Source organism: Nocardiopsis nanhaiensis (assembly GCF_054778635.1).
Map to the genome: position 1 here is coordinate 1 of NZ_BAAGZJ010000058.1, position 47,937 is coordinate 47,937.

The 47,937-nt window shown below is 69.2% G+C and carries 32 protein-coding genes; 15 read left to right on the plus strand and 17 right to left on the minus strand.

The features are described 5' to 3' along the window. Positions 1 to 502: 502 nt before the first annotated feature. Together ACYVD1_RS23775 and ACYVD1_RS23780 are read right to left on the minus strand one after the other, a co-directional pair. A complete protein-coding gene (locus ACYVD1_RS23775; RefSeq protein WP_460776698.1) occupies positions 503 to 1,651 on the minus strand; it encodes a glycoside hydrolase family 53 protein in 1,149 nt (382 codons plus the stop codon). Between the two features lie 2 nt (positions 1,652 to 1,653). Next, entirely contained in the window at positions 1,654 to 3,660 is a 2,007-nt protein-coding gene (locus ACYVD1_RS23780) for a beta-galactosidase (RefSeq protein ID WP_460776699.1), read from the minus strand. 161 nt (positions 3,661 to 3,821) lie between these two features. Here ACYVD1_RS23780 and ACYVD1_RS23785 point away from each other — a divergent pair, with 161 nt between their 5' ends. From ACYVD1_RS23785 to ACYVD1_RS23825, 9 genes are all read left to right on the plus strand, one after another. Beyond that, positions 3,822 to 5,111 (plus strand): ABC transporter substrate-binding protein, encoded by a 1,290-nt coding sequence (locus ACYVD1_RS23785; RefSeq protein ID WP_460776700.1) that lies wholly within the window; start codon positions 3,822 to 3,824, stop codon positions 5,109 to 5,111. A 33-nt stretch (positions 5,112 to 5,144) separates the two neighbouring features. Beyond that, on the plus strand, positions 5,145 to 6,080 hold the full coding sequence (locus ACYVD1_RS23790) for a carbohydrate ABC transporter permease (RefSeq protein ID WP_460776701.1): 936 nt from the start codon (positions 5,145 to 5,147) through the stop codon (positions 6,078 to 6,080). Then, entirely contained in the window at positions 6,077 to 6,973 is an 897-nt protein-coding gene (locus tag ACYVD1_RS23795) for a carbohydrate ABC transporter permease (RefSeq protein WP_460776702.1), read from the plus strand. The genes ACYVD1_RS23790 and ACYVD1_RS23795 overlap by 4 nt, the downstream gene beginning before the upstream one ends. A 66-nt stretch (positions 6,974 to 7,039) precedes the next feature. After that, the gene (locus ACYVD1_RS23800) at positions 7,040 to 8,062 is read left to right on the plus strand and encodes a LacI family DNA-binding transcriptional regulator (RefSeq protein ID WP_460776703.1); all 1,023 of its coding nucleotides are present in this window, start codon (positions 7,040 to 7,042) and stop codon (positions 8,060 to 8,062) included. Positions 8,063 to 8,555: 493 nt separating this feature from the next. Continuing rightward, the gene (locus ACYVD1_RS23805) at positions 8,556 to 9,656 is read left to right on the plus strand and encodes a 2-keto-3-deoxygluconate permease (protein WP_460776704.1); all 1,101 of its coding nucleotides are present in this window, start codon (positions 8,556 to 8,558) and stop codon (positions 9,654 to 9,656) included. A gap of 73 nt (positions 9,657 to 9,729) precedes the next feature. After that, positions 9,730 to 10,929: a four-carbon acid sugar kinase family protein gene (locus ACYVD1_RS23810; RefSeq protein WP_460776705.1), complete on the plus strand. Its 1,200-nt coding sequence runs from the start codon at positions 9,730 to 9,732 to the stop codon at positions 10,927 to 10,929. Beyond that, positions 10,926 to 11,948, plus strand: a complete 1,023-nt coding sequence (gene pdxA, locus ACYVD1_RS23815) for a 4-hydroxythreonine-4-phosphate dehydrogenase PdxA (protein WP_460776706.1) — start codon at positions 10,926 to 10,928, stop codon at positions 11,946 to 11,948. Before ACYVD1_RS23810 ends, pdxA begins: the two co-directional genes overlap by 4 nt. A gap of 209 nt (positions 11,949 to 12,157) precedes the next feature. Beyond that, positions 12,158 to 13,579 carry an APC family permease gene (locus tag ACYVD1_RS23820; protein ID WP_460776707.1) on the plus strand — a complete coding sequence of 474 codons (1,422 nt, stop codon included), beginning with the start codon at positions 12,158 to 12,160 and terminating at the stop codon, positions 13,577 to 13,579. A 156-nt stretch (positions 13,580 to 13,735) separates the two neighbouring features. Then, the gene (locus tag ACYVD1_RS23825; RefSeq protein WP_460776708.1) at positions 13,736 to 14,626 is read left to right on the plus strand and encodes a GntR family transcriptional regulator; all 891 of its coding nucleotides are present in this window, start codon (positions 13,736 to 13,738) and stop codon (positions 14,624 to 14,626) included. Between the two features lie 83 nt (positions 14,627 to 14,709). Here the strand turns inward: ACYVD1_RS23825 and ACYVD1_RS23830 are convergent, their stop codons facing one another. From ACYVD1_RS23830 to ACYVD1_RS23845, 4 genes are all read right to left on the minus strand, one after another. Then, positions 14,710 to 15,498, minus strand: coding sequence for a GntR family transcriptional regulator (locus ACYVD1_RS23830; protein ID WP_460776709.1), 789 nt, complete (start codon positions 15,496 to 15,498; stop codon positions 14,710 to 14,712). Positions 15,499 to 15,585: 87 nt separating this feature from the next. Beyond that, a complete protein-coding gene (locus tag ACYVD1_RS23835; RefSeq protein WP_460776710.1) occupies positions 15,586 to 18,555 on the minus strand; it encodes an FAD-binding and (Fe-S)-binding domain-containing protein in 2,970 nt (989 codons plus the stop codon). A 52-nt stretch (positions 18,556 to 18,607) separates the two neighbouring features. Then, positions 18,608 to 19,774 (minus strand): pyridoxal-phosphate-dependent aminotransferase family protein, encoded by a 1,167-nt coding sequence (locus ACYVD1_RS23840; RefSeq protein WP_460776711.1) that lies wholly within the window; start codon positions 19,772 to 19,774, stop codon positions 18,608 to 18,610. A 122-nt stretch (positions 19,775 to 19,896) separates the two neighbouring features. Next, the gene (locus ACYVD1_RS23845; RefSeq protein WP_460776712.1) at positions 19,897 to 20,784 is read right to left on the minus strand and encodes an amidohydrolase family protein; all 888 of its coding nucleotides are present in this window, start codon (positions 20,782 to 20,784) and stop codon (positions 19,897 to 19,899) included. 561 nt (positions 20,785 to 21,345) lie between these two features. On the opposite strand from ACYVD1_RS23845, the gene ACYVD1_RS23850 reads away from it, so the two are divergent. Next, a complete protein-coding gene (locus ACYVD1_RS23850) occupies positions 21,346 to 22,722 on the plus strand; it encodes a GntP family permease (RefSeq protein ID WP_460776713.1) in 1,377 nt (458 codons plus the stop codon). A gap of 189 nt (positions 22,723 to 22,911) precedes the next feature. Here the strand turns inward: ACYVD1_RS23850 and ACYVD1_RS23855 are convergent, their stop codons facing one another. Further along, positions 22,912 to 23,754: a hypothetical protein gene (locus ACYVD1_RS23855; protein WP_460776714.1), complete on the minus strand. Its 843-nt coding sequence runs from the start codon at positions 23,752 to 23,754 to the stop codon at positions 22,912 to 22,914. Between the two features lie 108 nt (positions 23,755 to 23,862). Continuing rightward, positions 23,863 to 24,537, minus strand: a complete 675-nt coding sequence (locus ACYVD1_RS23860; protein WP_460776715.1) for a DUF429 domain-containing protein — start codon at positions 24,535 to 24,537, stop codon at positions 23,863 to 23,865. Positions 24,538 to 24,760: 223 nt separating this feature from the next. On the opposite strand from ACYVD1_RS23860, the gene ACYVD1_RS23865 reads away from it, so the two are divergent. Together ACYVD1_RS23865 and ACYVD1_RS23870 are read left to right on the plus strand one after the other, a co-directional pair. Continuing rightward, positions 24,761 to 26,227 (plus strand): MFS transporter, encoded by a 1,467-nt coding sequence (locus ACYVD1_RS23865; RefSeq protein WP_460776716.1) that lies wholly within the window; start codon positions 24,761 to 24,763, stop codon positions 26,225 to 26,227. Then, positions 26,224 to 26,781, plus strand: a complete 558-nt coding sequence (locus tag ACYVD1_RS23870) for a TetR/AcrR family transcriptional regulator (protein ID WP_460776717.1) — start codon at positions 26,224 to 26,226, stop codon at positions 26,779 to 26,781. The genes ACYVD1_RS23865 and ACYVD1_RS23870 overlap by 4 nt, the downstream gene beginning before the upstream one ends. Before the next feature lie 72 nt (positions 26,782 to 26,853). Here ACYVD1_RS23870 and ACYVD1_RS23875 read toward each other — a convergent pair whose 3' ends face one another. Further along, positions 26,854 to 27,558, minus strand: a complete 705-nt coding sequence (locus ACYVD1_RS23875; protein ID WP_460776718.1) for a DUF1028 domain-containing protein — start codon at positions 27,556 to 27,558, stop codon at positions 26,854 to 26,856. 449 nt (positions 27,559 to 28,007) lie between these two features. On the opposite strand from ACYVD1_RS23875, the gene ACYVD1_RS23880 reads away from it, so the two are divergent. The 3 genes from ACYVD1_RS23880 (at position 28,008) to ACYVD1_RS23890 (ending at position 32,513) form a co-directional block, all read left to right on the plus strand. After that, the gene (locus ACYVD1_RS23880; protein ID WP_460776720.1) at positions 28,008 to 30,494 is read left to right on the plus strand and encodes an ABC transporter permease; all 2,487 of its coding nucleotides are present in this window, start codon (positions 28,008 to 28,010) and stop codon (positions 30,492 to 30,494) included. A 67-nt stretch (positions 30,495 to 30,561) separates the two neighbouring features. Beyond that, positions 30,562 to 31,347: an ABC transporter ATP-binding protein gene (locus ACYVD1_RS23885; RefSeq protein WP_460776721.1), complete on the plus strand. Its 786-nt coding sequence runs from the start codon at positions 30,562 to 30,564 to the stop codon at positions 31,345 to 31,347. A gap of 152 nt (positions 31,348 to 31,499) precedes the next feature. Further along, complete coding sequence (locus ACYVD1_RS23890; RefSeq protein ID WP_460776722.1) at positions 31,500 to 32,513, plus strand: endonuclease domain-containing protein; 1,014 nt, start codon at positions 31,500 to 31,502, stop codon at positions 32,511 to 32,513. A gap of 88 nt (positions 32,514 to 32,601) precedes the next feature. Here the strand turns inward: ACYVD1_RS23890 and ACYVD1_RS23895 are convergent, their stop codons facing one another. The 8 genes from ACYVD1_RS23895 to pglX all read right to left on the minus strand — a co-directional run bounded on the left by ACYVD1_RS23895 (position 32,602) and on the right by pglX (position 47,789). Continuing rightward, the gene (locus ACYVD1_RS23895; RefSeq protein ID WP_460776723.1) at positions 32,602 to 33,252 is read right to left on the minus strand and encodes a hypothetical protein; all 651 of its coding nucleotides are present in this window, start codon (positions 33,250 to 33,252) and stop codon (positions 32,602 to 32,604) included. Between the two features lie 464 nt (positions 33,253 to 33,716). Continuing rightward, entirely contained in the window at positions 33,717 to 34,262 is a 546-nt protein-coding gene (locus ACYVD1_RS23900) for a hypothetical protein (protein WP_460776724.1), read from the minus strand. Positions 34,263 to 34,496: 234 nt separating this feature from the next. Further along, positions 34,497 to 34,910 carry a hypothetical protein gene (locus ACYVD1_RS23905; RefSeq protein ID WP_460776725.1) on the minus strand — a complete coding sequence of 138 codons (414 nt, stop codon included), beginning with the start codon at positions 34,908 to 34,910 and terminating at the stop codon, positions 34,497 to 34,499. Between the two features lie 320 nt (positions 34,911 to 35,230). Beyond that, the gene (locus tag ACYVD1_RS23910; RefSeq protein WP_460776727.1) at positions 35,231 to 37,429 is read right to left on the minus strand and encodes a DEAD/DEAH box helicase; all 2,199 of its coding nucleotides are present in this window, start codon (positions 37,427 to 37,429) and stop codon (positions 35,231 to 35,233) included. Next, on the minus strand, positions 37,426 to 38,751 hold the full coding sequence (gene brxD, locus ACYVD1_RS23915; protein WP_460776728.1) for a BREX system ATP-binding protein BrxD: 1,326 nt from the start codon (positions 38,749 to 38,751) through the stop codon (positions 37,426 to 37,428). The genes ACYVD1_RS23910 and brxD overlap by 4 nt, the downstream gene beginning before the upstream one ends. A gap of 2 nt (positions 38,752 to 38,753) precedes the next feature. After that, positions 38,754 to 41,774, minus strand: coding sequence for a BREX-2 system phosphatase PglZ (pglZ, locus tag ACYVD1_RS23920; protein WP_460776729.1), 3,021 nt, complete (start codon positions 41,772 to 41,774; stop codon positions 38,754 to 38,756). Continuing rightward, positions 41,771 to 45,625 carry a phage resistance protein gene (locus tag ACYVD1_RS23925; RefSeq protein WP_460776730.1) on the minus strand — a complete coding sequence of 1,285 codons (3,855 nt, stop codon included), beginning with the start codon at positions 45,623 to 45,625 and terminating at the stop codon, positions 41,771 to 41,773. The genes pglZ and ACYVD1_RS23925 overlap by 4 nt, the downstream gene beginning before the upstream one ends. 406 nt (positions 45,626 to 46,031) lie before the next feature. Next, a complete protein-coding gene (gene pglX, locus ACYVD1_RS23930; protein ID WP_460776731.1) occupies positions 46,032 to 47,789 on the minus strand; it encodes a BREX-2 system adenine-specific DNA-methyltransferase PglX in 1,758 nt (585 codons plus the stop codon). Positions 47,790 to 47,937: the final 148 nt, after the last annotated feature.

The following is a 47,937-nucleotide window of genomic DNA, read 5'->3' on the forward strand; positions in this document are numbered from 1 at the left end:
AGGCCGTGCTTGTGCCGTAGGGGCCCCTTCGGGCCCAACGGGCCCATCGCTACCCCGACCACACCTCCCCCGTTTCCTGATAGCCGCCCACCCGCCGTCGCAGCGAAGCGGGTCAAGGTGGAGCGCCACCGATGCGCGAAGCGCTCGATGGCGACGACCTTGAGGCGCGCAGCGGAGACGGCCACCATCAAGCGGCAGGAAACGGGGAAACCACCCGCACAAGACCAACACCCCCACGGGCACACCCCACCCAACAGACCACCGCCCAACAAACCCACCCACCGAGTGCCCGCAGAGCCCACAGCGCAGAACCCCCGGACTTCCTCGCCCAACTTCGGTGCAGGAGCGGACGTGCCGCGCCCGGTGCCCTCCTCCGCTTATGCGCCACACGCATAAGCCCAGTTCCGAGGGTGTGGTCCAGTGGTCCGGCCCCGACGAAGGGAGGATCGGCGGGGCCGGAGGCCGGGCCCTGGTGCAGGGGGCCGGGTCTGGACCTACGAAGTCACCGCGGTGCGAAGAAGGTGTCAGCGGCTGGCAGCAGCGTGTGGGAGTAGTCGAACAGGGCCTGGTTCTCCCAGGCGTTGCCGGAGTCGGGGTCGGTGGGATCCCAGCCGTTGCCCTCGACGGCGGTCCACGCGGGTTCCCAGTACACGACGCCCCGGCCGCGGCCGCCCGCGACGGCGGCCACGGTGTCGACGATGTCTGCCAGGATCGCGGACTGCCCCTCGGGGGTCGCGGGGTGGCCGGTCACCTCCGCGAGCTCCTCGTCGAAGATGTTCTCGTGCCCGTCGGCGTCCTCGAGGGTGAACCCGTAGGCGGTCTCCACGAGGACGGCGTCGCGGTCGTACCGGGAGGTGATGTCGTCGAGGTTGGTGCGCAGGTCGTCGAGGGTTCCGTGCCAGTACGGGTAGTAGGACACGCCGATCACGTCGAAGTCGGCGCCGTGCTCGACGGCGGCGTCGAACCACCAGCGGAACATCTCGTTGTCGCCGCCCTCGGCCAGGTGCAGCATGACCTCCGCCGACGGCGCGGCGTCGCGGACCGCCCGGGTCCCGGCATCCACGAGTTCGAACAGCCCCGACCAGTCGTCGGTGTGCCCGTCCGGCCACAGCATGCCGTTGTTGATCTCGTTGCCCACCTGCACCATGTCGGCCGGGGTGTCCTGGTCGGCCAAGGCAGCCAGGAGCCCGTGCGTGTGGTCGTACACGGCGTCGACCAGATCGGGGAAGGCCAGGGACTCCCAGGCGGCGGGCTTGTCCTGTTGTCCGGGGTCGGCCCAGAAGTCGGAGTAGTGGAAGTCCACGAGCAGCCCCATGCCGAGGTCCTTGATCCTCGGGGCGAGCGCGAGGACGGTCTCGGCGGTGTTGTAGCCGTCGGCGGGGTCCACCCAGACCTTGAGGCGGGCGTAGTTCATCCCGGACTCGGACAGGATGGTCAGCGCGTCGTCCTCGTTGCCGTCGGCGTCCCGGAAGACGGCGCCGAAGTCCTCGCCCTTGACCAGGGTGGACATGTCGCCGCCGGAGATCCAGTCGCCCTGGCGCGGGCGGGGCCGCGGGGTGGCCGGTGCCGCGTACGCGGCCAACGCGGGAAGGGGCGCGACGGCCGGCACGGCGAGGAGGGCGCTGAGCTGGGCGAAGGTTCGTCTTTTCATGGTTACCTCTCGGTCGGTGGTGTGTTCTCCTTCAGGACTCGCACTCCCCCGGCGGGGATCCGCAGGGCCGTGTCGACCCGCTCCCCGCTCACGCAGTCCACGCCCGAGGCGCGTACCTCGGCGTCCTGCGCCCCGTGGTTGACGACGGTCAGGTAGCTCTCCCCCGGGCCCACTCTGCGGACGGCCTCCACGTCCTCCGGCAGGTCCTCCACGACGGGCGGGGGCGCGATCTTGTCCAGCACCGCACCCAGCCCTTCGGGGGCCAGCGCGGTGGAGACGTACCAGGCCTCTCCGGAACCGATGGCGTTGCGGGTCACCGCTGGCTCCCCCGCCGCTGGGCCGTCCGTGTAGGAGAGCACGCACTCCGCGCCGTCGGGGACGACCCGTTCGGCCCACACGCGCCCCGCGACGCCGTTCTCCAGGTGCACGCCCTCGTCGGCGCGCAACGGCAGGAACTCGTCGATCTCCAGGCCCAGCAGTTCCCGCAGGGGGCCGGGGTACCCGCCGGGGTGGATCTCGTCGTTGGTGCCGACGATTCCGGAGAAGTAGGAGACCACGACCGTTCCGCCCGCTTCGGCGTAGCGGGTGAGGTTCGCGGCCGCGGAATCGGTGGTGAGGTACAGACTGGGCACGACGACCATCGCGTATCCGCTCAGGTCCGCGTCCGGCGGGACCACGTCGACGGTGCGGTGCGTGCGCCACAGCCAGGTGTAGTAGGCCCGGAAGCGTTCGAGGTAGGAGTGGTCGGCACTGGGCCGGAACTCCAGTTCCATCGCCCACCACGACTGCCAGTCCCAGACCAGGGCGGTGTCGGCCCGGACCGTGCTGCCCCGCAGGCTCTCCAGGTCGGCGAGCTCGCGGCCCAGGTCGACCACCTCGCCCCAGATCCGGCTCCGGCGCCCGTTGTGCGGCACCATCGCCGAATGGAACTTCTCGGCGCCGAACCGGGAGGCGCGCCACTGGAAGAACATGATCCCGTCGGCCCCGCGCGCCAGGTGGGTCAGGCTGTTGCGGCGCATCTGCCCCGCCTGTTTGGCGATGTTGCGGGGCTGCCAGTTGACGGCGCTCGTGGAGTGCTCCATGAGCACCCAGGGCCGACCGCCCGCCACCCCGCGGGTGACGTCGGCGGCCATGGCCAGCTCGATGTGGTTGTCGCTCTCCTCTGCCTGGAGGTAGTGGTCGTTGGCCACGAAGTCGACCTCGCGCGCCCAGGACCAGTAGTCGATCCACTTGCAGTTGACGATCATGAAGTTGGTGGTGACCGGGGTGTCGGGGGTGTGGCGCCGCACGATGTCGCGCTCGCGCCGGTAGCACTCCAGGTGCGCTTCGTTGCAGAAGCGCAGGAAGTCCAGCTGCAGGGCGGGGTTGATGGCGGTGGGCGCCACGCGCGGCGGTTCGACCTGTTCCCAGGCCCCGTACGTCTGGCCCCAGAAGCTGGTGCCCCACGCGGTGTTGAGGCTGTCGACGTCCCCGTACCGCTCGCGCAGCCAGGCACGGAAGGCCTCGGCCGAGACCGCGCAGTAGCAGGCGGGCATCGCGCCGCCGTACTCGTTGTGCACGTGCCAGAACACCACGGCCGGGTGGTCGGCGTAGCGCCGGGCGAGCTCCTCGGTGATGCGCGCCGCGGCGCGGGCGTACTCAGGGGAACTGGGGCACAGGGTCTGGCGGGAGGCGCCGGAGAGGATGTGGCCCTCTTCGGTGACCGGGCGGACGGCCGGGTACTGGTGGAGCAGCCAAGCGGGCGGGGCGGCGGTCGGGGTGGCGAGGCCGGCGCGGATACCCGCGCCGTGCAGCAGGTCGAGCACGCGGTCGAGCCACTCGAAGGTGTACACGCCCTCCTCGGGTTCGAGGTGCGCCCAGGAGAAGATGCCCAAGCTGACCAGGTTGACCCCGGCCTCCCGCATCATCCGGACGTCCTCGTGCCAGACCTCCTCGGGCCACTGGTCCGGGTTGTAGTCGCCGCCGTAGACGATCGCGTCGACACCGGGGATGAGTGGGGCAATGGTCACTGGCGATCAGGCTCCGCTCGTACATGGGAACGTTCACAGCTTTCGTCCCACATGATGCACAGAACCGATTCGAAATACCACCCTTGACAGGATCATCTCCTCTCGACAAGAGTGTGATCGCTCCCACACGTAACCACGAATTCATCCGGAGGAGACATGCGATGGCCATAGGACGCAGCTCCCGGATCGCCGCCGGTGTCGGCGCGGTGGTCCTCTTGAGCTCGTGCTCGCTCTTCCCCGGCGCGGACGACGGCTCGGTGGAGCTGACCTTCTGGACCTGGGCGCCGGGCATCGAGGAGGTCGTGGAGATCTGGAACGGGGACAACCCCGACGTCCAGGTGTCCGTCAGCGACCAGGGCGCGGGCGAGGAAGTGGTCACCAAGATGCTGACCGCCTCCCAAGCCGGGCACCCGCCCGACCTGGTCCAGGCCGAGTACCAGGCGCTGACCACGCTCGCCGCGCGCGATGCCGTCGCCGACCTGAGCGCCCATACCGCGGAAGCGGAGGAAGCCTTCCACGAGAACATGTGGGAACAGGTGACCATGGGCACCGACCAGGTCTACGCCATCCCCCAGGACTCCGGGCCGATGATGCTCTACTACCGGTCCGACCTGTTCGACGAGTTCGGCCTGGAGGCCCCCGCCACCTGGGACGAGTTCGCCGACCTGGCCCGCGAGGTCCGCGACGAGCACCCCGACCACCGCATCACCAGCTTCTCCCCCACCGACCCCGGCTGGTTCGCCGGGCTCGCACAGCAGGCCGGTGCCGCTTGGTGGACCACCGAGGGGGACTCGTGGTCCGTCTCCGTCGACGACGAGCCCACGCTGCGCGTCGCCGACTACTGGAGCGGACTGGTGGCCGAGGACGCGGTGAGCGGGCGGCCGATGTACACGCCCGAGTGGAACGCCGCCCTGAACGACGGTTCGCTCCTGGCCTGGCCGAGCGCCGTCTGGGCTCCGGGGGTCCTGTCGGGTGCGGCCGAGGACACCGCGGGCGACTGGTCCATGGCACCGCTCCCCCAGTGGGAGGAGGGCGCGAACGTGACCGGCAGCTGGGGCGGTTCCGCCACCGGTGTCGCCTCGGGGACGCCCCACCAGGACGCGGCGGCGGAGTTCGCGGTCTGGCTGAACACCTCCCCCGAGGCCACCGAGGCGCTCGTCCTGGAGAGCGGCATCTACCCGGCGGCGACGGACACCCAGGACAGCCCGGTCTTGGACGAGCCTCCGGAGTTCCTCGCGCACCAGGAGGACTTCTACGAGGAGGCCGCCCGGATCGCTGAGGGCACCGCGCCGGTCACCTGGGGCCCGAACGTCAACATCACCTACAGCTCCTACCAGGACGCCTTCGCGGACGCGATCGCAGGCGGGGCCCCGTTCTCCGAGGCCGTCGCCGTGATGCAGGAGGACACCCTGTCCGACATGGAGAGCAAGGGTTTCGCCATCTCCGGGTGACCACCCGGCCCATCCCCCCAAGGAGTGTCCACCATGTGCCCGGCCAGAGCACCCTCGCGCCGCCGCAGGGCCGCGCGTCTGGTTCCCTACGCCTTCCTGGCCCCCGCCGTCATCCTGAGCTCGCTGCTCATCCTGCTTCCGATCGCGTACACGGTCTACCTGAGCGTGCGCCGCGTCGAGGTATCCGGCCTGGGTCTGGGCGCGGAGGGGCGCCGCGAGTTCTTCGCGGGCCTGACCAACTACCAGTCCGCCGCAACCGACCCCGAACTGTGGGCAGGGACGCTGCGCATCGGGATCTACGGCCTGATGGTCGTTCCCCTCATGCTCGGCCTCGCCCTGGTATTCGCGCTGGTCCTGGACCACCAGCGGGTGCGCTTCCGGAGCGTGTCCCGGATGGTGATCTTCCTTCCCTACGCCGTGCCCGCCGTGATCGCCACCCTGCTGTGGGGCTTCCTGTACCTGCCCGAGGTCAGCCCGTTCCACCAGACCCTGGCGGCGCTGGGGTTGCCGAGCGTGGACCTCATGGGTCAGCAGACGGTCTTCGTCGCGCTGACCAACATCGCGGTGTGGGGCGGTACCGGCTTCAACATGCTGATCCTGTACACGAACCTGCGCGCGGTCCCACCCGACCTGTACGAGGCGGCCCGGATCGACGGCGCCAGCGAGCTGCAGATGGCGCTGCGCATCAAGATCCCGATGCTCACGCCCGCGCTCATCATGACCTCGCTGTTCTCGATGATCGCCACGTTGCAGGTGTTCTCCGAACCCGTGACGCTCTCACCCCTGTCCAACGCCATCTCCACGACCTGGAGCCCCCTTATGAAGGTCTACCGGGACGCGTTCGTGCGCGACGACATCCATCTCGCCGCGGCCACCTCCATCATCATCGCCGCGGTGACCCTCGCCCTGTCCTACGCGTTCCTGCGCCTGGTGCAGTCGCGCGCCTTCAGCCAGGAGGAGGCGCGATGAGTCCGGCGAAGGAGACGCGCCCGGCGGGCCGCACGCGCGGAGCGGCCCGCGGCCGCAAGGGCGGTGCGCGCACGCCCGTCATCCCCACCGCGATCCTGCTCCTGGGAACGCTGTACTGCCTCATCCCGCTGGCGTGGGTGGCGGTGGCCTCCACCAAGGGCGGGTCGGACCTGTTCACCACGTTCACCTTCTGGCCGGGCGACGGCCTGCTCGAGAACGTCGGCGAGCTGACCGCCTACCGGGACGGGCTGTACTGGCAGTGGATGGCCAACAGCGCCCTCTACGCCGGGGTCGGCGGACTCCTGTCCGCCCTGCTGTCGTGCCTGACCGGGTTCGCCCTCGCTAAGTACCGGTTCCGCGGGCGCACCGCGCTGTTCAACATCCTGCTCGCCGGAGTCCTGGTGCCCCCGGTGATGCTCGCGGTCCCCCAGTTCCTGCTGTTCGCCGAGGTCGGCCTGTCCAACACCTACCTGTCGGTCCTGCTGCCCAGCATCGTGAGCCCTTTCGGCATCTACCTGGCCCGCGTGTACGCGGCCGCCGCGGTCCCCGACTCCCTGCTGGAGTCGGCACGCACCGAGGGCGCCGGTGAGCTGCGCGTCTTCTGGAAGGTGGCGCTGCCCATCATGCTGCCGGGCCTGGTGACGGTCTTCCTGTTCCAGTTCGTGGCGATCTGGAACAACTTCCTGCTGCCGTTCATCCTCCTGAGCGACGACGGCATGTTCCCCGTCACGGTGGGCCTCTACACGCTCCTGAACCAAGGCGCTTCGCAACCGGTGCTCTATACCCTGGTGATCACCGGATCGCTGCTCTCGGTCATCCCCCTGATCGCGCTCTTCCTGGCCCTGCAGCGGTTCTGGCGCATCGACCTGCTCTCCGGCGCGGTCAAGGCCTGACCGGTCCGGGGCGGGGCACCCGCGCGGAGCATGCTCCGCCCCGGACGAGAGGGAAACGACGAAGCCGTGACCGAAGACGACCGCCCGACCGACCGCCAGGCGCACCGCCGCCCCACGATCAACGACGTGGCCACCGCCGCCGGGGTCTCCCGTGGAACCGTCTCCCGGGTCCTGACCGGCGAGGGCTACGTGAGCAAGGACTCCAGGGCGGCCGTGCTCAAGGCGGTGAACACGATCGGCTACGTCGCCAACCGGCACGCACGGGGGCTGGCAACCCAGCGCTCCCAGACGGTCGCGTTCGTGCTCTCCGAGCCCCAGCACCGCCTGTTCGAGGACCCCAACTTCAGCATTCTGCTGCGCGAGTGCACCCAGGCGCTGGCCGCCCACGACATCATGCTGGTGCTGACCATCGCCGGGAACGAGGCCGACCGCAAGCGCGTGAGCCGGTTCGTCTCCGAGGGCGGGGTGGACGGGGCCCTCGTGGTCTCCGACCACGCGGGCACGTCCCTGGTGGACGAGCTGCTCGCCACCGGAACACCCCTGGTGGTGTGCGGCAGGCCCTCGGGGCACGGCATCGCCCACGTGGCGGCCGACGACCGCGACGGCGCCCGCCTGATGGCCCGGCACCTGCGCGGCTCCGGGCGCGAGCGCATCGCCACCATCGCCGGGCCGCAGGACACCTCCGGGGGTGTGGAGCGCTTGGCGGGTTTCCGCGATGTACTGGGCGAGGTCGACCAGCGCCTGATCGCCGTCGGCGACTACTCCCGCAGGAGCGGCGAGGAACAGATGCTTGCCTTGCTGGAGCGGGCCCCGGACCTGGACGCGGTCTTCGTCGCCTCCGACCTCATGGCCGCCGGGGCCCTGGACGCCCTGCGCCGCGCGGGCAGGCGGGTCCCCGAAGACGTGGCCGTCGGCGGGTTCGACGACTCCACCGCGGCCGAGCACTGCGACCCGCCGCTGACCACCGTCCGCCAGCCGCTGTCCCGGATCAGCAGGGAGATGGTGCGCCTGCTGCTCGACATGATCAACGGGGACACCCCCGCGGGGATGCTCCTGCCCACCACACTGGTGGAGCGCGACTCGGTCTGAGGGGCCGGTGGAGTCCGGGAGGCGCGGCCGGATCAGCGGAGCGGCCCGGTCCCTTCCGCCCCGGAACACCAAGGGACCACCAATGCCGTCCAAAGCCCGGTCCTGCCGTTTTCCCCCGCGCTGCGTCCGCCTCTCCCCGCGCCTCCCGCCGACCGGTCGCGGCTGCCCCATGCCCCGCAGGCTGGCTCCGACCACCTGCAACCACGCAAATTTTTCCCCAGGAAAGGGTTACGCCCGACCACCGAGCGCCAGTTGGGGCGCATCCTGGAGGGTGGGCGCACGCTCCCCTGGCCGTCAACGGCGACGGCTCCCGCTCCGCTTCCCGGTTGGGATCCGGCAACACCTCCCCTGTGAGCCCGCACCTCATCTCCCTGTGAACTCCTGTGCTCGAGCACTAGACTCTCTCAGAGTTGTACGTACAATCTGTACGGACAATCTGCGTACCGGCCGCTGGCCCCGAGCCACTCCGCCGGGCTTCTGCGAACGGACACTCATGCGCGACAACCACGGGTCACCGATACCCCTCTTCCACTGGATGAACAAGATCCCCGGCGGAGCCATGCTCATCCCGCTGGTGCTGGGTTCGGTCATCGGTACCTTCGCCCCCGCGGCACTGGACATCGGCAGTTTCACCACCGCGCTGTTCAAGGACAGCGCCATGCCCCTCATCGCCCTGCTGATCTTCGCCACCGGCACCCAGGTCACCCTCCGCACCAGCGGACCGGTCCTGGCCACCACCGGCGTCATCCTGCTGGGCAAGAGCATCGTCCCCGGCCTGCTCATCATCGCCCTGGCCGTGTTCACCGGGCCCGAGGGCGTCCTCGGCATCTCCATCCTGGCGATGATCGCCGCGGCCACCAACGCCAACGGCGGGCTGTGGCTCGCCATCACCGGCCAGTACGGACGCACCAAGGACCGCGGCGCCTACATCGCGGGCGCGATCAACGACGGCCCCTTCTTCGCCCTGCTGTTCATCGGCGCCTCCGGACTAGGCCAGATCCCCGTCATGACCATGGTCGCCGCGATCATCCCGTTCATCCTCGGTGTGATCATCGGCAACGTGGACGCGCAGTGGCGCGAGGTCCTCAAGCCGGTCCCCTCCATCGTCATCCCCTTCTTCGCCTTCGCCCTGGGCACCGGCATCGACCTCGCCGACGTGGCCCGGGGCGGGCTGTCCGGCATCCTGCTGGGCGCGGCCATCACCGCCGTCACCGGCGGCTTCGTGTACCTGGGCTACCGGTTCCTGCTGCGCCGCGGAAGGGAGTCCGGCCTCGGCTTCGCGGCCGGCACCGCCTCCGGCAACGCCGTCGCCACTCCGGCCATCGTCGCCGCCGCCGACCCGTCCTTCGCCGCCTACGCGGGCACCGCCACCACCCAGGTGGCGGCGAGCGTCCTGGTCACCGCGCTCCTCGCCCCCGTGGTGACCACTTGGGTCCTGCGCCGGGCCGGGTCCCAGCCGGCGGAGGCCGAGAGGGCCGAGGAAGAGCAGGCACAACCCCAGCAGGAGCAGGCAGAGCAACACGAGCAGGCAGGGCAAGAGGAATCAGACCAATCAGCGGACGAAGAGGCCGGACCGGGACGACCGGGCAACTGAAGACGGAGGAAGCACGAACCGCGGTCGCCGAAGACGACGCGGCCGTGGACGACCAACTGAGAGGTTCCGACCCGTGAACACCTATTCCCCGCCGCGCGCCGCCGTGCTCGCGGACGACCTGACTGGCGCCGGAGACACTGCCGTCCAGTTTCTGCGCGCTGGCTGGCGGACCGAGCTCCAACTCGGTCCGGCCGCGTCGAACACCGACGTCATCGCGCTCAGCACCGACTCGCGGGCGCTCCCCGCGGAGCAGGCGGCCGAAGCGGCAGCGCACTCCACCCGGCGACTACGCGAGGCCGGTGTGGGCCTGCTGTACAAGAAGATCGACTCCACCCTGCGCGGGCCTATCCGCGCCGAGATCGACGCGGTCCTGGAAGCCTGGTCGCCCAGCGCCGTGGCCGTGGTCTGTCCGGCCTTCCCCGCCAACGGCCGCACCGTGCGGGACGGCGTCCTGCTCGTCGACGGTACCGAAGTGCACCGCACCGCGGTCGGGAAGGATCCAGTCACCCCGGTGACGGAGAGCCGGGTCGCCCAGCTGCTCGGCGCCCAACACGTCCAGCTCACCGGGCAGGACGCCGAGGAGGACGCGGCCCTGCTCCGCACCGCCGCGCCCGTCGCCGTCGTCGACGCGAAGAACGACACGGACCTGGCCCGCGTCGCGGCCGCCGTCACCGCGCTCGGACCCGACGCCGTACCGGTCGGCTCCGCGGGGCTGGCCACCCGGCTGGCGGAGACCTGGCGCCCGGTGGAGGAGCCCCCGCCCTCCCTGGTCGTGGTGACCTCGCTCCACCAGACCGCCCGCACCCAAGTGGCCGAGCTCGAGATCGACGAGTGGACCGCCGTGGAACAGCCCGACCCGGCCGACCTCGCCGACGACGAGGCCTGGCGCACCTGGAGCGAGAAGGTCCTGGGCCGATTCGACCCCGACACGCCCCACACCGCGCTCGTCGCACCCGAGGACCGCGACGGCGGTCTTCCACCGGCGACCGTGGCCCGCAGATTCGGAGAACTGGCCGCCCGCCTGGCCGACCAGCACGCCCTGTCCGGGTTCGTCGTCACCGGCGGCGACGGCGCCCGCGCGCTGACGGCCGCCCTCGACACCCGGGCCATCACCCTGACCGGCGAGGTCGCGCCCGGCATCCCCCTCGGCACCCTCTCCGGAGGGCCGCGCCATGGTCAGGCCATCGTCACCAAGGCCGGGGGCTTCGGCGGCCCGTCCGTACTCCTGGAGGCCGCCGACGCGGTCCGCCACATGAAAGGCAGAAACAGTTGAACCGTCCCACCCTCGCGGTCACCCTCGGCGACGTCGCCGGAATCGGCCCGGAGATCACCGCCAAGGCGCTGCTCTTCCACCCAGAGGTGCGGGAATACGCCAGGCCCGTCGTCATCGGCGACGTGGACGCGCTCCGCAACGCCGTCACCGCTGTGGGCGGCGACCCGTGGGCCGTCAACCCCGTGGCCTCACCCGCCGACGCGGCCGACTCCCCCGAAATGATCGACATCGTGCAGACCGGCCCATCGCTCGGCCACGTCGCCCCCGGTGCGCTGAGCGCCGCCGCGGGCGACGGCGCGGCCCGGTTCGTCATCGAGGCGGTCGACCTGGCCAAGCAGGGGCTCGTCGACGGGATCGTGACGCCGCCCCTGAACAAGGCCGCCATGCACCTGGGCGGACACGCCTGGCCCGGGCACACCGAGCTGCTGGCACACGAGTTCGGGGTCAGCGACTACAGCCTCGTGCTGTCCGCGGGCGACCTGTCCTTCTTCCACCTCACGACGCACGTCTCCCTGCGCCAGGCCATCGGGGACATCACCCAGGAGCGGACCCTGGAGGTCCTGCGGCTGATGAGCGCGTTCGCCCGCGCCCAGGGTGACGCGGACGAACCCATCGGGGTGGCCGGGCTCAACCCGCACGCCGGGGAGAACCGCCTGTTCGGTGACGAGGACGCCGACGTCCTCGCACCCGCCATCGAACGCGCCCGGACCGAGGGCATCAACGCCCACGGCCCGCTGCCGGCCGACGCGCTCATCCCCGCGGCGGTCAAGGGCAAGTGGAAGCTCGTGGCGGTCTGCTACCACGACCAGGGCCACGCGCCCTTCAAGGCGGTCTACGGCGACGACGGTGTCAACATCACCGCCGGTCTGCCCGTGGTGCGGGTCTCGGTCGACCACGGCACCGCCTTCGACATCGCCGGCAAGGGCATTGCCCGGGAGGCCAGCCTGGTCCTGGCGATGCGCCGGGCGGCCGAGCTCGCCCCCGGGTGGGGGCACGTCTGGCAAGCCACCGGGGTCTGACCGCGCGTCCGCTCCACGGGGGCGGGCCCGCCGCAACGGTGTCGGCGGGCCCGCCCCCGCGTTCCTGGCCACGGTGCCGCGGCTGTCGCACGGCCGGGCTCTCCGCTCCGTACACGCGCCGCCCCGGAATCGCCGCGGCGGGCTTCCAACCCCACCACGCCACGTGATTCCATGGCCGACCACCACAGGCGCGATGGTTGGAGCCCTCCATGACCGACACCAGCACCGGATTCGTCAAGGTCCTGGGGAGGTGGGACGTCCTCGCGCTGGCCTTCGGCGCGATGATCGGTTTCGGCTGGATCCTCCTGACCGGCGACTTCATCAATGCGGCGGGCAGCGTCGGCGCGGCCCTGGCGTTCGTCATCGGCGGCGTCATCATCGCCTTCGTCGGCCTCACCTACGCCGAACTGGCCTCAGCCATGCCCCGCGCGGGCGGCGAACACCACTACGCCATGCGCGCGATCGGACCCAAGGGCGCGGTCGTCGCTTCGTGGTCCATGGTGCTGGGCTACGTCTCCGTCGTCGCCTTCGAGGCGGTGGCGATCCCCGAGACGCTCGTCTACCTGTTCCCGGACATGGAGGCCGGGTACCTCTGGACGATCGCCGAGTACGACGTGCACGCCAGCCTCGTCGCGGTCGGCGTGATCAGCGCGATCCTGATGACGTTCATCAACTACATCGGCATCCGCCCCTCGAGCGTCTTCCAGGTGATCGCCGTGCTGTTCCTCCTGGCCGTGGGCGCCGCGATGCTCACCGGCTCGTTCGCGGGCGGGTCGACGGAGAACATGCAGCCCCTGTTCACCGGCGGTGTCCCGGGCATCTTCGTGGTCCTGGTGGCAGTGCCGTTCCTGTTCGTAGGCTTCGACGTCATCCCCCAGTCGGCTTCCGAGATCAACCTGCCCTACCGCCTGGTCGGTGCGCTCCTGGTGATCTCCGTGTTCTGCGCCACCGCCTGGTACGTGATGATCATGCTGACCGCCGGTTCGGGCCTGTCACCCGCAGGGCTGGCCGACGCCGACCTCGCCTCGGCCGATGCCATGGCGGCCCTGTGGAACAGCCCCGCCATGGGCAACCTCCTGGTCCTCGGCGGTATCGCGGGGCTGCTTACGAGTTGGAACGCCTTCCTGATCGGGGGCAGCCGCCTCGTGTACGCCATGGCCCGGTCACGGATGCTCCCCGTATGGTTCGGCCGCGTCCACCCCCGTTTCCGCACGCCCTCCAACGCCATCCTGTTCATCGGGGCGCTGTCCGTGTTCGCCCCGTTCTTCGGCGACCCCATGCTGAACTGGCTGGTGAACGCGGGCGGGTTCACCATCGTCATCGCCTACCTGACGGTGGTCGTCAGCTTCCTGGTGCTGCGCCGCCGCGAACCCGGCATGGAGCGGCCTTTCACGGTGCGGGCAGGGGTGCCTGTGGGAGTCATCGCGCTGGTGCTGTCCGTCGGCCTCTTCAGCCTGTACCTGCCGGGTATGCCTGCCGCGCTGCTGTGGCCCAACGAGTGGGTCATGGTGCTGGTGTGGTGGATCGCTGGAGCAGCGCTCATGTGGCGCCTGCCCAGGATCCGGGCCGGGGCGGACACGGAACAGCGCCTGATCGAGGCCATGGATGCCCGGTCCAAGGACACCCGCTAACCCCCGGTCGGACTCGGAGTCCTGCCGGACGGGCGAACGGGAGGCCTCCGTCCACCGGCCCCTTCCACCGGTCCCGCGGGCACGTCCGTGACCGGTGGCGTTTCGCACAGCGCGGTTACCCTGGAACCGGGGGACAGGCGTCCCTCCCGTTCTAGAATGGCCGCCATGCCAGTCGACCGCTCCGGCCACCGGCCGCTGCACGCCCAGGTAGCCGACGTCCTGCGCGCGGAGATCCGGGACCGCTCAATCCCGCCCGGTGACGCACTCCCCAGCGAGGCGTACCTGCGGGAGCGCTTCGGGGTCTCGCGCAGCGTCGTCCGCCAGGCCCTCGCCACCTTGGAGGACGAGGGCACCGTCCGCAGGACCCGGGGCCGGTCCCCGGTCGCCGCGGTGCCCACCGAGCACCACCGGCTCGTGCAGCGGGTCACCGGCCTGTTCGACCAGTTCTCGGCCGAGGGCCTGAGCCTGGCCACCGCGGTGCTCTCCCTCGAGCCCTCCCGCGCCGGCACCCCTTCGGCCGTGCGGCACCTGGGCACGCGTGAGCTGCTGCGGCTGGAGCGCGTCCGCTACGTCGACGACGAGGCCCTCTCCTACGTGCGCACCTGGCTCCCCGCCGAACGGTTCGCCGTCCTGGACGCCTCGATACTGCGCGACTCCTCCCTGCACCGGCTGATGGAGACCCGCTTCGGGGCGGTGCCCAGCAGCGGCCGCAGACAGATCCGCGCCGTCCCGGCGGACCCGCGCATCGCCGCCGAGCTCGGCGTCGACGACCGCGACCCGCTGCTCCTCCTCGAAGGCGGCACGTTCGACCAGCACGGCACCCCGCTGGAGTGGTTCGAGAGCTGGCACCGCTCGGACCGGGTGGTCTTCGACATCGAGGCCGCGGGCGCCGCCGACCAGGTCCGGATCGCGCCGGGGCCGTCCCTCGTCAGCCCTCCTGCTGCCGGGGACCGCGCGGGGGCGGAGGCCGGCCGCGGCCTGGACCGGGCCGTGGAACTCGCCGCGGAGCTGCGCGCCGAACTCGACCGGCTCCGGGAGGATCGCTGACCGCGGGCGACCAAGTCGGACCTTCCCAACCGAGCCCGGCGGGTGGCGAAGACCGGGATCTCCCGCGCCCCGCGCCGGTTCCCTCAGCCAGGTCCGAGCGCGGCCCGAGCGGTTTCCTCGGCCTGCGCGCGCTCCAACCAGCGCAGCGCCTCAGCGCTTCCCGTTTCGAGATTGCCCGGAAGGTCCTTGAGGAACGTCCGGTCTCCGTGGCAGTCCATCGCTTCACGGACGGCAGCGGGGTCGCCCTGCTGGATGACGCGCAGCAGGGCGCGATGGCGCATGATGACACCGGCAGGGCTCTCGTTGCGATGGGCCCGCGAGCTGCGGTTCAACGCCATGCACAGCTTCATCTGCATCTGCAGGGAGCGGTAGGTCTCCTCCAGCCTCCGGTGCCCGGACAGGCCGATGACCGCCGAATGGAAGTCGAACTTCGCGTCAGACAGTTCGGCTTCGTCGCGGATGTCGGCGGCCACCTCCATGCGGCGCAGTTCGCGCCAGCAACGCTCCAAGCGCTCCGGTTCGGAGACGGGGAAAGCCAGGTCGATGGCCAGGTGCTCCAGCTGCTGCCGCAGCGTCACAATCTCGTAGACGTCGTGCAGGGACAGTGGGGTCACCACGGCGCCCCGGTGCGCGAACTGCCTGATGAGCCCTTCGTGTTCGAGTCGGCGCAGGGCTTCGCGTAGCGGAGGGCGGCTGATACCGAGGTCTGCCGTCAGCTGATTCTCGACGACGCGGTCCCCCGGCAACAGCTCACCGCCCAGGATCATCCGACGGATCGATCGGGTGGCCAGCTCCACCATGCTCGGCGGCTTCTCAATCCTCTGGTGCCTGCTCTGGGCACCGTCGGCACCGGGTTCGGCGGATCGACCCATCACCTCTCCTTGAATTCGTGAACGGCCCGCGCTCCGGCGTCGCACACACCTACAGTCACCGCTCAGACAGCGGCAACAGTGCCGAGGTTACCGGCGTTCGGTTTTCCGAACCGACTCGGGTTCGAGCGCAGCGGCGACCAACTCCACCGGATGCCGGGAACCGCGCCCAGTACCGTGCCCGATCTGCTGTCGGCAGGACACTCCGGTCGCGGCGATGACCGTGGCCTCCTCCTCGGCTTCGATAGCCGGGAAAAGCCGGTCCTGACCGACCTTCATCGACGTCGCGTAGTGTTCGGCCTCGAAACCGAAGGAGCCGGCCATTCCACAACAGCCCGCGTCGAGTTCCACGACCTCGGCACCGGGTATACGACGCAGCAGGTTCATCGTCGCCGATGTTCCCACCTCGGCCTTCTGGTGGCAGTGGCCGTGGAAGAGGATGCGCCGGTTCGCGGGCCAGGACTCCTCGGACAGGGTGAGGTGTCCGGCGTCGATGGCCTCGGTGATGAGTTCCTCGACCTGGCGCACGCGCCCGGAGACCTCCTGGACACGGGGGTCGTCGGGCAGCAGGGCCCCGGCTTCGTCCTTCAGCGTCAGCACACACGACGGTTCGCACCCGACGACGGGTTGGCCCGCCGCCTCGCCTTCACTGAGGAGGCCGACGAGTTTGCCGACCTTGGCCTTCGCATCGTCCAGTAGTCCCTTGGACAGGCTGGAGCGTCCGCAGCACCCGCGGCTCTCCAGCCGGACCCGCCAGCCAGCGCGCTCCAGGACCTCGATCGCGGCGCGCCCGATACCCGGTTCCGTGTAGGAGGAGAAGGAGTCGGCGAGGAAAGTGAGCTCGCCCTGGGGCGCGTCACCGGTTCGCGGCCGCCTATCGCGGAACCAGCGCATCAGGTTGCGGCGCTGGAATGTAGGCAACGGCCGCTGGGCCGTGATACCGGTGGCCCTCTCCAGCACACGGCGCAGGAACGGCAGGCGGTTGGGAAGTGCGCTGAGGGGTGCGGTAGCCGAACCAAGGCGGTAAAGCGATCGGATCGCGCCGAAGAGCCGCGAGCGCAGCGGTACCCCGTGGGCGTCGTGGTAGTGCGACTGGGCTTCGCTCTTGAGCTTGGCCATGTCGACGCCCAGCGGGCATTCGCTCTTACAGGCTTTGCACATCAGGCACAGGTCCAGGACCTCGTGCAGGCGCTCATCGCCCATCGACGCCGCTGGATCCGGCTCGGAGAGCGCTTTGACCAGGGCGTTGGCCCGTCCGCGTGTGGTGTGTTCCTCGTCCATGGTCGCGATGTAGGACGGGCACATCGTCCCCGACGTGCTCTTGCGGCACAGGCCGATGTTCATACACCGGTCTGCGGCCCCGCGCATGCCCCCCACCACATCGAACGACAGTCTGGTCCGAAACGGCCCCGGCTCGGGGAGCCGGGCGTCGCGGAGGTTGTCGGTCATCGCCGGGGCATCGACGATCTTGCCTGGGTTCAGCCGGTTCTCCGGGTCGAAGACCCGCTTGACCTCGCGCATGGCGGCGTAGAGGTCGGGCCCGAAGATCTGCTCGTTGAACTCGCTGCGGGCGAGGCCGTCGCCGTGTTCGCTGGAGTTCACCCCGCCGTACTCAGTCACCAGGCTCTTGACCTCCTCGGCGACGGTACGCATCCGTTCAGCCTCACCCGGAACCGCCAGGTCGACGAACGGTCGGATGTGCAGGCAGCCCACGGAACAGTGCCCGTAGAAGCCCGCCTGCAGGCCGTGGTGGTCCAGGATCTCCTTGAACCGGGTCGTGTACTCGACCAGGTGCTCCGGGTCGACGGCGGTGTCCTCGACGAAAGCCAACGGCCGCCGGGTGCCGCTGCCTGCCGCCATAAGCAGGCCGAGGCTGGACTTGCGGACCTTCAGGAGGGCGGACTGCTGCTCCGGCGTCACGGCCCGCAGTGTGTGGTAGCCGTGCCCGTTGCTGCGCCACAACCGTGTCAACCTGTCCAGGCGGTCGATGAGTTCAGCCTCGTCATCTCCACTGAACGACACGAACAGCAGCGCCTCCGGGTCACCCTCGAGTATGTCGCCGAGCGACGCGTACTCAATCCGCTCCCGCGAGAGGTCGAGGATGGTCCGGTCCATCATCTCGACGGCTGCCGGATCACACGCGAGGGCGTCCTGTGTCGCGGCGACCGCGCCCGGCATGGTGCTGAAGTGACCCACCGCGATCACGGTGCGGGACGGTTTGGGGACCAGGTCCACATCCGCCTCGGTGGCCAAGGCAAGCGTGCCCTCGGATCCGACGATGAAGGTGGCCAGGTTGAATGAGGGGTCGTCGACCAGCCGGTCCAACCGGTACCCGCAGGCACGCCGCCAGAAGTCGGGGAAGCCGGTGGCGATCGCCTCCGGGTAGTCGCGCAGGATGCGCTCCAGCCCGCGGTGGATATCACCTTCCAGCCCCGGCAGCCCGGCGCGTTCGGCACGCTCGTCAGCGGTGAGTGCACGGAATACCGTCTGGTTGCCGTCGGAGAGCACCACATCGAGTGCGCGCACGTGGTCGATGGTCATTCCGTGGCGCATCGACCCGCTACCGGCGGAATTGTTGCCGATCATGCCGCCCAACGTGGCCCGGTTGCTCGTCGATGTGTCCGGACCGAACATCAGGCCGTGCGCGCCCGCCGCGGCGTTGAGCTGGTCCTGGACGACACCGGGTTGGACGCGGGCCGTACGCTGCTCGGGGTCGATGGCCTTGATGGCGTTCATGTGCCGGGACATGTCCACGACGAGCCCCGAGCCCACGGTCTGTCCGGCGAGGCTGGTGCCGGCTCCCCGCGGGGTGAGCGTCACACCTGTTTCGGCCGCAACAGAGGTCACCGCGGCGACCTCGTCTGCGTCCCGGGGGAAGACGACGCCGAGCGGTTCGATGGCGTACATGCTCGCGTCCCTCGAGAAGAGGTGGCGGGAGTAGTCGTCGAACCTGGTGTCAGTGACTCCGGCGCGGAGGAGGGCCTGCTGGACCCGTTGGGTGTGCTCGGAGTCGGGTCCCTGTCCTCCTCCGGCCCCGGGATCCCGGGTAGTTTCCGTCATTGCCGGATCACCTCCGCTTCCTGTCGGTCACCTCGGTACGTGCACCGCATGGTCAGTCCCCGTTCAGCTCTTCGAGAGCGGCTGCGACACCGTCGTTGGGGACCTTGAGTCCGGCTCTGGTCAGCCCCATCTGAACGCCGGCGAGGGCAGCGGAGACGGTCAGGTCGTTGGCGTGGCCGAGGTGGCCGATACGGAAGACCCGCCCGGCGAGCTTGCCCAGCCCCGCGCCCAGGGACATGTTGAACCGGTTCAGGATGACCTTCCTGATGTGGTCGGCGTCGTGCCCGTCGGGGACGAGCACCGCAGTGAGCACACCTGAGTGCTCGCGTTCATCGGCACAGAGCACTTCCAGACCCCACGCGCGCACGGCCGCACGTGTGGCCCTGGCGTGGCGCTGATGGCGCGCGAAGATCTCGGGCAACCCCTCCTCGTTCATGATCCGCAGGGATTCGCGCAGGCCGTAGAGGAGATTGGTGGCCGGTGTGTACGCGGAGAATCCGCGCTCGTTGGCCTCGAGCACGGGGGCCCAGTCCCAGTAGGACCTGGGCAGACGCGCAGTGTGCGAGGCCTCCAAGGCCCTGGGACCAATGGCGTTGAACCCCAGTCCCGGCGGAAGCATCAGACCCTTCTGGGAGCAGGAGACGGTGACGTCCACGCCCCATTCGTCGTGGCGGTAGTCGATCGACCCCAGGGACGAGATGGTGTCGACCATGAGGAGGGCGGGGTGCTCCGCCGCGTCGAGTGCCTCCCGGATGTCCTTGATGCGGCTCACCACACCGGTCGAGGTCTCGTTGTGCACGACGCACACGGCCTTGATGGTGTGTTCGGGGTCGTTCTCGAGCCGTCTGGCGAGTTCAGCGGAATCGGCACCCCGCCGCCAGTCACCGGCGACGACATCCACGGACAGGCCGAGGGCCGCTGCCATCTCAGCCCAGAGTGTGGAGAAGTGGCCGGTCTCGAAGTTGAGCACCCGGTCCCCCGGGCTGAGTGTGTTCACCAGGGCCGCTTCCCAAGCACCCGTGCCGGAAGAGGGGTACACCACGACCGGACCGGTGGTGCCGAACACCGGGCGAACGTCGCGGAGTACCTGGGAGAACATCCGGGCGAACTCGGGCCCCCGGTGATCGATCGTGGGGGCCGCAATCGCGCGCAGAACTGAATCGGGAACTTCGCTGGGGCCTGGAATCTGGAGGAAGTGACGGCCGGTTGCGTCTATCATGACGCCCCCTCAAATAATTGTTCCATATAACGGAATATTAATTTCGTCAGACGGATTGAGTGTAGGCATGTCGTGGCCTGCGTCACAACCCCTTGATCGTCATGCCTGCTCAACCGGGGGGATCAGCGGGAGGATTCACCGATCCGGTACCAGGACCGCGCGTTTCCCGAACTGATCCGCTCGAACTCGGAGGCCGAGACGCCGGCCTCCCCCACGGCGGCCTCCAACGCGCGCCATGCCGCCCCATGGTCGATCGCTAGGCGTATGACCGGCCAGTTCGACGCGAGCATCGTCCTCTGCGGGCCGAACCCTTCCAACGCATAGGCCACGTATTCGGCCAACTCCGAGGGGGCCCATTCCCAGTCGACGAGCACGTCGGCGCCGACGGAGAGTTTCATCGCCGCGGAGGGGCACGCTGCCAGGCGGTCGATCCGCTTCCGCCACGGACCGGCAACGCCTCCGGCCAGTGGCGGGGTGGCCAGGTGGTCGACAACGATCCGCAGGTCGGGACATTCCGCCGACACCTCTTCCACCAGGTGAACGTGCTCGTCGGTACTGACCACGAGCTCCCAGAGCAGGCCGTTGGCGGCCGCGAAGTTCGCGGTGCGCAGCAGGTCAGGGATGCCGTCGGCAGACTCCGGGAGCTTGGCCCGAAAACCCCGCAGCAACGGTGTACGGGCACGCACCCGGTCAGCTTCGCGCACGGCGCGTTCAGCGTCGTCCAAGGGCAGCCAGGCCACGATCGCACCGACAGGCGGGAACGCCTGGGCGTAGGAGACGAGGCGGTCGTTTTCCTCCGGGCCCGCCGCGCACTGGACCAGAACCGTGCCCGCCACAGTGCCGCCGACCAGTTCCTCGGCCAGGTCGCGGGGGGTGAAGTCGCGTTCCAGCACGGCTGTACGCGGGTCCCTGGGGCGCACACCCGAAGGCCAGAAGTGCTGGTGGGCATCGATCGATGTCCCTTGATCGCTGGCTCCGATCGTCTCGATCGGGTCAGAGCTCGGATCCACGGCAACCTCCTCGGGGCACCGGAACACAGCCCGGCCTCGGCGTAGCAGATTGTAGACAGTAGATCGATTGTCGATAGCCAGCAAGACCGTACATGTCGGATCGACGCTAACCAGCTGCTTGCGGCCCAAGGCGGCGCCGCCTGCGTCGGCCCCGGCCAGGTGTTCGCCCATCGCCAAGCGCACGACCTTCTACCGCCTCAGCTGGCCTTATGCCACTCGTCGAGCCAGGGGCTTCCACCTCCTTCAACGGATGGCGAGCCTCCTTGGCGCTGAGCACGGCACCCTGCGGAGAGTGTGTCCTACATCATAGACATGGTTGACACACGTCATATCAGCGTCTTAGGATTCCGCCATCCGGATGCAAAGTGTCGCCATAAGGAACATGTTTCCCGTGCTGCTCAGAGTGCATCCCTCGCGCCTCTGAGTACTGTTCCCATCACTCAGTCATTCGCCGACGGGCGTCATGCATGACGCCGCGACCCTGCATGGGGCGCAACACCACAGAGATGTGTCAGTCCGGCGTGGACCGAGGCAAGGTCACATTCCCAGAAGGGCTGGAGAATGGAAGACACGATCACCAACGACCCCGCCGTCGCGCTCATCGGATTCCTCGGCGTTGTTGTCGTCCTGCTGTTCCTGATCGCCCGTTACAAGTGGCACGTATTCATCGCCATGCTGGTACCGATCGTGCTGCTTGGGTTCGTCCCGGCCATTGACCAAACCGTCTTCATCGAAGCGTTCGAAGTAGGCTTCGGCAGTACGATTCAGTCAATCGCCGTCGTCATCGTCCTCGGCACGCTGATAGCTGAGGCCATGCGCAATACCGGCGCTGTTCAGCGCATCACGCGTTCGATGATGTGGCTGGTCGGAAAGCGGAACATGCCGCTCGCCCTGACCCTCGCGGGCTTCATCATCGGGCTGGCCATCTTCTCCGATGTCGGCTACATCATCCTGAACCCGCTGGTGCATGCTGCCGCGCTGCAGGCCGGCACCAACATGAGCGTCATGGCCACCGGCCTGGTCGGTTCGATGCAGCTCACCCACGCAGTGGTGCCTCCCACACCGGGACCCCTCGCCGCCGCGGCGGTCGTGGAAGCCGACATCGGACTGATCATCCTGTACGGCTCCATCGTCACCTTCGTCGGCTCGCTCGCGGGTTGGATATACGCCCTTCTGATCGGCCGACGGGTGCATTCACCGCCCTCGGAGGAGTACCGCGGCCGCGGGGCTGGAGAAGGCGAGGCCGAGGAAGGCTCCCGACCGCTTCCCTCGCTCCTGTGGTCCTACTCGCCGATTCTCGTTCCGATGGTCCTGATCGCCGGAAGCAGTGTCGCCGACTTCGTTCTGGAGGAGGGGCACCCCGTCCACGATGTCGCCACGTTTGTCGGTTGGCCTGTACTGGCATTGGGCATCGGTGTCGTTCTGGCCTACATCCTCGCCTGGCGAACCAAGACCACCGAGGACGAGAAGAGCCTGCGCGACACGTGGGTGGAGAACGCGCTGCGCATGTCGGCGATGATCATTATGGTCACCGGCCTGGGAGGAGCGCTCAGCGAACTGCTCCAAGCCACCCCGACCGTGGACATCATCGCTGAGAACACGCTGGCTGTGGGAATCCCGGCAATTCTGTTGCCGTTCGTCCTCGGGGTGCTCGCCAACATGATCACCGGGTCCACCACGGTTGCCGTGATCACCGCGGCCTCCCTCTCTGCGCCCTTGATGGGCACTCTGGGCCTGTCTCCCGAGGCGGCCATGCTCTCCGCCGCGTGCGGGTCGGTGATCATCAAGTACGTCAACTCCAGCTACTTCTGGGTCTGCATGACGTTCTCCGGGATGTCACTGCGCGCCGCGCTCGTCTCCTACGGAGGTGTGACCTTCGTCAGTGGTGTGTTCTCCATGGCGGCCGTGAGTGCCCTGTGGGGCCTCGGCCTGATCTGAGCGAAATCCGAACCCCTGCACGTTGTCGACCACACCCCCGCACCGAGTCCGCGTCCGGGTCCGCACCCAGGGCGCGGCTCGGTGCATCCACAGCGGCAAGGAGCCCTGCAGCGACGGCTGACGGCCCCGCCCCCGGGAAGGGCGGGGCCTGGAGATGTCAGCGGGCAACGGACTCCTCGTACAGGGCGCTCAGGTGTCCCGGATGGCGCTGCACTCCTCCTCGTCGCGTGCGCTCTCCAGGTCGTAGGCGTCGTCGGGGGCCCCTCCGACGTCCTCGCCTTGCTGTTCCTCGTCGGCGTAGGCGGGAGCGAAGGTGTGCTCGTCCAGCAGGCAGTGCGTCGGCCCCACGGCGCGCCACCAGTTCGGGAAGGCCTCCCAGGTGCCGTCACCGGGGTCGTAGAAGGAGACCTCCCCGTAGTGCGAGGTGACCAGGCGCACCGACGCCGACGCGCCGGGCCGGGCGACGGGGTGGACGATGGTGTACTCGGTGTGCACGGCCAGGTAGTCCTGCCCCAGCTCGTCCCGGTCCGTCTCGGCCCACATGCTGCCGTCCACCTTCACCACGTCGCCGATGGGCTCGGCGGTATTGGGTGCGAGGTTGAACGGGACGTGCCGGCTGTCGAGGTCGGGGTCCTCGTGCCCGTGGTGTTCCAGGTACCAGTCCAGCGCCTGTTCGGTGAGCAGTGCGGTGAACTCGCTGTTGTCCTCGTCGAAGACCGCGTCATGCTCCAGGTAGACCGCTTCCAGGTACTCCGCGGTCATGTCGTAGGCCTCTTGGACCCGGTCGCCCGGATACTCCCCGACCTCCCCGACGGACGCCGCCTCTGGGGTTTCGAAGTCCTCCGCGTAGTCGTCGGCCTCGGTCCCGGCGAACGGGTCGTCCCGGTCGACCTGGTCGACTTCGGGTTCGGAGAGCCGTTCGGCCGTACTCGAGGCGGCCTCGCCCAGCAGGTCTTCGACAGGCGCGCAGGCGGTCAGGGCCAGGGTGGTGGTAAGTGCCGCACACAGGGTCAGCCGTGCGGTGGATGACATGGGGGATGCTTTCTCTGTGGGGGAATGGAACTCGGGCCAGGGTATACACCGCACCGGTCACAGCGCGGACTCCCCCCGGGCCGCGGTCCGCCCGCCTCCGCACCGCGTTCAGCAGTGGATCGCGATGGCTTCGCCCCGGTCGTCGAGCTGGGTGTGCTCCGGGAGGCAGGAGGCCCGGCCCGCAGCGATGCGGTGCGCGCTCCAAGCCGCCGCGGCGGCGTCCAGGACGTCGTCGGCGGGAACCCGTCCCGCCTCCCCCAGGTCGTCGGGGAGAACGATCCCCTCGTTTGCGAGCAACCGGCGCCGTTCGGCCTGTCCGTTCCAGTTCTTCTTGGCCGCCGACAGCGGCGCACCGGCCATCGTCCGAAACGACAGTTCGGGGTGGACTTCGTACAGGCGTCCCGCGCCCGCACCCTTGATCCGGTCGGCTTCCCGGATCTTGGCGAACAGCCCGTGCGCCTGGAAGTTGAGCCCGCTGCCCGTCAACTCCCTGCACAGGGCGTTGGCGGCAGCGTAGTCCGCGGTCTCCACCACCGGCCGAGGGGGGATCCGGAAGACGCTGCTCGAGCGCCGTCCCACCCTCCCCGCCGCGATCCGGTCGCATTCCCGCCACTCCTGCCGGGTCAGGCCGAGCGGGATGTCGACCGCCACCAGGGCTTCCCCCGCCTGGGCCACGACGCTCTCCAGTTCGCGGTGCAGGACCGCTTCCCCGAAACGGCCGCGGTGGTCGAGCCGGACAGCAACCCACCCCTGACGACACGCGTCCACACCGATGCTCTCCACGAGCCCAAGTGTGCAGTACCCCGGGCGCTCCGACCAATTCCGGTCGGATGCCGACGGGTCTGGACGGCATAGGTCCCATTGGGTCGGAGCTCGGTTGACACGCCGGGGTGAACGGGTGTTCACTCGAAGGATGGTGAACAGCTGTTCACCCCCGTCCCGGGCGTGCGTCCGCCTCCGGGCGCCCACGTCCCCGACCGCCACTCGTTGCTTTGGAGTCAGAAGAATGCCCGTCCTGCGTGTCCCTTCCTGGGCCACCATGGGGATCCTCACCTTCTGCGGCATGCTCGTCTCCCTGCAGCAGACACTCCTCATCCCGCTCCTACCGGACCTGCCGGGCATCCTCGACGTCTCCGCCGACGACGCGTCCTGGCTGGTTACCGCGACCCTGCTCACGGGGGCCGTGGCCACCCCGATCGTCTCCCGCATGGCCGACATGCACGGCAAGCGCAGAATGCTGCTGGTGTCGCTGGGGGTCATGACCGCCGGTTCGCTCATCGCGGCCCTCGTCGGGAACTTCCCGGCGATGCTCGTCGGCCGCGCCATGCAGGGGTTCGGCGCCGCGCTCATCCCCGTGGGCATGGGCATCATGCGCGACCAACTGCCGCGGGAGAAGCTCGCCGGAGGCATCGCCCTGATGAGCGCCACCCTCGGTGTCGGGGCCGCTCTGGGCCTGCCGCTGTCCGGGGTGCTCTACAGCGCGTTCGGATGGACCTCCTTGTTCTGGTCCACCGCGCTGGTCGGCACGGTCTTCCTCATCGCCATCCCGCTGACCCTCGGCGAGTCCACCGAGCGCTACCCGGGACGATTCGACGCCGTGGGCGCGCTCCTGCTCTCCGTCATCCTCGTCGGCCTCCTGCTCCCCCTGTCCAAGGGGGCGTCGTGGGGCTGGACCAGCGGCCAGGTCGTCGGCCTGGCAGTGCTCTCCCTCGTCTGCCTGGCGGTCTGGATCCCCCTGCAGCTGCGCATCCGCGAACCCATGGTCAACCTGCGCACCGCCGTCCGCCGACCCGTCCTGTTCACCAACGTCTCCTCTTACTTCGCCGGGTTCGCGATGTTCCTGAACGGGTTGGTCACCACCCAGGAACTCCAGGTCCCCACCGAGACCGGGTACGGGATGGCCCTTCCCGTGGCCGTCGCCGGTCTGGTGATGGTGCCGGGCGGCCTGATGATGCTCGCCTTCTCGCCGGTCTCCGCCCGCATGCTCAACCGCTGGGGCGGAAGGTCCGTGCTGCTGACCGGCGGCGTGCTGATGGGCCTGACCTACCTGTGGCGGATGTTCTACAACGACGCGGTGTGGCAGATCATGCTGGGCAACATGCTCGTCAGCGTCGGCAGCGCCATCGCGTTCGCGGCCATGCCCGCCCTGGTCATGGCGTCCTCACCGCGCAGCGAGACCGCCTCGGCCAACGGGCTCAACGCCCTGGTCCGCTCGATGGGCACCTCCAGCGGCAGCGCCGTGGTGGCGCTGGTCTTCGCCTCGATGACCGTGACCGTGAACGGCGCGGTGTTCCCCTCCGCACAGGCCGTGTTCACCGCCCACCTCATCGGCGTGTGCGTGTGCGCGGCCAGCGTGCTGTTCGGTGCCGTCATCCCGTCCCGCCGACACGCGGAGGGCCACGAAGATGCAACCGCCCCGGAACCGGTCCCGGCACGCGGAACCGAGGTGACCCGGGGGAAGATGGGATCGTGAGCAGACCCGACAGCCGAAGCACCATCCTCGACCACGCACGCGCGCTCTTCTCCGAGCACGGCTACCAGGAGGTGACCATCCGCGACATCGCCGCCGCGGCGGGGGTCTCCCCCTCCCTGGTGATGAAGCACTACCGGAGCAAGGCCGAGCTGTTCAACGAGTTGGGTCCCAACGAGATCCCGCTGGCCGAGCTGGGCCTGCCCCGGTCCGAGCTGGGGCGCGCACTGGTGCAGAAGATCCTCACCCGGCGCGAACACGACGTTCCCGACCCCCTGCTGGTGGCCCTCGCCCACGTGCGCGAGTCCCCCGAGCCCGAACGCACCCGCGAGGAGGTCCGCGGGAGGCTCCTGCTGCGCTTCGGTGAGCTGATCGGCGACACCACACCCGACCACCGCTACGCGAGCGCCGTCGCCAGCCAGGTGATCGGCCTGGCCGAAGGGGTCCGGCTCATGGACCTGTTCCCCGCGGACCAGTTCTCGCGTACGGCGGTGCTGGACCTGTACGGACCGCTCGTCCAACAGCCGATCGACGCCTGCGCACGGGACTGCGTGTAGTACAGGGCTGCATGTGGGCTGTGGGGGTCCCGGTCTCGCCGGTCAGTGGGGGTGTTTCGGTGGTGGCACCGGTCAGTGCTGTCCGGTGTCCAGCAGCCGGTCGAAGGCACCCACGGGGTTCTCGCGCGTGGGCAGGGCCTCCACGAACGGCAGCAGCTCCCGCTCGGCGACCCCGTGGACCCTGCGCAGCTCGGCCACCGGGTCGTGGTGCTCGTCCACGCGCAGGTCCAGGTACGGGTACGGGTTCCCGGTGTGCACGTACAGCGCCGCGCTCTGCCTGCCGCGCCGGTCTCCCCCGGCGGCCTGACCCGCCTCCAGGGCGCTCAGCAACCGCTCACCCAGTGTCGCCTCCGCACGGGACTCCCCGGCCGATTCCCACCGTTCAGCCATCGCGTCGAGCGTGGCGGCGCCGGTCAGGATGTTCCCGGCCACCGCGTAACCGTTCCCGGTCCGGTGACCGCTCCACGGGTGCGTCTGCGCTCCGGTGTGCGCGGCGGCGCGGCCGTTGCCGTCGACCACCGCCACCTGCCGCGAGTCCGCGTCCGGGTCGGCCCCGAGGACCCGGCCGAGCGCGTCCTCGGCGGGGTGGGACCGCAACAGCTTCAGGGCGTCCACGCCCAACAGGGGGTTGATCAGCGCCTGCGTCGCCACCGCTCCCGCCTCAGCGTGCGCGAAGACGGACAGCGCACCGATCGCCGGCATCCGGCTGCTGACCGCGACTCCGCACGTTCCTGTGGCGGAGTCGTACGCGACGATCGAGAAGGTCCCTGCATACAACCGGCATCACTCTTGCTGTCGGTGCGCCCGGCCGCGTGCTTCCGGTGCGCTCGGTTCGGTGGAAGAGCTCCCGCGGCCGCGCACAGCTGCGGCGGGTCCGGCAGATGCTACCGCCGGTGCCGCTGCTCGCCGACGGCCCCCTGCGCGGTCGGCCCTGACCCGGCCCGGGGCACGGACACGGACGACGTCAGGGTGTCCCCCACCGGAAACAGGGGCCCTTCCCCGATGTACGCCGACGGGCACGAATCTAGATTGGACGGCATGACGGGCACCGTCCCCAGTCCGCAGGTGAGCGCCGAGCCGCCGGACAGGGTTCCCCCAGGCGCACAGCCGGTGAGAGCACCCCGCTTCCGGGCTCCCTCCCAGACCCTCTCCCGCACCCCCTACCTCCCCCTGGCCCCCTCCCCCTTCCTTGCCCCTGTCCCGCTTCCACGGTTACGGAGCCCGCGATGAGGCGGCCGGACTCCCTGTACCTGCGCCACGCCGCCAACGACCTGACCAAGAACAAGGCGGTCAGCGTCGCACTCGTCGTGGTCCTGACCCTCAGCGCGTTCCTCATGGCCACCGGGGCCATGGTGATGGAACGCCTGGTCGGGTCCGTCGACCAGCTCTTCGAGGAAGCCAAGCCCCCGCACTTCCTGCAGATGCACACGGGCGACCACGACCCCGAAGCCTTGGAGCGGTTCGCCTCCGAGCACCCGGAGATCGAGGCCTGGCACGTCGTCGACATGCTCGGCTTCGACGGGCCGACCGTCTCCTGGCAGCAGCCCGCCACCGGAGAGTCGGGGGACCTGACCGACAGCCTGGTCGACAACCTCTTCGTGACGCAGAACGACGAGTTCGACTTCCTGCTCGACGAAACCGGTGGGATCGCCCGCCCGGCCGAGGGCGGGGTCCACGTCCCGGTGGCCTACCAGGAGAGCTACGACCTGGAGGTCGGCGACGAACTCCGGATCCGGACGGACACCGGCCACCACGACCTGCGTATCGAGGGCTTCGTACGCGATGCGCAGATGGCTTCCTCGCTGTCCTCGGCCACCCGATTCCTGGTGTCCGAAGCCGACTTCGCGGCACTGGAGCGAGCCGGAGGCGGCGACCCCGAGATCATCGCCGAGTACCGGTTGGCCGACCCCTCCGGCGCGGCGGAGCTCCAACGCGCCTACGAGGCCGACGAGGCCCTGCCGAAGAACGGCCAGGCGGTCACCTTCCAGATGATCCGCATGGTCAACGCGTTCAGCGACGGCCTGGTGGCGGTGGCCTTGGTGTTCGTGAGCGTGCTGCTCATCGCGATCGCCCTGCTCAACGTGCGCTTCGTGATCCGCGGGTCCCTGGAGGACGAGGTGCGCGAGATCGGCGCGATGAAGGCCATCGGCCTCCCCGACAGGTCGATCGCTGGCCTGTACCTGGCCAAGTACAGCGTCATGACCCTGTTCGCCTGCCTGGCCGGCGGCGCCCTGGCGCTGGTGGCGACCGACCTGCTGACGCGCGGCATCCAGGTGAACTACGCCGAGGCGCCGACCGGCCCACTGACGTTCCTGGTGCCCGTCATCGCGCTCGCGGTCGTCTACCTGTTCGTCATGGCGCTGTGCCGGGGCGTCCTGCGGGGTGTGCGGAGGATCCAGGTCGTGGGTGCCCTCGTCCACGGCAGCACCCTCGACGAGCGCCAGACCGCACGCCGGGCACGGAGGCAGGCCAGGAACGCCCGGCGCGGCGGCCTGACCTCGTACCGCGGCGTGGGCGTCAGCGGGCGCCTGGCCTGGTTGGACCTGCGGGCGGAGGGCCGGCAGTGGGTCCTGATCCCCATGGTCTTCTTCCTGGCGGCCGTCCTCATGACGCTCCCGATGAACCTGCTGAGCACCTTCGACAGCCCGCGCTTCATCACCTACCTCGGTGCCCCGCAGAGCGACCTCCGGGCCGACCTGCAGTTCTCCGACGACGTCGACGCCGCACGCGAGGACGTGCTCGCGGACATGCACGCCGACGACAGGCTGGCGGACGTGCTCGCGGACATGCACGCCGACGACAGGCTGGCGGACGTGCGCGTCTTCGCCCAGGTGCTGTACGAAGCCGAGGGTGAGGAGGGGTGGCAGAGCATGCGTGTGGAGGTGGGCGACCACGCCGAGGGCACGGTCGAGTTCCTCGAGGGCGGGCCGCCCGGGTCCGGGCAGATCGCGCTGTCGGCCCTGAACGCCGAACGGTACGGAGTCGGCGTCGGAGACGAACTGGCCCTGCGCGACGGCGCACCGCCGCACGACGGTGATGAGCCGACCGCGGGCGACGGCGGAGGCGGGCCGACCGCGGTCAAGGTCAGCGGCGTCTACCAGGACGTCACGAGCGGTGGTTACACGGCCAAGGCCCAAGGTGAGCAGACCACCGGGGCGGCCGCGTACGTCGTCTACGCGGACACGGTCGAGGGGGCGGACCCGACCACCGTGGCCGCCGACTACCGCGAACAGCATCCGGCGGCCTCGGTCGTCCCCATGCGGGAGTACGTGCAGCAGACGCTGTCGTACGTGACCGGTGCCTTCCAGAGCGCCGCCGTGCTGGCCTTCGTGTTCGGGGTCGGGGTGGCGGCGCTCATCACCATCCTGTTCCTGAACCTGCGACTGACCCGGGAGCGCCGCAGGATGGGGGTGCTGTCCGCCTTGGGTTTCTCCACCGGCGAGATCATCACCCAGGCCAGGGCCAAGATCCTCCTGGCGATGGTGGTCGGCACTGTGGCCGGCCTGGTGTTCGCGGCCACGGCCGGGGAGTCCTTGGTGGGCCTGGCCGTCTCGCTGGCCGGGTTGGGGATCGTGGAACTCGCGTTCATCACCAACCCGGTGATGGTGTACGCGGTCTTCCCGCTGGCGCTGGTCGGCGCGGGATACCTGGGTGCGGTGGTGCTCACGGCGAGGCTGCGCGGCGCCGACAAGAGCTCGTGGCTCCGAGGTTGAGCAGGGCCAGAGGTTGAGCAGGGCCAGAGGCCGAGCGGAGTTTGAGGTAAGGAAAAGAGGAGCGCACATGTCACAGGTCGACGAGCTCACGCTGGAGTCGCGGGCGCTGACCAAGACCTTCCACTCCACCGAGCCGCCCACGCAGGTCCTCAGCGGGATCGACCTGTCCGTGCGCAGGGGCGAGTTCCTGGTGGTGATGGGGTCGTCCGGTTCCGGGAAGTCGACGCTGCTGTACAGCGTCAGCGGCATGGACCGCCCGACGAGCGGCAGCGTTCTGCTGGACGGGCGGGACCTGACCTCGCTGAACGATACGGAGATGAGCCGGGTGCGGCTGACCCGGATGGGGTTCGTGTTCCAGCAGGCGTACTTCCTGAGCAACCTCAACGTCCGGGACAACATCCTGCTGCCCGCGCTCAAGGCGCTGCCCAGGAAGGCGGGTCCGAGGGAGAAGGATGCCGCGATCGCCCGCGTGGACGCGCTCATGGCGCGGTTCGGGATCGGGCACGTGGGTCGGCACGGCATCACCCAGGTGTCGGGGGGCCAGCTGCAGCGCGCCTCGATCTGCCGGGCGCTGGCGTGCGAGCCCGCCATCCTGTTCGCGGACGAGCCGACGGGTGCGCTGAACAGCTCCATGACGACCGAGGTGATGGACGCGCTCACCGATGTGCACTGGGAGGGCACGACGCTGGTCATGGTGACCCACGACCCGGCCTGCGCGGCCCGGGCCGACCGGGTGGTCTACCTGAGGGACGGTTCGGTGGTCGATGCCCGAGAGCTGGGCGCCTGGACCGAGGAGGCGGCGTCGGGCAGGGAGGACGACTTGCTCGCGTGGCTGCGGGGGCTGGGCTTCTGAGTGCGGCCGTGCCCGCGATGATCTTGCCCCTGGCTCAACCCTCGACGGCCGAGCGTGGAGCTGGGGGCAAGATCATCGGGAGTTGGGACGGGTTTTCCACAGACAACGGGGGACGCCTGGCGGTTTCGATCCCGGAGGAGCACCGTTGACGCATGGACTCACACTCCACCTCCTCGCCCACCCCCAACGTCGCACTCTCTTCAGCCCCCACCCGGGCAGCCCCCTCAGCCCCCACCACCGCCCTCTCCTCGGCCCTTACCGTGGCTTCAGATCAGTACGGACTGATCAGCTGGCCCCAGGTCAGGGACGCCGGGCTCGCCAAGAACGACGTCCGCCGCCTGCTTCGCAACCGCACGTGGGGACATCCCTATACGGGTGTCTACTCCGTGCGCGCCCTCTTGGACCGCGACAGCCCGGATCGGCATCTGCGGTCAGCTGTGATGGCCGCACAACTGGCACTGGGACCCGAGTCCTGCGCCGCCGGAGAGACCGCGGCGCTCCTGTGGGGAATGCAGGGGCTACCGGCATGGGACGGCCACACAGTGCACATGGTGGTGCCCGGTCTGGGCCAGCAACGCCACGTCCACAGCATCGCGCTGCACACGTGGAAGGTCCGGCCAGGAGAGGTCGCAACCGACGGTCCCCTCCGCCTGACCACCCCAGGCAGAACCCTGCGGGACACCCTTCTCCGGGTGGGGCGGAAGACCGCCGTGTGCCTGATGGACTCGGCGCTCAACCTGCAGCTGATCCGCCAGGAGGATTTCGAGCGCCTCGAGCACGCCAACCGCGGACGCCGCGGGTGTGTTCGAGTCCGGCGGTGGTGGCCCCTGGCCGACGGCCGGGCGCAGAGCCCGTTGGAGACCCGGGTACGTCTGGCCTGCGTCGACGGAGGGCTGCCGCCCACAGACCTCCAGCGCAGCTTCGTCGACGGTAACGGCAGGCTCATCGGCGTGGTCGATTTCTGGTGGGAGAACCTCAAGGTCATCGGCGAGGCCGACGGCATCGGACCGCACAGCCTCCCCCAGGTCCTGGCGCGGGACCGCGAACGGCAGAATGCGCTCCAGGCGTGGTACCCGGGGGTGCGCATCGTCCGGTTCACCTGGCAGGACCTCAAGCGACCCGGTTACATCCTGGCCACCGTCACCCAGGCCGGATCCGCTCCCTAGCCGCGATGATCTTGCCCCTGGCTCAACCCTCGACGGCCGAGGGTGGAGCTGGGGGCAAGATCATCGGCGATCTCTCCCCCGTGAGCGGTCAGCGCGGGTCCTCCCAGAGCCACTCGGGTTCGACATTGGTCTGAAGGTGGTCACCCAGGGTTTCGGTGGCCAGGGGGCGGAGGCCGCCTCGTGCGACACGCGGGTGGGCGCCGGGGTCGAGGCAGATGAGGACCGCGAGGACGCGCAGGTACACGGCGGGGAAGGCCAGGTCGGTACCCAGAACATGGTGGGCGCTCTTCCAGAGCAGGTTCAGCGCGTCCTCCGTGAGCTCGGTGCGTAGCGGATCCCACTTCTCCGCGTCCTCGTGCTCCAGGACCGCGTCCGTGAGCTCCTCGGGGACCCTGTTGACCAGCCTGGCGCCCTGGTCCAAGGCGTTCGCGATCTCGATGAGCAGGTCGCACCAGAAGTGCCCGGCGATCGCGCGACCGTACTCGGCGCGGGCCGGGGGTTCCCCTTCGCCCTGCCGCTTGGCGTGCTGCCAGAGCCTGTCGTCGAAGATCTCCTCGTTGAGCGCACTTCCGAGACGCTCCACCCGATGGACCCTGGCTCCGTCGGCTGACAGCCAGGAAACCGCGCCCGCCACGACCACGGCGCCGCCGGCCTGCCGCAGGTACTTGGTGGGTGTCGGGTGCCCCTTCTTCTCGAAAATGGCGCTTCTGCTCCCACCAGCGTTCCTGCGCGGGTTCACGCAGTTCCCTGACACCCTCCTCGCCGCGACGGGCCCGTTCTACGTGGCCACTCCAGCCGTGGAGGCTGCTTCCACAGGTGGAGCAGACGCACGCGAGCTTGGTGGCGGTCTCACATCGTTTGTTGTGCTGACTGGTGCGCCGCACGGAACCTCCGGGGGTAGGGGGAGACAGCTCCGGAGCAGATGAGCCGCTCCCCACACTCCCCGTGAAGGGCTGGTACCCGGCACCCCGAACGGGGCCACTCTCCTGTGGCCGTCACGGCACGGGCCCCTTGCCTCGCAGGGTTTTTCGCCGTCCGGATCCCCAGCCCGCACATGCCCGGCCACTGACCGGATGTGACTGGTAGTGCGGGGGCGAACACCGGTACGTGTCGCCACAGAATCCGCCGAACTGGGGCACGGGCCCCGGTCGGCGGCGTCGGGCCTTCAGGGCAGCGGGTGACGGTCTCCGGTCCGGCACCGGGTCAGCGGGAGACGGCCTCGCGGACCTTCTCGACGTATTCGGGGACCAGCTCGGCCGGATCCCCCGCGACCGCGGCCAGCCGACCGGTGAGCAGCTCCGTGTCGGCGCGGCCCAGCTGGACCAGGGGCCGCCGGATGCGCACCGCCCAGGCGCCCGGCCGGGTGTCGGGGAAGACTTCCAGCTCCGGGACGAGCGGCGCCACCTCCACGCCGGTGCGGTAGGGCGTCACCCGCTCCAGCTTGAGGTCGCAGCCGCGGGTGAAGTCGCGGCCGACGATGGTCACCGCAGTGTCCAGGTCGCGCACGGGCGAGGTCACTTCGGCCGTGCCGATGATGCGGGTGCGGTCCCGGGTGGGGTTGTGCCAACAGCCCCGGGTGGTGAGCAGGATGAGCCGGTCCCCCACCGCGAGCCGGTCGATTTCGGCGCGCCGTCTGGCCGGAAAGGCCATCCGCTGCTGGGACAGCACCCAGGACACGGCTTCGCGTTCGCTGAGGATCAGCAGGTAGGTGCTGGTGGGTTCGGGTGCGGTGCGCTCGTCCTGACTCATATGCGCCCCAGGATCCCACAGCGGTGTGGGGAGGGACACCGGCCCGCCCCTCCCCACGCGGCGCTCACACCGCATCCACTCCTTATCCCATCCCACACCACTGAAGAATCGAAGTCGATCCGGTTGCCCTTGCGCCGGAACTCAAGGAACACCATTGCCTCGCGCACGACCTCTTCCTCGGCCCATAACAGGCCGTCGCTCCCGATGCCCGCATCCAGAGCCCGGACCTGCCACTCAACCCGTCACGACGGCATAGGTGAACTGGGCGGCCCCGGCCAGGCCGGACACGAGCGTGGCAGCGGCGACGAGCGCTGGAAGTGCCCTTTTCCAGCTGGCCATGGTCTTTTCCCGAATCTCACCCCATCCGCCGGAGGCCACCATGAGTTTGGCGGTCTGCCACCGGTGCTGTTCGAGGTGGCACCCGGGCAGGAAGCCTGAGGCGTTGTTACGGCAACGTGTCTGCCCTCCTCGGTTCCAGGCCCCACAGGGCAATGGCATCTGAAAAGAGATGTAGAGAACTGAAACCCCTGCGGCAACCATGATCCACATGGGCCCCAGAGTCGGCAGGAACCATCCGAACAGGGCGAATGCAATCGCGATGACGCCCCAGTAGCTCAGGGGATTTTTTCCTTTTTTCCGCGCAGCCATGAACTAGATCCTTCTTCGTTCACAGGGCGGCCCACAAGGGCCTTCAGGGCAAGACTCTTGGCCACTCCGGGACAGCCGCCGGATGTGTAGCCCATGAATCCACAGGGAAAAGTGAAAACTTTCTGGGGGCGGGCACCGCCCTTACTTTCCCTGAATTTCGGACCGCCACGAATCGAGGCTACCTCATGAGTGTTTTTAGATTGTGCACCGGCTCGGTTCACCACCGGCGAGTCCCCTCTTCCCAGCAGCGCTGCCGTAGCTGGGGCCTCCGGATTCTGGCGCCTCGAAGGACCCGCTGAAACGATGGATTTGGGTTTTGGTCAGAGATGCACGAAGCGGGTGGGTTCCTTCAGTAGGGCTCTGGCGCCCTCCACGTCCGCCAGCCTCGCGGACAGAGTGCGCTCGGCCAGGTGCTTGGGCAGCGCCGCGTTGAACTTCAGGCCGTCCAGGGCGCGCGTGGCCACCGACGGCAGGGTGACCCTCTCCCCCGCGGCCTCCTTGGCGGCGGCCCAGGTGCGCGGGTCGAGCTCGGGGTTCAGGCGCAGGCAGGCGTCGTTGGGCTGCTGCTTGGGGTCAGCAGCCGGGCCCAGGGTGGCCATCAGGGTCAGGTTGGCCCTCGCGCCCGCCCAGGTCCACCAGCGGAGGTCGCCGTTGGTGGCGCGGACGATGACCGACCCGCCGGGGTGGACCTGGTCCAGGTGGTCCTCGCGGGCCTCGGCCAGGGCCTTGACGGCACGCTGGGTGAGCCGCACCTTCGGGTCGGAACCGAGCAGCACCTCACGGACCGCCCGGGTGAGGTCGAAGAAGGACCCCAGGTGGCCGCCCGAGTCCCACTTGGCCTTGCCTCCGCCGCCATCGACCGGTTCAACGAAGCACCGCTGCCGACGCCAGTCCACGCCGGTCACCGCCCAGGTGCGGCCGGCGAGCAGCAGGCGGCGGGGCCCGGTTTCCTTCTCGTCGGCGGCCAGCAGCGCCGGGTCCACCCGACCGATCTCGGTGCGGCCCTGCAGGGCGGTGAACTGGGGCGGCGCGGTGAAGACGCTGGTGAGCTCCATGAAGTGGCGGTGGCCGAAGCGCTTCTCGGCCTCGGGGCCGATCATCATCAGCCCGCCGTCCAGGTCGATGAACCCCTCCCGGATCAAGTGGGCGGCGATGGGTGCCCCCTGGTGGAAGGGTTCCAGGTCGCCCCACCACTCGGGCCACAGCCGCTCCCCCACCTCGGGTTCCTGGAGGCACAGGGCGAGCAGTTGCTGGGCGACGATGTGCCGGGGTTCGGGGGTGGGGGTCACCGGTTCCACCCAGTGCCGCCCCCACAGGTGCAGGAGTCCGGCGGCGTCCAGCAACCCGGATGTGTCCACGGCGAGGAACAGGCAGTTGCGAACGCTGCCCTTCCGGCGTCCGGTGCGGCCGATGCGCTGCAGGAAGGAGGCGACCGTTCCCGGCGCGTTGATCTGGATGACCCGGTCCAGGTCACCCACGTCGATACCCAGTTCCAGAGTACTGGTGGCGACGATGACGCAGTCGCGCGCCTCGGCGAAGGCGGATTCGGCGCGTCGGCGCTCGTCCAGGGACAGCGAGGCGTGCGACAGGAAGGTGGTCACGCCGAGCTCGCGCAGGGCGTGGCCGAGCTCCTCCACGTACTTGCGGGAGTCGCAGAACACCAGGCGTTTCTCGCCCGTGTGGAGGGAGGCGATGACCTTGGCGGCGTTGTGCAGAGAGCCCACGTAGTCGAGTTCGACCTCGCCGGGCGGGGGTTCTTCCGGGGCCCGGGAACCCTCGGGCTGGGCCTCCCCGAGGGTCCGTGAGGGGCCCTGGGGCAGGCGCACCCCGGGGGCGATCACCCGGCCCGGACGCCGACCGGCCTGGGATCCCTGCAGCCAAGTGAGCAGCTCGTCGGGGTTGCCGACGGTCGCGGACAGCCCCACCCGCTGGACAGCTCTCCCGGCGACCCGGGAGAGGCGTTCGAGGACGGCGAGCAGGTGCCAGCCCCGGTCGTCCCCCGCGAAGGCGTGCACCTCGTCCACGACGATGCCGTGCAGGTTCCTGAAGAAGGCCCGGTGGTCGACCTTGGTGCTCACCAGCATCGATTCGAGGGATTCGGGGGTGGTGAGCAGGATGTCGGGCCGATTACGCAGGATGCGCTGACGCCCGGCCGAGGAGATGTCGCCGTGCCACAGCTCGGCGGTGCGCCCCAGCCACCCGGCGTAGGCCTGGGCCCGGGGCAGGAGGTTGTTGAGCAGTGCCTTGATCGGGCACACGTACAGCAGCGACAGCCCTTCCCCCGTCCGCCCGGCCATGCTGGTGAGCAGCGGGAACAGGGCCGCCTCGGTCTTGCCGCCCGCAGTGGGCGCGAGCAGGATCGCGTCGTCGCCGTCGATGATCGGCGCCAGGGCCTCCCGCTGCAGGGGACGCAGCCCCGGCCAGCCCAGCGTGTTGACGACGTGGTGGGCGAGGGTGGGGTGGATCAGGTCCAGGCTGCTGGGCCCCGGGCCGTCCGCCCCTGCCGAAGGCGCGCTCACAGGTCCAGTTCCACCTCGTCGGCGCTGCCAGCCCGCTGCACGTGGGCTCCGCGTTCGACCTCAGTCAGCTCGCTACCGCCGACGGTGAGGCTGTAGTGCTGCCTCGGATCGAAGTCGGCGTTCTGGTCCACCCGGTCCATGACGTCCACGAGCTTGCGCAGGTAGAGGCGGGGCGCGATGCCGATCTTGCCGCCCAGCTCACCGGCGACCGCCTCGGCGAAACCGAGCAGGTAACTGTCGTCGACCCGGCTGCGTACGCGCTGCGGATCGTCCGCGCCGTCGGCGTACAGCTCCCGGACCGCCACCCCGAGGTCGTGAAGCTTGTCCAGGTCGAACCCGGTGAGGCGGACCTGGGCCGCGCGCAGGTTGTCGTGGCGCGGGTCCGGCAGGAAGTCGGTGGCCAGCCGTTGGGCCAGGGGCGCCAGGCGCTGGATGCCTTGGGGCCCGTCGAAGAAGGCGGGGGTGCCGGTGATCACCAGATACAGCCCGGGGAACTGGTTGTTGGCGATCTCGTCCAGGAGCTGGCGCAGCGCGTTGAGAGCCTTCTCCCGGGTGTCGGTGCGTGCCCGTTGGAGGGTCTCCAGTTCGTCCAGGACCACCAGCAGCCCGGGGTGGCCGCAGTCGCGCAGCAGCACGAGCAGCCCCTTGAGCGCGGCCAGGGCGCCGAAGTGGTCGAGGTCGCCCTTGATCCCGGCATAGCGTTTGGCGGCAGAGGCGACGTTGGGCTGTCCGCCCAGCCAAGCGATGAGGGCCTCGGCGATGGCGGCCTCGCCCGCGGCCTGGGCCCGGTGGTAGCCGCGCAGGGCGGCGGCGAAGCCGGGGTTGGCTGCCGCGACCTCGGACAGGCGCCGTTCCAGCAGCTCCAGGACGGCCGCGTCGAGCGCTTCCTCGTCGTTTTCGTCCACCTTGCCTTCGGCGAGGACGTCCTCCTCCAGCGAGTACACCCAGTTGTCCACGATCTCCCGCAGGGCGCTGGGCGGTTGGGTGCCGGTCGTGAGGCGTTCGGTGAGGCGCCGGTAGACGGTCTCCAGCCGGTGCAGCGGGGTCTCGGTCTCGGAGATCTGGATCTCGGTGACCGCGAAGTTGGCGCGTTTGGCCCGTTCGCCTAGCCAGCGGACGAAGAAGGTCTTTCCGGACCCGTACTCACCGCGCACGGCCTTGAAGTCGGCCCCGCCGGTACTGACGTTGCCGAGTTCCTTGTCGACGGCGCTCTCGAAGCGTTCGAGTCCGACGGCGAACAGGTCGAGTCCACCGTGCGGGACGGTTCCGCGGCGCAGGGCGCCCACGACCTCCTCACGGCGTGCCGCACTGACGGGGTTCACGGTCAGTTCCCTCCAAGAAACTGCTGCTGGAGCAGGGCGGTGTTGAGTTCGACGCTACGGTCACCGTCGGTGAGGGTCAGGACCGGGTAGGCCTCCACGTTGAGGACCTTGCCGACCATCTTGAGGAACCGCACGGCCCGCGGGTGGCTTTCGGGTCCCTTGGCGGCGCGGGAGGCCGCGGCGACCGGCAGGCGCGGTTGGGTGCCTCCCACGGCCACGAGGGCGTCGATGAGCGCGGCGATCTCCCCTGCGGCCGGGGCCCGGCCGACCCGGCCCAGGCTGGCCTTGAACGCGGGGGTGTCGATCACCTGGGTTCCCAGGGTCTCGTCACCGAACAGGGCGGGGGTCTGCTCGTGCTGGGACTTCTTGGACTGGGGCTTCTTCTTCCGTGCACGGCCGCCCCCGTTCTCGGTTCCAGGGGCTTCACCCAAGGACACGTATCCCCCGAGGGAACCCGCCTGGATCGCCTTACCGCTGGCGCCACCGACCCGGTTGTCGAAGGCGGGTGCCGGGGTGTTCTCCAAGGGCTGGGACCACCAGACCGGTTCCACCTGGACCGGGCTCAGCCGCTGCCAACCGGGCGGGGTGGGATCCGGGACGCTCTCGCCGCGGCCGGGGCGCGGGGTGTCCAACGCAGGTACGAACACCAGCACGGGGATGACCATCTCGGCGGCGGAGAACCCGCCGTGGTAGCCGTCCTTGCGGTCGGTGTAGCGGATGTCCTCCCGGTAGGGGACCACGAGGGTGCCGTCACCGTGCAGGACGCGCCTGCCGGTCGCGGCGATCTCACCGTCGCCGGGCTGGCCGGTGCGGTAGCGGGCGGACTCCCCCGACTGGGTCTTGACGGCGTAGCCACGGTCCCACACGTGGCCGTGGTCGGAGGTGAGCACGACGGGTCGTCCGGCCCGGGCCGCGGCCTCGATCAGCGAGTTGAGCTTGCCGATCTGCTTGGTCGACCAGGTGGACTCGTCCCCCTCCCGGCCGCGGGCGAGGGCGTCGTCGATGGTGTTGAGCACGACGCCCACGACCGTCTCGGTGTCGTCGATGTGCTCCTGGACTTCGGTGGGCAGGTGGAACCCGGCCCCGGTCTCGAGGTCGCGCTGGTGGTAGAGCACGGCTTCGCGCTTGCCGAAGGCCGGGGTGTTCCACAGCGCGACGAACCCGGAGCGTTCCCGGTCCTGTTTGCCGTAGTCGAGCTTGCCGGTGAGCAGGGAGGCCCGGGAGTAGTTGGTGGTGGAGGGCACGGTGGCCAGGGCGCCCTCGCGCACAGCGACGTGGTCGCCGGCGCGGGAGCGGCCGATCTCGGCGAGGCGGCCGCCAGCCCGGATGTCCTCGGCGAGCTGGACCGCGACCTCCGTGCTCATCCCGTCCAGGACGATGATGAGGGGCGTCTGGTCCTCCGCCAGTGGCCGGGCGACCTGGCTGAGGAGGTTCTCGGAGCGCAGTTGGGTGTCGGTGGGTGCGTGCCCGCTGTTCCACCGGTTGACGGCGGTCGCGAACTCGGCGTCGACCAGGGCGCGCCAGCCGCGGGCCCGCTCGTAGAGGGCGCCGAGCGCCTGGTCGAAGGCAGGCACATCGCTGCGGTGGTGCCAGATCGCGGAGGCTGCGCGGTCCACCCACCCGGTTTCCTGGACGTGGGCCTGGATCCACCCGTGCGCGGTGGTGGGGGTGGATTCCCCCAGTGGCCGGTCCGCGGAGCCGAGTGCCAGGCGGCGCAGCAGCCGCACCGCGTTGGTGGCGGCCCGCGCCTGGTCCTGTTTGTCCCTGGCGCTGTGGCGGCGGTGGTCGCTCAGGAGGGCGAGGGCCGCTTCCACCTCGCGCAGGTCCTGGGGCTGTGGGGCACTGGGCAGGGGCGCGTTGGAGACGTGGCCCTCCCCCAGGGCGAGGCTGATCTGCCGTCCCAGGTCGGCCAGGCGGGTGTGCAGTCCGGCGTCGAGCAGGCGGCTGGCCTGGGCGACAGGGGCGGCGTCGAGCTGGAAGAGGAGTTCCTCGGTGCGGCGGACGGTCTCGTCGGCGTGGTTGTCCTCGGTACCGTCGAGCAGCCGCAGCAGGGCCGCGGTGCAGGCGCTGCCGAAGTCCCTGAGGTCTTTGGCGCCGGGCTGGTTGGCCCCGAAGTAGCGTTCCTGGGCGCGGATGAGGGCGTGCTGGGCGGCGCGGGCGGCCTCGGGGTCCCCGTCCGGGCGGTCCTCCTTGGCGGCCTCGTCCAGTTCGGCCAGGGTCAGCCCGATGGGGATGGCGTCCAGGGCGAGCCCGCGGTCCAGGAGCTTGAACAGCACCCGGGGTACGGCGCCGAGGGTCTGCTCCACCTCGCTCCGCAGAGCTTCGCGTTCGTCCTCGTGCAGGTGGGTGAAGGCGGCCACGGAGGCCGGGTCGCGCGTCCATTCCAGGAGTGCCGCGCCGTCGATCTTCTCGTCGGGTTCGCGGCCGAAGCGCACGGACACGGCGATGGACAGCGCCTGTTCGAGTTTGAGCACGCCCGTGCTCAGCTTCAGTTGTTTGACGGCGCGGATGCCGCGCAGGGTGTCGGCCAGCCAGCGCAGACTGCCCGAGTACAGCCGCGGGTCGATCCGGGTGACCTTGAGTTCGGTCCGCAGCAGCTCCCAGTTGTCGATCCGGAGCACTTCCTCACCGAGGAGGCGGCCCAGCAGTGCTTCGCCGAGATCGGCCGGGTCGAGCGGGGTGAGCACGACCACGTGGTCGACGTCGTCGTTGTGGCCGCTGAGGGCGTGTACGAGGGTGAGGACGCTGTCGGCGCCGATCACCCGCACGGAACGCGTCTGGCTGGGGCCCTCGGCCGAGTCAAGGTGCAGGGTGAGGGTGTCCGGGCCGTCCCAGCGCGGGTCGGCGGACAGGGCGAGGGCGGTGGCACCGGACTTCGGGTGCCCCTTGTCCACCCGGCGGGCTTCGGCGTCCAGGGCGCGTTGGAGTGCGCTCGTCACGGTCTCGGCGTTCACCCGCCCCTGGGCGGGCGACGCGGGCCGTGCGGTGGCCTTGTGTTGGGCCGTGTGGGCCGTGCCGCTCACTCGGCCTCCCGGATGGTGATCTGGATCTTCTTGCCTTCGGGGATGTCCATCTTGGACCGCAGTTCGGCCACGACGGAGTCGAGGTCTGCGCCGGGGGTGACCGTCACCCAGGACTCCGCTGGGGTGTCCGCGGAGGTGGGCAGGGTCGGTTCGTGCTCGGCGGTCACACCGGTGTGCTGCGGAGCGGCGCCGGCCGTCGGAGGTGCGGGCTGCACGGGAGCGGCGGGGGCGGCAGGGTTCTGCGCGGCGCCCGAGGCCGCCGCGGCCTGCCGGACGATCGTGTTGTTCAGGGCACTGACGGCGCTGTTGGCGGCGCTGAGTGCCGTGGCCAGCTTCTGGCTGCTCTCGTTGTGCCGTGCGGCTTCCCTGAGCCGGGTCAGGATCTGCTCGGCCTGGGCCGCGTGTTCCCCACCCGACTGGATGATGGTCTCCAGGGAGTCCAGCAGGTCCCACCGCGCGGCGGCCAGGGCCTGGGCGAGGTTGCCCGCCCCGGCGATGCTGGTGCGGTAGACCCCGCCCTCCTCGGGCAGGTCGGCCCGGCCGAGCGCGTTGACCAGCTCGGTGTCGTCGGTCAGCCCGCCGAGTCGGCCGAGGAGTTCGTCGGCGGTACGGGCGGTGCGCAGCCGCGGGGCTTCCTCGTCCAGGCCGAGGATGTGCAGGTGCTTGGTGAGTTCACGGACCAGGTGTTCGCTGCCCGCCTGATGCCGGTGGGCCTGCTCTTTGAGCTGTTCGGCCAGTCGCTGCACGGAGCGGCTGTTGAGCAGCGGCTGCGCGGAGAGCCCGAAGACGCGCTGGGCGCGCTCGTTGGCCCGGTCGAAGTCCTCTTCGGAGGGCAGTTCCTGCTGGCGGAGCACGATCTCGTCGGCGAGCTGGCCGATCTCCGCGCCGGTGTAGCGCTTGCCGGCGCGGATCCAGGCCCGGTCGCTCTGCACTGCGTAGACCAGCACGAGCAGGTCGACGATCTCCTGGGGCAGCCCCTGGCCGTCCTCACGGGCCCGGATCCACTCCCGGAGGTCACCGACGCGGATGTCGGTGCTGGTCGGCATGTTCACTTTGGCGAACCGGTCGATCTCGCGCTGCCAGTCGTCGCGCAGCACGAAGACCTCGCCCACGGTGGCGATCCGCAGCGGCTCGGCGATCCGCTTGAGCACCGGCAGGTCGCTCTTGGGCACGTTCGCGTACCGGTTGAGCTTGTCGGCCTTGGCCTCCTCCACCGCCTTGAGCACGGTGCTCAGGTCGGCGCGCCGCAGCGGAGCCTTCTTGGTGGGGCTGGAGAGGTCGGGGTGCTCGGGGTAGAGGTGGTCCAGGAGCTTGGTGGTGATCCGGTCCAGGGCGGCGGGGAACTGGCTGCCCGCTTCCAGGGGGATGTTGAGCCCCTGCGGCAGCGGTTCGATGTGCGGGTCGGCGGGGGCGCCGTAGTCGGTGCTGTTCTTGTCGACCTCGACGATCCCGTAGGCGCCGCGCAGCAGGTTCTTGATCTGCATGGTCATCTGGTGGCGCTGGTTGTCGAGCTGTGCACGGGCCTCACGGCGGTCGTCGCTGCTCCAGTCGGGCGCCTTCTCCTCGATCACGTTCGGTTCGAGAAGGTGGTTCATCAGGAGGATACGGCGGGCGACCTCCAGTTTTCCGGGGGACAGGAAGGTGGGCAGCCAGACCACCCCGGCAACCGCCTCACCGAACTCCTCCCGCAACACCTGGACACGGTTGCGGTCCTCGGCCGGGCTGTGGTCCTTCGCGTCGAAGGGGTAGTCGATGACCAGCCTGACCGCGTTGCCGGCGAGCGGCCGGAACTCTTCACGTCCGAGGTCCTCGGAGGAGCGCACGTTACCGAAGGCGAGCTCCACGGTGCGCTGGGTGCCGCGCCAGACCACGGTGGTGCGTTCGGCACCCGGCTCCAGGCCGAACTGCTCCCACAGCAGGCGTTTGAACAGTAGGCGCAGGTCGTGGTCGTTGGCAGCGGTGAGGACGCTGTCCTCGAGGAACTTGGTACTCACCCGCAGCAGGTTGAGGGTGAGGGTGGGGTTGTCACTCTGCGCACCGACCCGCACCTCGCCGAACTCGGCTTGCAGGTCTTGGAAGAACGTGGTGGCCGCCTTGACGTCCTGCCCGGGACGGCGGGCCTTGACGATGCCCTGGTTGAGCGCCATGGCGCGACCGACGGTGAGGTCCTTGAGCGCGGGCACGTTGGGGGTGAGCGCGCTCAGCAGCAGGGTCTTCACCAGCAGGTCATCACGCCGGAACGGGGCACGCACGTCGAGCCCAGCCACGTCGGCCTCGGACTTCTCGTGCCTGATCAGCAGCCACTCGCGAACCTTGCGGTAGAAGCTGCTGATCTTGGCGTATTCGTCCCTGAGCCGACCCTTGAACGGCCGTGTCTCTCCCTGGATGAGCACGTCGAAGACGGCTCCCAGCGGGACGATCTGGCCGACCGGCAGGCTGGAACGGTGGTTGACCAGCAGTTGGAGGAGGAGCTTGAGGGCGCTCCGCTGGCGCTCCAGCGCGCTCGACAGGTCAACCATGACATGCAGCAGGGCGGGGCTGAACGGGTAGAGGTTCTGGAAGTCCTCCCAGGTGCTGGTGTCCTCACCCCCTTCACTGTCCAGCAGAGTGTCGCGAACTTCGGGCCGGGTGTTGCGCATCCGGTCGAAGGCCGCGGCGATCTCGGCCTTGGCCTCGGTGTCCCGGGGCTTGATGAGTCGATGGCGCACCACCTCGGTGAGGTTGGCGTCCGCCAGGAGGATGTCCTTGAAGCGGCCCTCCCAGTGGTCAAGGGTGCGCGTCACCCCTTCCGTTCCACCGCCGAGACCGATCAGGTCCCGCAGGTCCCGCTGTCGGGGGACGATGCTCACGATGGGCGCGGGCCGGTGGCTGCGAGAGGACTCGACCAGCTTGGTGATCTTCTGGATTTCGGTGTTGATCCGGGCCTCGTCACCGATGAGAGCGGTGAAGCGCAGGATCAACTCGTCCAGCATGAGGAGCACGGCGTCACAGCCGAGCTCTTCCTTGGCGTGCCGACTGATAGCGGACAGGCCCTCGTCGATGCCCAGGTAGGCGTCACTGGCGTCCCCGACTGTGTTGGCGTAGCGCTTGAACGGCCCGTCAATCAGGGCACTGACCAGTTCATCCCGCAGTGCCCTCTCGGTGGGCGACTCTGTTTCGGGGTGTACGGCGAAGGCCTTGTCGAGGGCGTCCGTGCTCCATGTGGAGGGACCGGCGAGTTTTCCCCAGACCCCCTCTTCGCTGTAGTCGCTATCACCATCACTGGACTTGCGAGCGGGCAGCTGGGCGGCGAAGGCCTCGTCCCCCAGGTTGGCGCGCAGTTCTCCAGCGTCCTCCAGGAGACCGTCGGCACGGTAGACCGCCGGAGTGCGGGCGTTCGGGTACTCCTCACGCACCTGACGCACGTACCCACCGAGGATGTTGGCCTCGATGGACACTTCCGGGTTGGTGAGGTGGGCCTTGACCTCGATGAACTTCTTGCTGGGGAGCCAGCTGTCGTGCTTGGCGAGGACGTCGCCCAGGCCGGTCTTGCTGCGGGCGTCGGCGTGGTGGTCCAGGATCGCGGAGAGCACCGCGAGGAAGTGGCTCTTACCAGCACCGAAGGAACCGTGCAGGTACGCGGCGTGCGAGGTGTTGTCGGTGACCGAGGACCGAATGGTCTCCAGAGCCTGGTCGAAACAGTCGGCCAGCTGGGGGGTGACCACGTACTCGGCGATCGCCTGGGCCTGGCGCTGGGATGTGCTCTCGGTGAGCTTGACGACCAGGTCGCCGTCCTGGACGGCGAGGGGGATGTCGATCAGGTCGCTGATGACTCGGCCGATGCCGCTCGAACCAGGGGAAGGGGTCGTCATCGCCAGGGCGCGCCTTTCTGCCGTCTACTCGGGTTTCGCAGCCGTGTACACAGCCACTCGAACGCGGCGGGGCGCCGGAGCGAGCGCCCGGTGGTGGGCACACGGTTCCCGTTGTTATACCGGGGGTTCCAGCCTAAGCCTCAACGGTGACATAAAAGCCCTGAGCGGTGGGCTTGTGGGGCCTGTGACTGCGGGTGGTGAGGGTGGGGAGTGAGGGCTGGACCTTTGTGTGACGGGCGGGGGTGGGGCTCGGTTGTCACAGCGGCGGGGGGCTGACCACCTGATGTGGTGAACGTGATTCGTGTTCACCGCACAGCCGGGTTGTGAGGGTGCGCGGCCTCAGGCCGGAGACCGAGCAGTGGTGTCACGGTCTCCGGCCCGAGGTAGTTGAGGTAGCCGAAGAAGTTCAGGCCTTCTTGCGCCGCTTCCGGGTGGTGGGAGCGGGCCGCCAATCCCGCATCTGTGAGTCGGTGACACCGGTCGAGTTGCGCAGGGCGGTGAGGTCTTCCTCGACGTGGTCGGCGGGGGTGTCGCCGTACTCGTCGGCCTCGGTGTGCCACTGCTTGACCCAGGGCAACAGCTCGACGATCCCGGCCAGCAGCGGCGTCATCCGCTCCGGCTGCCCGCCCCAACCGTCCTGTTCGAGCCGCTCGTGCGCCAGGGTGGCCAGCGCGTCGGCCTGCTGAGCGTGGTCCCAGCCCGCCCAGCCCAGGAGAAGGGTCGGGTCGGCTTCTCCCTCGGCCCCGAGGTAGGAGACGAACCGCTCCTTGGGCACGTCGAGCTTGCCCCGGTTGGCCCAGTAGGTGGTCTTGAGGAAGTCCGCGGACTTGTACTTGGGCGGGACCGGGATATTGCGACGCTCCTCCTTCTCGCCTTCCTTCAGGTCGGCGTTGTGAGCGTCTTCTTTTCGCTGCTCGGCCCACACGTGCTCCCAGTCCGCGCGTTTGCGCAGGCCGGAGTCCTTGTAGCGCAGCGCGGCGAGGTAGGGCACGTGCTCGGTTGAGGTGATCTCCGCGATGACCCGGGAGAAGTCCTGGGCGGAGTCGTAGAGCGCTGCGACCTCGGCGGCCTCGGGGAGGAGGTCGCGCACCCGGTTGGCCAGTGCTCGGACGGAGAGCGGGCGTGCGCGCTCGTCCCCGTAGTCGTCGGTGGTGAACCACAGGCGCCGGTCCTCGCACTTGTCCAGCAACCAGGACTTGAGGGCGGCCTTCTGCTTCTTCTCCCAGGGCTCGGACTGCCACCGGCGCTTGTGGTCGGGGCGCTCGATCAGACCGATGTTCTTGTCGGACTCGATGAGTTCGATGCGCTTGGCGACAATGGTGCGGTAGGCCTCGGGCCAGTGGGAGGGGATGTCGGTGATGGGGGTGGAACCGTGCCGGTTGAACCACTCGGTGGAGGCTGCTCCGGTTTCCACCTTGCGCGCAAGCACGATCTCGAAGGCCCGCTCCCCCAGGTTGATGGCGGGGACGTCAGTGGTGTTGGGGAGGGTTAGCTCGGCGAGTTGGGCGTCGGTGATGAGTCCGTAGCGGTGGTAGACGTCCCAGTCGAGCTCTTCCTGGAGAGCGATCATCCGCTGACGGGTGGCGGTGTAGTCGGTGTGGGCTTCCTTGAGACGGTTAGCGGTGGGGGTGTCCGCCTCAGCGATGGAAGTGGGTTCGAGGGTGGAGAGTTTCTGGGCGAGGGATTCGAGTTCCTGGGAACGCGCCAGCGGCAGCTTCTTGGGGAGTGGGAAGTTCTTGAGCTTGGTGCCGGTGAACTCATAGAATTCCTCCCATCCATCACCTCGATACCCTTCGTTCACACCTCCATTCCCTTTGCCATGACTAACCTGCTTGAGCCAGAAGCACGCCGTCGAGGAGTTCAGCACCCCCAACAGCTCCAAGTGCTGCTCCTCCGTTGCATCCTTTGGCAACTTGATCACTGGAGCGTGGCGATTGAATACCTTTCCGCCAAAATCAAAGCAAAATTTATTATGAGTAGAAATAGTGCAAAATACAAGCGTAAATTCAGAAGCAAGCTTCTTTCGATAAAGCTCTCGATATTCCACCCAGGAAAACCCGGGGATATCCTCGACTGGCACGCTGAATCGCTTCCTGCGCCTCAGGCTTTTTCTGTTTGACCAGAACCAACGAAACAAATCACCCTCAATCTCTCGAAGTGACAAGTTTTCATGATAAGGCCAAACCGGCTCATCCCAATCGGGGGTGTAGGAGTTGGGGTCCGAAGCCGCCGGTCTCGAGCAGGCTTCGGGCGATGTAGTTGGTCAGGTTGCGGAACCCGAGTGCGGAGCCGCGCAGGTGTTCGAGCCGTCC

What these genes read in the sequence shown, in the direction of transcription:
- ACYVD1_RS23840 (WP_460776711.1), bottom strand. Translation starts at nt 19,774, where the DNA reads ATGATAGACGCAACCGGCCGTCACTTCCTCCAGATTCCAGGCCCCAGC.
- ACYVD1_RS23900 (WP_460776724.1), bottom strand. Translation starts at nt 34,262, where the DNA reads ATGAGTCAGGACGAGCGCACCGCACCCGAACCCACCAGCACCTACCTG.
- ACYVD1_RS23795 (WP_460776702.1), top strand. Translation starts at nt 6,077, where the DNA reads ATGAGTCCGGCGAAGGAGACGCGCCCGGCGGGCCGCACGCGCGGAGCG.
- ACYVD1_RS23825 (WP_460776708.1), top strand. Translation starts at nt 13,736, where the DNA reads ATGGCCGCCATGCCAGTCGACCGCTCCGGCCACCGGCCGCTGCACGCC.
- ACYVD1_RS23835 (WP_460776710.1), bottom strand. Translation starts at nt 18,555, where the DNA reads ATGACGGAAACTACCCGGGATCCCGGGGCCGGAGGAGGACAGGGACCC.
- ACYVD1_RS23775 (WP_460776698.1), bottom strand. Translation starts at nt 1,651, where the DNA reads ATGAAAAGACGAACCTTCGCCCAGCTCAGCGCCCTCCTCGCCGTGCCG.
- ACYVD1_RS23865 (WP_460776716.1), top strand. Translation starts at nt 24,761, where the DNA reads ATGCCCGTCCTGCGTGTCCCTTCCTGGGCCACCATGGGGATCCTCACC.
- ACYVD1_RS23830 (WP_460776709.1), bottom strand. Translation starts at nt 15,498, where the DNA reads ATGGGTCGATCCGCCGAACCCGGTGCCGACGGTGCCCAGAGCAGGCAC.
- ACYVD1_RS23890 (WP_460776722.1), top strand. Translation starts at nt 31,500, where the DNA reads ATGGACTCACACTCCACCTCCTCGCCCACCCCCAACGTCGCACTCTCT.
- ACYVD1_RS23885 (WP_460776721.1), top strand. Translation starts at nt 30,562, where the DNA reads ATGTCACAGGTCGACGAGCTCACGCTGGAGTCGCGGGCGCTGACCAAG.
- ACYVD1_RS23805 (WP_460776704.1), top strand. Translation starts at nt 8,556, where the DNA reads ATGCGCGACAACCACGGGTCACCGATACCCCTCTTCCACTGGATGAAC.
- ACYVD1_RS23855 (WP_460776714.1), bottom strand. Translation starts at nt 23,754, where the DNA reads ATGTCATCCACCGCACGGCTGACCCTGTGTGCGGCACTTACCACCACC.
- ACYVD1_RS23925 (WP_460776730.1), bottom strand. Translation starts at nt 45,625, where the DNA reads ATGACGACCCCTTCCCCTGGTTCGAGCGGCATCGGCCGAGTCATCAGC.
- ACYVD1_RS23820 (WP_460776707.1), top strand. Translation starts at nt 12,158, where the DNA reads ATGACCGACACCAGCACCGGATTCGTCAAGGTCCTGGGGAGGTGGGAC.
- ACYVD1_RS23880 (WP_460776720.1), top strand. Translation starts at nt 28,008, where the DNA reads ATGAGGCGGCCGGACTCCCTGTACCTGCGCCACGCCGCCAACGACCTG.
- ACYVD1_RS23785 (WP_460776700.1), top strand. Translation starts at nt 3,822, where the DNA reads ATGGCCATAGGACGCAGCTCCCGGATCGCCGCCGGTGTCGGCGCGGTG.
- ACYVD1_RS23790 (WP_460776701.1), top strand. Translation starts at nt 5,145, where the DNA reads ATGTGCCCGGCCAGAGCACCCTCGCGCCGCCGCAGGGCCGCGCGTCTG.
- ACYVD1_RS23850 (WP_460776713.1), top strand. Translation starts at nt 21,346, where the DNA reads ATGGAAGACACGATCACCAACGACCCCGCCGTCGCGCTCATCGGATTC.
- ACYVD1_RS23905 (WP_460776725.1), bottom strand. Translation starts at nt 34,910, where the DNA reads ATGGCTGCGCGGAAAAAAGGAAAAAATCCCCTGAGCTACTGGGGCGTC.